This is a genomic window from Bacteroides sp. AF29-11 (genome assembly GCF_003602895.1).
GTDB classification, from domain to species: Bacteria; Bacteroidota; Bacteroidia; order Bacteroidales; family Bacteroidaceae; genus Bacteroides; species Bacteroides uniformis.
Genome location: NZ_QTLY01000003.1, coordinates 85,270 through 142,182, shown reverse-complemented (window position 1 = coordinate 142,182; position 56,913 = coordinate 85,270). Strand labels below are relative to the sequence as shown.

The 56,913-nt window shown below is 43.4% G+C and carries 58 protein-coding genes and 4 pseudogenes (1 of these 62 only partly in view); 29 read left to right on the top strand and 33 right to left on the bottom strand.

The genetic code is table 11. From position 1 onward, the window contains the following. Positions 1-444, top strand: the end of a protein-coding gene (hisB, locus tag DWZ03_RS06115; protein ID WP_057281685.1) for a bifunctional histidinol-phosphatase/imidazoleglycerol-phosphate dehydratase HisB. 705 nt of this gene lie to the left of the window's left edge; the window shows 444 of its 1,149 coding nt (coding positions 706-1,149); the start codon falls outside the window, past its left edge; its stop codon occupies positions 442-444. A 176-nt stretch (positions 445-620) separates the two neighbouring features. Further along, positions 621-2,894 (top strand): cation:proton antiporter, encoded by a 2,274-nt coding sequence (locus DWZ03_RS06110; RefSeq protein ID WP_120129263.1) that lies wholly within the window; start codon positions 621-623, stop codon positions 2,892-2,894. A 58-nt stretch (positions 2,895-2,952) separates the two neighbouring features. Here DWZ03_RS06110 and DWZ03_RS06105 read toward each other — a convergent pair whose 3' ends face one another. From DWZ03_RS06105 to DWZ03_RS06085, 5 genes are all read right to left on the bottom strand, one after another. Next, positions 2,953-3,939 (bottom strand): Gfo/Idh/MocA family protein, encoded by a 987-nt coding sequence (locus DWZ03_RS06105; RefSeq protein ID WP_120129261.1) that lies wholly within the window; start codon positions 3,937-3,939, stop codon positions 2,953-2,955. A gap of 15 nt (positions 3,940-3,954) precedes the next feature. Then, positions 3,955-4,374: an RNA-binding S4 domain-containing protein gene (locus tag DWZ03_RS06100; RefSeq protein ID WP_005831803.1), complete on the bottom strand. Its 420-nt coding sequence runs from the start codon at positions 4,372-4,374 to the stop codon at positions 3,955-3,957. Next, on the bottom strand, positions 4,371-4,934 hold the full coding sequence (gene pth / locus DWZ03_RS06095; protein ID WP_022401979.1) for an aminoacyl-tRNA hydrolase: 564 nt from the start codon (positions 4,932-4,934) through the stop codon (positions 4,371-4,373). Before pth ends, DWZ03_RS06100 begins: the two co-directional genes overlap by 4 nt. 261 nt (positions 4,935-5,195) lie before the next feature. Then, positions 5,196-5,786 (bottom strand): 50S ribosomal protein L25/general stress protein Ctc, encoded by a 591-nt coding sequence (locus DWZ03_RS06090; protein WP_005831799.1) that lies wholly within the window; start codon positions 5,784-5,786, stop codon positions 5,196-5,198. 138 nt (positions 5,787-5,924) lie between these two features. Continuing rightward, positions 5,925-6,332, bottom strand: coding sequence for a PUR family DNA/RNA-binding protein (locus tag DWZ03_RS06085; protein ID WP_005831798.1), 408 nt, complete (start codon positions 6,330-6,332; stop codon positions 5,925-5,927). 219 nt (positions 6,333-6,551) lie between these two features. On the opposite strand from DWZ03_RS06085, the gene nusB reads away from it, so the two are divergent. From nusB to DWZ03_RS06060, 5 genes are all read left to right on the top strand, one after another. Continuing rightward, a complete protein-coding gene (gene nusB / locus DWZ03_RS06080; protein ID WP_005831796.1) occupies positions 6,552-7,478 on the top strand; it encodes a transcription antitermination factor NusB in 927 nt (308 codons plus the stop codon). Between the two features lie 38 nt (positions 7,479-7,516). Next, a complete protein-coding gene (gene yajC / locus DWZ03_RS06075) occupies positions 7,517-7,852 on the top strand; it encodes a preprotein translocase subunit YajC (RefSeq protein WP_005831794.1) in 336 nt (111 codons plus the stop codon). Between the two features lie 15 nt (positions 7,853-7,867). Next, positions 7,868-8,884, top strand: coding sequence for a YbbR-like domain-containing protein (locus tag DWZ03_RS06070; RefSeq protein WP_005831792.1), 1,017 nt, complete (start codon positions 7,868-7,870; stop codon positions 8,882-8,884). Beyond that, entirely contained in the window at positions 8,874-9,482 is a 609-nt protein-coding gene (gene coaE / locus DWZ03_RS06065; RefSeq protein ID WP_044469102.1) for a dephospho-CoA kinase, read from the top strand. The genes DWZ03_RS06070 and coaE overlap by 11 nt, the downstream gene beginning before the upstream one ends. Before the next feature lie 109 nt (positions 9,483-9,591). Next, positions 9,592-10,023, top strand: a complete 432-nt coding sequence (locus DWZ03_RS06060; protein ID WP_005832700.1) for a DUF5606 domain-containing protein — start codon at positions 9,592-9,594, stop codon at positions 10,021-10,023. 85 nt (positions 10,024-10,108) lie between these two features. Here DWZ03_RS06060 and clpB read toward each other — a convergent pair whose 3' ends face one another. After that, positions 10,109-12,703 carry an ATP-dependent chaperone ClpB gene (gene clpB / locus DWZ03_RS06055; RefSeq protein ID WP_057281688.1) on the bottom strand — a complete coding sequence of 865 codons (2,595 nt, stop codon included), beginning with the start codon at positions 12,701-12,703 and terminating at the stop codon, positions 10,109-10,111. 543 nt (positions 12,704-13,246) lie between these two features. Here clpB and DWZ03_RS06050 point away from each other — a divergent pair. The 3 genes from DWZ03_RS06050 (at position 13,247) to DWZ03_RS06040 (ending at position 15,881) form a co-directional block, all read left to right on the top strand. Further along, positions 13,247-13,843 (top strand): DUF6621 family protein, encoded by a 597-nt coding sequence (locus DWZ03_RS06050; RefSeq protein ID WP_025836268.1) that lies wholly within the window; start codon positions 13,247-13,249, stop codon positions 13,841-13,843. Between the two features lie 14 nt (positions 13,844-13,857). Then, the gene (locus tag DWZ03_RS06045; protein ID WP_061411723.1) at positions 13,858-14,745 is read left to right on the top strand and encodes a LysR family transcriptional regulator; all 888 of its coding nucleotides are present in this window, start codon (positions 13,858-13,860) and stop codon (positions 14,743-14,745) included. A gap of 113 nt (positions 14,746-14,858) precedes the next feature. Continuing rightward, entirely contained in the window at positions 14,859-15,881 is a 1,023-nt protein-coding gene (locus DWZ03_RS06040; RefSeq protein WP_061411725.1) for a YeiH family protein, read from the top strand. A gap of 301 nt (positions 15,882-16,182) precedes the next feature. Here the strand turns inward: DWZ03_RS06040 and DWZ03_RS06030 are convergent, their stop codons facing one another. Further along, positions 16,183-16,776: a hypothetical protein gene (locus tag DWZ03_RS06030; protein ID WP_009038128.1), complete on the bottom strand. Its 594-nt coding sequence runs from the start codon at positions 16,774-16,776 to the stop codon at positions 16,183-16,185. 160 nt (positions 16,777-16,936) lie between these two features. On the opposite strand from DWZ03_RS06030, the gene DWZ03_RS06025 reads away from it, so the two are divergent. The 4 genes from DWZ03_RS06025 to DWZ03_RS06010 all read left to right on the top strand — a co-directional run bounded on the left by DWZ03_RS06025 (position 16,937) and on the right by DWZ03_RS06010 (position 19,148). Continuing rightward, positions 16,937-17,281 (top strand): helix-turn-helix domain-containing protein, encoded by a 345-nt coding sequence (locus DWZ03_RS06025; RefSeq protein WP_005831772.1) that lies wholly within the window; start codon positions 16,937-16,939, stop codon positions 17,279-17,281. Positions 17,282-17,410: 129 nt separating this feature from the next. Continuing rightward, complete coding sequence (locus DWZ03_RS06020; RefSeq protein WP_022401984.1) at positions 17,411-17,926, top strand: RNA polymerase sigma factor; 516 nt, start codon at positions 17,411-17,413, stop codon at positions 17,924-17,926. Further along, positions 17,907-18,431 carry a hypothetical protein gene (locus tag DWZ03_RS06015; RefSeq protein ID WP_005832693.1) on the top strand — a complete coding sequence of 175 codons (525 nt, stop codon included), beginning with the start codon at positions 17,907-17,909 and terminating at the stop codon, positions 18,429-18,431. Before DWZ03_RS06020 ends, DWZ03_RS06015 begins: the two co-directional genes overlap by 20 nt. Before the next feature lie 6 nt (positions 18,432-18,437). Beyond that, positions 18,438-19,148 carry a DUF4252 domain-containing protein gene (locus DWZ03_RS06010; protein ID WP_005832692.1) on the top strand — a complete coding sequence of 237 codons (711 nt, stop codon included), beginning with the start codon at positions 18,438-18,440 and terminating at the stop codon, positions 19,146-19,148. A 67-nt stretch (positions 19,149-19,215) separates the two neighbouring features. Here the strand turns inward: DWZ03_RS06010 and recA are convergent, their stop codons facing one another. From recA to DWZ03_RS05995, 3 genes are read right to left on the bottom strand one after another with little or no spacing between them, the layout of a single operon-like run. Further along, complete coding sequence (recA, locus tag DWZ03_RS06005) at positions 19,216-20,253, bottom strand: recombinase RecA (RefSeq protein WP_005831765.1); 1,038 nt, start codon at positions 20,251-20,253, stop codon at positions 19,216-19,218. A gap of 18 nt (positions 20,254-20,271) precedes the next feature. Further along, entirely contained in the window at positions 20,272-20,718 is a 447-nt protein-coding gene (gene bcp, locus DWZ03_RS06000) for a thioredoxin-dependent thiol peroxidase (RefSeq protein ID WP_005831763.1), read from the bottom strand. Between the two features lie 52 nt (positions 20,719-20,770). Then, complete coding sequence (locus DWZ03_RS05995; RefSeq protein ID WP_005831761.1) at positions 20,771-21,964, bottom strand: saccharopine dehydrogenase family protein; 1,194 nt, start codon at positions 21,962-21,964, stop codon at positions 20,771-20,773. 195 nt (positions 21,965-22,159) lie between these two features. On the opposite strand from DWZ03_RS05995, the gene DWZ03_RS05990 reads away from it, so the two are divergent. After that, a complete protein-coding gene (locus tag DWZ03_RS05990) occupies positions 22,160-22,951 on the top strand; it encodes an META domain-containing protein (RefSeq protein ID WP_005831757.1) in 792 nt (263 codons plus the stop codon). Between the two features lie 81 nt (positions 22,952-23,032). Here DWZ03_RS05990 and DWZ03_RS05985 read toward each other — a convergent pair whose 3' ends face one another. Both DWZ03_RS05985 and DWZ03_RS05980 read right to left on the bottom strand, forming a co-directional pair. After that, entirely contained in the window at positions 23,033-23,608 is a 576-nt protein-coding gene (locus DWZ03_RS05985) for a Crp/Fnr family transcriptional regulator (protein ID WP_005831755.1), read from the bottom strand. Positions 23,609-23,661: 53 nt separating this feature from the next. Continuing rightward, positions 23,662-25,062 carry an MATE family efflux transporter gene (locus DWZ03_RS05980; protein ID WP_061411738.1) on the bottom strand — a complete coding sequence of 467 codons (1,401 nt, stop codon included), beginning with the start codon at positions 25,060-25,062 and terminating at the stop codon, positions 23,662-23,664. 444 nt (positions 25,063-25,506) lie between these two features. Between DWZ03_RS05980 and dnaK the strand changes: the two genes are divergently transcribed. The 3 genes and pseudogenes from dnaK to DWZ03_RS05965 all read left to right on the top strand — a co-directional run. Beyond that, positions 25,507-27,426, top strand: a complete 1,920-nt coding sequence (dnaK, locus tag DWZ03_RS05975) for a molecular chaperone DnaK (protein ID WP_005831748.1) — start codon at positions 25,507-25,509, stop codon at positions 27,424-27,426. A 209-nt stretch (positions 27,427-27,635) separates the two neighbouring features. After that, entirely contained in the window at positions 27,636-28,196 is a 561-nt protein-coding gene (locus DWZ03_RS05970; protein ID WP_057280670.1) for a helix-turn-helix domain-containing protein, read from the top strand. Beyond that, positions 28,193-29,284, top strand: a pseudogene (locus DWZ03_RS05965) (site-specific integrase); the annotation flags it as partial. The gene DWZ03_RS05970 and the pseudogene DWZ03_RS05965, both read left to right, overlap by 4 nt. A 229-nt stretch (positions 29,285-29,513) precedes the next feature. Here DWZ03_RS05965 and DWZ03_RS05955 read toward each other — a convergent pair. The 15 genes and pseudogenes from DWZ03_RS05955 to DWZ03_RS05880 all read right to left on the bottom strand — a co-directional run bounded on the left by DWZ03_RS05955 (position 29,514) and on the right by DWZ03_RS05880 (position 43,162). After that, a complete protein-coding gene (locus DWZ03_RS05955; RefSeq protein ID WP_120129481.1) occupies positions 29,514-30,536 on the bottom strand; it encodes a hypothetical protein in 1,023 nt (340 codons plus the stop codon). A gap of 121 nt (positions 30,537-30,657) precedes the next feature. Next, on the bottom strand, positions 30,658-31,983 hold the full coding sequence (locus tag DWZ03_RS05950; protein ID WP_120129255.1) for a sigma-54-dependent transcriptional regulator: 1,326 nt from the start codon (positions 31,981-31,983) through the stop codon (positions 30,658-30,660). Next, positions 31,973-34,301 (bottom strand): annotated as a pseudogene (locus DWZ03_RS05945) (ATP-binding protein). The gene DWZ03_RS05950 and the pseudogene DWZ03_RS05945 overlap by 11 nt, the downstream one beginning before the upstream one ends. Before the next feature lie 90 nt (positions 34,302-34,391). Further along, positions 34,392-34,811 carry a DUF2867 domain-containing protein gene (locus tag DWZ03_RS05940; RefSeq protein ID WP_120129252.1) on the bottom strand — a complete coding sequence of 140 codons (420 nt, stop codon included), beginning with the start codon at positions 34,809-34,811 and terminating at the stop codon, positions 34,392-34,394. 21 nt (positions 34,812-34,832) lie between these two features. After that, complete coding sequence (locus tag DWZ03_RS05935) at positions 34,833-35,726, bottom strand: DUF4377 domain-containing protein (RefSeq protein ID WP_120129249.1); 894 nt, start codon at positions 35,724-35,726, stop codon at positions 34,833-34,835. Positions 35,727-35,779: 53 nt separating this feature from the next. After that, positions 35,780-36,211, bottom strand: a complete 432-nt coding sequence (locus DWZ03_RS05930; RefSeq protein ID WP_120129479.1) for a GNAT family N-acetyltransferase — start codon at positions 36,209-36,211, stop codon at positions 35,780-35,782. Positions 36,212-36,216: 5 nt separating this feature from the next. Next, positions 36,217-36,738: a GNAT family N-acetyltransferase gene (locus DWZ03_RS05925; protein ID WP_165859853.1), complete on the bottom strand. Its 522-nt coding sequence runs from the start codon at positions 36,736-36,738 to the stop codon at positions 36,217-36,219. A gap of 76 nt (positions 36,739-36,814) precedes the next feature. Next, a complete protein-coding gene (locus DWZ03_RS05920; protein WP_120129243.1) occupies positions 36,815-37,108 on the bottom strand; it encodes a hypothetical protein in 294 nt (97 codons plus the stop codon). Positions 37,109-37,122: 14 nt separating this feature from the next. Then, positions 37,123-37,575 carry a SecDF P1 head subdomain-containing protein gene (locus DWZ03_RS05915; protein WP_243634949.1) on the bottom strand — a complete coding sequence of 151 codons (453 nt, stop codon included), beginning with the start codon at positions 37,573-37,575 and terminating at the stop codon, positions 37,123-37,125. 1 nt (position 37,576) lies between these two features. Continuing rightward, positions 37,577-37,993: a hypothetical protein gene (locus DWZ03_RS05910; protein WP_120129240.1), complete on the bottom strand. Its 417-nt coding sequence runs from the start codon at positions 37,991-37,993 to the stop codon at positions 37,577-37,579. Between the two features lie 40 nt (positions 37,994-38,033). Further along, entirely contained in the window at positions 38,034-40,454 is a 2,421-nt protein-coding gene (locus DWZ03_RS05905; protein ID WP_120129238.1) for an outer membrane beta-barrel family protein, read from the bottom strand. Positions 40,455-40,552: 98 nt separating this feature from the next. Then, positions 40,553-41,128 (bottom strand): Crp/Fnr family transcriptional regulator, encoded by a 576-nt coding sequence (locus tag DWZ03_RS05900; RefSeq protein WP_120129235.1) that lies wholly within the window; start codon positions 41,126-41,128, stop codon positions 40,553-40,555. Positions 41,129-41,133: 5 nt separating this feature from the next. Continuing rightward, positions 41,134-41,700, bottom strand: coding sequence for a Crp/Fnr family transcriptional regulator (locus DWZ03_RS05895; RefSeq protein ID WP_120129232.1), 567 nt, complete (start codon positions 41,698-41,700; stop codon positions 41,134-41,136). Positions 41,701-41,988: 288 nt separating this feature from the next. After that, on the bottom strand, positions 41,989-42,411 hold the full coding sequence (gene mobA, locus DWZ03_RS05890; protein WP_120129229.1) for a conjugal transfer protein MobA: 423 nt from the start codon (positions 42,409-42,411) through the stop codon (positions 41,989-41,991). Between the two features lie 280 nt (positions 42,412-42,691). Next, a complete protein-coding gene (locus tag DWZ03_RS05880) occupies positions 42,692-43,162 on the bottom strand; it encodes a DUF3408 domain-containing protein (protein WP_120129226.1) in 471 nt (156 codons plus the stop codon). 474 nt (positions 43,163-43,636) lie between these two features. On the opposite strand from DWZ03_RS05880, the gene DWZ03_RS05875 reads away from it, so the two are divergent. The 3 genes from DWZ03_RS05875 (at position 43,637) to DWZ03_RS20105 (ending at position 44,642) form a co-directional block, all read left to right on the top strand. Then, on the top strand, positions 43,637-43,948 hold the full coding sequence (locus DWZ03_RS05875; RefSeq protein ID WP_120129473.1) for a helix-turn-helix domain-containing protein: 312 nt from the start codon (positions 43,637-43,639) through the stop codon (positions 43,946-43,948). 53 nt (positions 43,949-44,001) lie between these two features. Beyond that, entirely contained in the window at positions 44,002-44,307 is a 306-nt protein-coding gene (locus DWZ03_RS05870; protein ID WP_025836003.1) for a helix-turn-helix domain-containing protein, read from the top strand. A gap of 176 nt (positions 44,308-44,483) precedes the next feature. Further along, positions 44,484-44,642 carry a hypothetical protein gene (locus DWZ03_RS20105; RefSeq protein WP_207805205.1) on the top strand — a complete coding sequence of 53 codons (159 nt, stop codon included), beginning with the start codon at positions 44,484-44,486 and terminating at the stop codon, positions 44,640-44,642. Positions 44,643-44,653: 11 nt separating this feature from the next. Here DWZ03_RS20105 and DWZ03_RS05860 read toward each other — a convergent pair whose 3' ends face one another. From DWZ03_RS05860 to DWZ03_RS05850, 3 genes are read right to left on the bottom strand one after another with little or no spacing between them, the layout of a single operon-like run. Further along, positions 44,654-45,028, bottom strand: a complete 375-nt coding sequence (locus tag DWZ03_RS05860) for a hypothetical protein (RefSeq protein ID WP_120129470.1) — start codon at positions 45,026-45,028, stop codon at positions 44,654-44,656. Between the two features lie 21 nt (positions 45,029-45,049). Continuing rightward, positions 45,050-46,270, bottom strand: a complete 1,221-nt coding sequence (locus DWZ03_RS05855; RefSeq protein ID WP_120129223.1) for a site-specific integrase — start codon at positions 46,268-46,270, stop codon at positions 45,050-45,052. 13 nt (positions 46,271-46,283) lie between these two features. Further along, positions 46,284-47,513, bottom strand: coding sequence for a site-specific integrase (locus DWZ03_RS05850; protein WP_117692180.1), 1,230 nt, complete (start codon positions 47,511-47,513; stop codon positions 46,284-46,286). A 279-nt stretch (positions 47,514-47,792) separates the two neighbouring features. Between DWZ03_RS05850 and DWZ03_RS20175 the strand changes: the two are divergent. Continuing rightward, positions 47,793-47,981, top strand: a pseudogene (locus DWZ03_RS20175) (tyrosine-type recombinase/integrase); the annotation flags it as partial. A gap of 245 nt (positions 47,982-48,226) precedes the next feature. Here the strand turns inward: DWZ03_RS20175 and DWZ03_RS05840 are convergent. Together DWZ03_RS05840 and DWZ03_RS05835 are read right to left on the bottom strand one after the other, a co-directional pair. Then, positions 48,227-48,451, bottom strand: a complete 225-nt coding sequence (locus tag DWZ03_RS05840) for a DUF2188 domain-containing protein (RefSeq protein WP_057280677.1) — start codon at positions 48,449-48,451, stop codon at positions 48,227-48,229. 68 nt (positions 48,452-48,519) lie between these two features. After that, a complete protein-coding gene (locus DWZ03_RS05835; protein ID WP_057280668.1) occupies positions 48,520-48,786 on the bottom strand; it encodes a hypothetical protein in 267 nt (88 codons plus the stop codon). 528 nt (positions 48,787-49,314) lie between these two features. Here DWZ03_RS05835 and DWZ03_RS05830 point away from each other — a divergent pair. The 6 genes from DWZ03_RS05830 (at position 49,315) to DWZ03_RS05805 (ending at position 55,167) form a co-directional block, all read left to right on the top strand. Further along, on the top strand, positions 49,315-49,674 hold the full coding sequence (locus DWZ03_RS05830) for a helix-turn-helix domain-containing protein (protein WP_032945184.1): 360 nt from the start codon (positions 49,315-49,317) through the stop codon (positions 49,672-49,674). Beyond that, complete coding sequence (locus DWZ03_RS05825; RefSeq protein WP_057280667.1) at positions 49,674-51,029, top strand: DUF3987 domain-containing protein; 1,356 nt, start codon at positions 49,674-49,676, stop codon at positions 51,027-51,029. The genes DWZ03_RS05830 and DWZ03_RS05825 overlap by 1 nt, the downstream gene beginning before the upstream one ends. A 115-nt stretch (positions 51,030-51,144) precedes the next feature. Continuing rightward, positions 51,145-52,170, top strand: coding sequence for a DUF6371 domain-containing protein (locus DWZ03_RS05820; RefSeq protein WP_057280676.1), 1,026 nt, complete (start codon positions 51,145-51,147; stop codon positions 52,168-52,170). A 213-nt stretch (positions 52,171-52,383) separates the two neighbouring features. Then, complete coding sequence (gene mobV, locus DWZ03_RS05815; RefSeq protein WP_120129220.1) at positions 52,384-53,766, top strand: MobV family relaxase; 1,383 nt, start codon at positions 52,384-52,386, stop codon at positions 53,764-53,766. Between the two features lie 70 nt (positions 53,767-53,836). Then, positions 53,837-54,652: a macro domain-containing protein gene (locus tag DWZ03_RS05810; protein ID WP_070101541.1), complete on the top strand. Its 816-nt coding sequence runs from the start codon at positions 53,837-53,839 to the stop codon at positions 54,650-54,652. A gap of 2 nt (positions 54,653-54,654) precedes the next feature. Beyond that, positions 54,655-55,167, top strand: a complete 513-nt coding sequence (locus DWZ03_RS05805) for a TIR domain-containing protein (protein ID WP_057280665.1) — start codon at positions 54,655-54,657, stop codon at positions 55,165-55,167. Positions 55,168-55,215: 48 nt separating this feature from the next. On the opposite strand, the gene DWZ03_RS05800 is transcribed toward DWZ03_RS05805, so the two are convergent. Beyond that, complete coding sequence (locus tag DWZ03_RS05800; RefSeq protein WP_057280664.1) at positions 55,216-56,022, bottom strand: tyrosine-type recombinase/integrase; 807 nt, start codon at positions 56,020-56,022, stop codon at positions 55,216-55,218. A 63-nt stretch (positions 56,023-56,085) separates the two neighbouring features. Here DWZ03_RS05800 and DWZ03_RS20170 point away from each other — a divergent pair. Beyond that, positions 56,086-56,913: pseudogene (locus DWZ03_RS20170) on the top strand (restriction endonuclease subunit S); the annotation flags it as partial.

Here is a 56,913-nt window from a genome sequence, read left to right as displayed (position 1 = left end):
CACGGCGGCATGGACCTCACCATCCGTGTGAAAGGCGACCTCGAAGTGGACGAGCACCACACCATCGAGGATACCGCTCTTGCTCTGGGCGACTGCCTTTATCAGGCCTTAGGAAGCAAGCGCGGCATCGAACGCTACGGCTATGCCCTTCCTATGGACGATTGTCTCTGCCAGGTGTGCCTCGACTTCGGCGGTCGCCCGTGGTTGGTATGGGATGCCGGGTTCAAGCGCGAGAAGATAGGCGACATGCCTACGGAAATGTTCCTGCACTTCTTCAAGTCCTTGAGTGATGCCGCCCGGATGAATCTTAATGTAAAAGCCGAAGGGCAGAACGAACATCATAAGATAGAAGGCATCTTCAAGGCGCTGGCACGTGCGCTGAAGATGGCGGTGAAAAGGGATATTTATCACTTTGAACTGCCAAGCTCGAAAGGAGTGTTGTAGAATCGTACAGACAACTGCTGCAAAGTTACTGCATACCTTTTGCAGTGTTGCTGCAAAGCAGTTGCAGTGACGCTGCAAGGCTTTTGCAGAGCCACTGCAGATGTATTGCAGAGCTACTGCAGATGTATTGCAGAGTTTTGCAGTTGTATATCTCTGATTAATAGATAAGTAGTGTTATGTCACATTTAGCCCCTTTGATAGCTGATTTAGCTCTGATATTGATTTGTGCGGGGATTATGACCCTGCTTTTTAAGAAATTGAAGCAACCGCTGGTGTTAGGATATGTAGTTGCAGGATTCCTTGCCAGCCCTCACATGGCCTATACACCGTCGGTGATGGACACGGCTAATATACAGACCTGGGCGGATATAGGCGTTATCTTCCTGCTGTTTGCACTGGGATTGGAATTCAGCTTCAAGAAGATTGTGAAGGTGGGAGGCGCGGCGATTATTGCTGCGTGTACCATCATCTTTTGTATGATATTGTTGGGAGTGGCGGTAGGTACCGGGTTCGGCTGGCAACGGATGGACTGTATCTTCCTGGGCGGTATGATTGCCATGTCGTCCACTACCATTATCTATAAGGCGTTTGATGATTTGGGGATGCGCAAGAAACAGTTCACGGGGCTGGTGCTCAGTGTGCTTATCCTGGAGGATATTCTTGCCATCGTATTGATGGTGATGCTCTCCACGATGGCAGTCAGCCATAACTTCGAGGGTACGGAGATGCTGGGGAGCATTGCCAAACTGCTGTTCTTCTTGATACTTTGGTTCGTGGTGGGTATTTACCTCATCCCCGGATTGTTGAAGCGGTGCCGGAAGCTGATGAGCGAGGAAACCTTGCTGATAGTCTCTCTCGGACTCTGTTTCGGCATGGTGGTGATGGCTGCACATACGGGGTTCTCGGCTGCTTTCGGTGCATTTATCATGGGCTCCATTCTTGCCGAGACGGTAGAGGCGGAGAGCATAGAGCGCCTGGTGAAGCCGGTCAAGGACTTGTTCGGCGCTATCTTCTTCGTATCGGTCGGCATGATGGTAGACCCGGCCATGATTGTGGAGTATGCGGGACCCATAGTCGTGATTACTCTGGCGGTCATCCTCGGGCAATCCCTCTTCGGGACGCTGGGTGTGCTGCTGGCAGGGCAACCGCTGAAGACGGCTATGCAATGCGGTTTCAGTCTGACGCAAATCGGTGAGTTTGCCTTTATTATAGCTTCGCTGGGCGTGTCACTGCATGTCACCAGCCATTTCTTGTATCCTATTGTGGTGGCGGTGTCTGTCATCACCACTTTCCTCACTCCTTATATGATTCGTTTGGCAGAACCGGCTTCCAATCTTGTGGATACGCATTTGCCGGAAAAATGGAGAAAGTTCTTGACCCGCTATGCTTCAGGTTCGCAGACCATGAACCACGAGAGTCTGTGGAAGAAACTGATATTTGCGCTGGTCAGGATTACGGTGGTGTATTCCATCATTTGCGTGGCGGTGATAGCTTTGGCGTTCCGTTTTCTGGTGCCTTTCGTGCACGACAGTCTGCCCGGGGTATGGGGCTCTCTGTTGGCTGCCTTTATCATCATTCTGTGTATAGCTCCGTTCCTGCGTGCCATCATGATTAAAAAGAACCACTCGGAAGAGTTCGTGACTTTATGGAAGGATAACCGTGGAAACCGGGCACCGTTGGTGGCCACCATTGTACTGCGTCTGCTGCTGGGCGTTTCGTTCGTCATGTTCGTAATAGCCGGTTTGTTCAAGATGTCCGTCGGTCTGGTGTTTGGAGTGGCGGTGCTGCTGGTGACTTTGATGATACTCTCTCGCCAGTTGAAGAAGCAGTCCATCATGATAGAGAGGACATTCTTCCAGAATCTGCGGTACCGCGACATGCGTGCCGAGTATATGGGAGAGAAGAAACCGGAGTATGCGGGGCGTCTGCTGTCGCGCGACCTGCACCTGACGGATTTTGAAATCCCCGGCGAGTCGGCATGGGTGGGCAGGACATTGGCGGAGCTGAATTTCGGAAAGAAATACGGCATCCATGTGGTCTCCATCCTTCGGGGCAAGAAACGGATTAATATTCCCGGAGCGTCTGTCCGCCTTTTTCCACAGGACAAGATACAAGTGATTGCCACGGACGAGGAACTGAACATCTTCGGCAAGGAGATGGATAAGGTGTCTGCCATGAATACGGATGTGATAGAGAAGAGCGAGATGATTCTACGCCAGTTCTGTGTGGACGGGCAGTCTCCTTTCCTGAACAAGACCCTGAAGGAAGCAGGGATACGCGAGAAGTATCACTGCCTGATTGCCGGTGTGGAGCGGGGAGGGGAGACCCTGCATGCTCCCGACCCGCATGAACCTTTTGTAGAAGGCGATGTGGTATGGGTTGTAGGCGAGAGTGCCGATGTGTACGAATTAGTCAGTCAGAAAGGCGAAGGTTTCGACATGGAGGTGTGACAAAACAAAAGGCATCTTACTTCTTGATAGTTTTTAGGCACACCTTCATAGTCGTTAATCAGAGCTTGTTCAGTATTTTGTCCATCACCCAGTTTGTGAGAGTGGCGCTTTCGCCGTCACAGCTGCAGACGGACTTGCCCAGCAGGTGGTCTACCACTGCCTGTATAAGCGGTTGCTGGACGTAGGTGGGGTTTTCGACGATGATTTCTTCACGTCCTCTTTCCGTATGCAGCGCAATGGGGTCATAGGTGAATACGGAGAAACAAATCATGCCTTTGTCTCCAATGATTTCTATACGGTCTTCGCGGGCGGATTCGTGGGCAACAAAGCACCAGGAGCCGCTGCCCACCAGTCCGCTGTCAAACTGGAAACATGCGCTTAGAGTGTCCTCGGCAGGATATAGTCCGTCACGGTTGCTCTTGTAGCCGCTGGCTTCGAGGATGCATCCGAAGATTTCCTGCAGCAAGTCTATCTGGTGGGGCGCAAGGTCATAGAAGTATCCTCCGCCGGCAATGTCCGGCTGCACGCGCCACGGCAGGTTTTCCTTGTTATGGTCGAGGTCGCGGGGAGGCTGGGCGAAGCGGATTTGAATGTTGATGATGTTGCCAATATATCCCTCCTCTACCAGTGACTTTACCTTCAGGAAGTAGGGCAGATAGCGGCGGTAGTACGCAACAAAACATGGAACACCCGTTTCCTTGGAAATCCGGTTGATGCGGCAGCACTCTTCGTAGGTAACGGCCATCGGCTTCTCTATGTAGACCGGTTTGCCTGCCTTCATGGACATGATGGCGTATGTAGCATGTGAAGAAGGAGGAGTGGCAATGTACACGGCGTTCACCTCTTCGTCGTCAATCAGTTCCTGGGCATCGTCGTACCATTTGGGAATCCCTCTTTCCTTGGCGTAGGTCTTAGCCTTGTCGCCATTTCGGCTCATGACGGCCACTACTTCGGAGTTCTCTATTTTCTGAAATGCCGGTCCGCTTTTGTATTTGGTCACTTCTCCGCAACCGATGAATCCCCATTTAATTATTCTCTCGCTCATAATCTTTCCCTTATTTTACTCTTCCTCAAAATCGAATTCAAAGTCGAAATCATCCAGAAATTCCGGTTCTGTAAATTCTTCCAGACTCCGGCGGTCTTTTTTCGTTGGCCGTCCGGTACCTTTGGCACGGTTGACGAAACCGCTGACACGGCTCATCTCCAGCAGTTCATACTGTTCCGGAGTCGTTACATTCTCCATCATTTCGGCCACTAACTTTGCGCCGACACGCTTTTCGATGGGCTGCAGAACTTTGAAGGAATAGGTGACGGGGGGCTTGCGCACCTGGATGACGTCTCCCGGTTTCACCGTACGGGCAGCCTTTGCCAGTGCGCCATTGATGCTGATGCGTCCTTTTTTGCAGGCTTCGGCGGCTATGGTACGTGTCTTGAAGATGCGTACGGCCCACATCCATTTGTCAATTCTGGCTTCGTTCATTTCTTGTTATATTGATTCATGGTGATATCTATTCCCGCCAGACAGAAACTTTTGATGATTTCTCCGGCTGTTTCCAATCTCTCGCCCATTGTTTTCCAATCTTCATCGGTAAAATGTCCCAGCACATAGTCAATCTGTCCACCACGGGGAAAATCATTGCCGATGCCGAAACGCAGGCGTGCATAATTCTGAGTGCCCAATGTTGCTGCAATATGCTTAAGGCCGTTATGTCCCGCATCGCTTCCTTTACCTTTCAGGCGCAGTGTGCCGAAAGGCAGTGCCAGGTCATCTACCACTACCAACACATTCTCCAATGGAATGTTTTCTTTTTGCATCCAGTAGCGCACGGCGTTGCCGCTGAGATTCATAAAGGTGGAAGGCTTCAGCAGTAACAGTTGGCGTCCCTTGACTGACAGCGTTGTGGTGAAGCCATAACGTCCGTCGGTAAAAGTGGCACCCGCTGCTTTTGCCAGAGCATCTACTGCCATGAATCCGATGTTATGGCGGGTTTCGTGATATTCGGGGCCGATATTGCCCAATCCTACAATTAAATATTTCATAGTCTGTGCTTCCTGTTTATGAGGGTGTTAAAACTAGTATTCACCACAGATTACACAGATTTGCACAGATAGACATCTTTGATTATCGGTACATTAAATTCATTCTGTGTTAATCTGTGTAATCTGTGGTGAATTATACACTCTCGTGAGCCGTAAAAAGAACGCGGATTATCGCAACTTTCCGCGGAAATCAGTATGAAATCTGCGTTGGCTGCGTTAATCCGCGTTCCCGAATATTTAGTCTTTCTTGGAAAGAATCGATTAGTTGCCTGCAGCAGCAGCGGCACCTCTTGCAGCACGAGTCAGCTTAACGGCGCATACAACAGCTTCTTTGGCATTCAGCAATTCCAATCCTTCGTATTGCAATTCGCCAACTTTAACAGTCTTACCAAGTCCCAAGTGGGCAACGTTGATAATCAGTCTTTCAGGAATTACGTTATACAAAGCTCTTACTTTCAGCTTACGCATCTGGAGTACCAGCTTACCACCGGCCTTAACACCTTCTGCCAAACCTTCCATCTGTACCGGAACTTCCATAACGATAGGCTTAGCCTCGTCAATTTGATAGAAGTCAACGTGCAGGATAGTATCCTTTACGGGGTGGAATTGGATATCTTTCATGATAGCGTTTACTTTCTTGCCATCAATCACCAAGTCAACTACGTAGATGTGCGGAGTGTAAACCAAGTTACGCAGACCCTCTGCAGGTACAGTGAAGTGAACATTTTCACCTGCACCATAAAGTACGCAAGGTACACCGTTGTTTTTACGAATAGCTTTCAAAGCTCTTGCTTGTTCCGAAGAACGTTCTGCAATAGTTCTTGCAGTTCCTTTTACTTCAATTGATTTCATTTTAAAAATTTTTGTGTTACTCTAAATTAAGTAAATTTTTTGCTTAATTCACCATCACACGATGTGGCTTGCCACACGATGTTGCAAAAAAGCGGTGCAAAAGTACAGCTTCTTTTTGAATTATCAAAAGGTTATAACTTAAAATTCAATGTCTATCTTGATTTCTCCTTCCAATGAAGACGCTTTTTCCTCTTTCGGCAGTTCTTCTTTTCCCGTTTCGGGACTTTCAGCCTCTTCGTCAGTGGTATGTCTTGTATAGCAGCCTTGCTGTTCCTGGATGAAGCCGATGGCTTGCTGAAGTCCGTTCATGAACTTTTCAAAATCCTCTTTGTATAGAAAGATTTTGTGCTTTTCGAAACTTACCTGCGAGTCGTCTCCTTCGCCCATCACAATCTTCTTGCTTTCCGTGATGGCGAGAAACATTTCGTCTTTTCTGTTTTTCTTGACGTCTAAATAGTAGATGCGCTTACCTGCTTTGATGGATTGGGAGAATACAATCTCCTTGTCGTTCATGTCCGCTGCGTTTTTCTTCTTAAAGTCTTCCATATTATAATAGGTCTCAATTTTGATATTATCACCTTAAAACTTGTATCTCGTAGCTTTTAGCTCTTTATCGGGCTCAAAATTGACGATTTTTTTTAAACTGTCAAAAGAAAAAGACCGGATAATCAATATCTGCATTAAAAAATGTGATTTATTTATGTAAACTCATTAAAAATGCCTACTTTTGCGCCTTGTTAAAACACTAGTATTTACTTTAGAATTATGATCAACAGAGTTCTTATTCGTCTTAAGATTATACAGATTGTATATGCTTATTATCAGAATGGCAGTAAAAATTTAGACTCAGCGGAGAAAGAATTGTTCTTTAGCCTTTCAAAGGCATACGACCTCTACAACTACCTGCTGATGCTGATGATAGCTTTGACGAACTACGCACAAAAACGTATTGATGCGGCAAAAGCTAAGCTGGCTCCCACTGCCGAGGAGCTGTATCCCAACATGAAATTTGTGGAAAACAAGTTCATAGCCCAGTTGGAAGTGAACAAACAATTGACGGAATTCATTGCCAACCAAAAGCGCACGTGGGCCAATGATGAAGACTTTGTCAAGGGATTGTATGAGAAAATTGTGGAATCAGATATATATAAGGAATATATGGCTTCTTCGGACAATTCTTACGAATACGACCGTGAATTGTGGAGAAAGCTGTATAAGACTTTTGTCTTCAACAACGAAGCCTTGGACAATGTGCTCGAAGACCAGAGCCTCTACTGGAATGACGACAAGGAGATTGTGGATACTTTCGTACTGAAAACCATCAAGCGCTTTGAAGAGAAGAATGGTGCCAATCAGGAACTTCTACCAGAGTTCAAGGATGAGGAAGACCAGGAATTTGCACGCCGTTTGTTCCGCCGTGCCATCTTGAACTGTGACTATTACCGTCACCTCATCAGCGAGAATACGCGTAATTGGGACTTGGACCGTGTAGCCTTTATGGACGTTGTTATCATGCAGTGTGCCTTGGCCGAAATATTAAGTTTCCCGAACATTCCGGTGAGTGTTTCGTTGAACGAATATGTCGATATTGCCAAAGTTTACAGCACGGCCAAAAGTGGCAGCTTCGTGAACGGTACATTGGATGGAATAGTTAATCAATTAAAAAAAGAAGGTAAGTTAACGAAAAACTAATACCTTTGTTTAATAATAGAAACCAAAACTGAGTATTTATGAACTTAATGACTGTATTCTTCCTGCAGGCTCCCGCTGCAGGCCCTGCCGGTGGTGGTAGCATGATGTGGATTATGCTGATAGCCATGTTCGTTATTATGTATTTCTTTATGATTCGTCCTCAAAACAAGAAGCAAAAGGAAATAGCAAACTTCCGTAAATCGCTTCAAGTGAATCAGAAAGTAATCACAGCTGGTGGTATCCATGGTGTTATCAAGGAAATCAACGACAATGATGTGGTGCTTGAAATCGCTTCTAACGTTAAGATTCGTATAGACAAGAATTCTATTTTTGCTGCAGCTGCTGATGCGAACAGCAGTCAGGCATCTAAATAATAGAAATGTGAGCCTATGTTTGAACGTAGGAACATACAACGTACATATCTGAAGATATCAAGAGAAGTGAAGGACTTTCTGCTTAGCGATAAAAGCAGGGAGTTCTTCATTTTTTTGTTTTTTTTCTTTGTAGCCGGTGGCTTCTGGCTCTTGCAGACCTTGAACAACGACTATGAGGCGGACTTTTCTATACCGGTGCGGCTGAAGGGAGTGCCCAATAATGTGGTGATTACCTCTGAACCTGCTTCAGAACTCCGTATCAAGGTAAAGGATAAGGGAACGGTACTGCTCAACTATATGTTGGGAAAGAGCTTTTATCCCGTTATTCTCGATTATGCCGATTATAAGGGCGTGGATAATCAAGTAAGGATATATCCCTCGCAGTTTGAAAAGAAAGTGCTGAACCAGCTGAATGCCTCTACCCGCCTGCTTTCCATGAAGCCGGATACATTGGAGTACATCTATTCGACGGGAGCCTCCAAACTGGTGCCGGTGAAGCTGCGCGGCACGCTGAGTGCCGGACGTGAGTATTATCTTTCGGATACGATATTCAGTCCCGATTCCGTATTGGTGTATGCGCCGCAAGGCGTGCTGGATACGATTGCTGTTGCCTATACGCAACCGGTGAAGCTGGAAGATATATCGGATACCTTGAGGCAGCAAGTCCCCCTGCGTATCCAGAAAGGTGTGAAGTTTGTGCCTTCTTCCATTGAGATGATGCTTCCGGTGGATATTTATACGGAAAAGACAGTGGAGGTGCCGTTGCGTGGCGTTAACTTTCCTGCCGACAAGGTGCTGCGCGCTTTCCCTTCCAAGGTGCAGGTCACGTTTCAGGTTGGTCTGAGTCATTTCAGGCAGATTAACGCTGATGATTTTCATATTTACGTGTCCTATGAGGAACTGCTCCGTCTGGGTTCCGACAAGTATACGGTAAAGATTAAGAATCTGCCGAAAGGGGTGAGCCAGGTACGCTTCAATCCGGCACAAGTGGATTTTCTGATAGAGCAAGTTTCTCCTGATTATGGCGATTAAGATAGGTATAACCGGTGGTATCGGTAGCGGAAAGAGTATGGTATCCCGGCTGTTGGAAGTGCTGGGTGTTCCCGTCTATATCTCGGACTTGGAAACGAAAAGGCTGATGGCATCCGATTCATTGATCCGCGAGGAATTGTCAGCTTTGCTTGGTGCGGAAGTGTATGCCGGTGGCACGCTGAACAAGCCTTTGTTGGCGTCTTATCTTTTCGGTAGTCCGGAGCATGCCAAAGAAATCAACTGTATTGTGCATCCTCGTGTAAAGGAGGATTTCAGGCGGTGGACACAATGCCGCACCGCTTTTCCCATTGTCGGTATAGAATCGGCCATTCTGGTCGAAGCGGGGTTTGCGGGTGAAGTGGATGCTATTGTTATGGTCTATGCGCCCGAAGAGGTGCGCATTTTACGTGCCGTCCGGCGGGATGCTTCCTCGCGCGAATTGATAGAAAAGCGTATCCGTAGCCAGATGAATGACGAAGAAAAGCGTAAATATGCAGATTTTGTCATTGTAAATGATGGCGAAACCCCATTGATTCCGCAAGTTTTAGAGCTAATCGGTTCGCTATCTGAAAAAATGCACTATCTGTTACGCAAATAGGCATCTCCTTAACAATAAAAATAAGCAAGCTTATTTTGTATTGTCTTCGGCTTACATTATCTTTGCCCCCCGAAAAAAATAACTACTAATCATCAAAACAGAATATATTATGTTGAAGACTATTTTGTCCATTTCCGGTAAACCGGGATTGTATAAGCTTGTTTCTCAGGGAAAAAATATGTTGATTGTAGAGTCGCTTGCAGACAAGAAGCGTTTCCCTGCCTATGGTAATGAGAAGATTATTTCTTTGGGCGATATCGCCATGTATACAGATACGGAAGATGTTCCTTTGAAGGAAGTGTTTCTTTCCATGAAGAAAAAGGAAAATGGTGCTGCCGTAGTGCTGGATTTGAAGAAAGCTACTGCTGACGACTTGCGTGCTTACCTGGCAGAGGTATTGCCTACCTTCGATCGCGACCGCGTATATCCGTCCGACATCAAGAAATTGATTGTTTGGTATAATTTGCTGGTGGCAAGCGGTATGACGGATTTTGAAGAAACTCCTGCGGCAGAAACGAAGGAGGAAAGCAAGGCCGAGTAATCGGAGAAGGATTGAAATACAAAATAAAAGAGGCGATTCTCAATAGTCGGGAATCGCCTCTTTTATTGGGGGATACGGATTGCTTTTAATTTCTGAAAACCAGTCCGTCGTCAGTGGTACTGGCATCCACTGTAATAGGCTTGCTGCGGTCTACTTCTTGGGACAGCAGCTTCTTCGACAAGTCGTTCAGCAAATAGTGCTGTATGGCACGTTTCACCGGACGGGCGCCGAATTCAGGGTCATAACCTGCATTGGCAAGGAAGTCTATGGCAGCATTTGTCAGAACAAGTTCCACGCCGTTACCGGAAAGCATCTTCTGCACACTCTTGATTTGGAGCACCACAATTTGCTTGATTTCGGGCTCTGTCAGCGGCAGGAACATGATGGTCTCGTCGATACGGTTCAGGAATTCCGGACGGATGGTCTTTTTCAGCATATTCATCACTTCCTTCTTGGTTTCCTCTACGATTTGCTCCTTATTGCTACTGTTTAGTTTCTCCATCTGGCTTTGGATATAGCCACTGCCCATGTTGGAGGTCATGATGATAATCGTATTCTTGAAGTTGACCGTACGCCCTTTGTTGTCCGTCAGACGTCCGTCATCCAGCACTTGCAGCAAGATGTTGAATACGTCCGGATGCGCTTTCTCGATTTCGTCGAATAGGACGACAGAATACGGTTTCCGCCTTACGGCTTCTGTCAGTTGTCCACCTTCATCGTAGCCCACATATCCCGGAGGCGCTCCTACCAGACGGGAAACGCTGTGTTTCTCCTGATACTCGCTCATGTCGATACGGGTCATCATCGTCTCGTCGTCAAAGAGGAACTCCGCCAGCGCCTTTGCCAATTCCGTCTTACCTACACCGGTGGTTCCCAGGAAAAGGAATGAGCCGATAGGACGTTTCGGGTCTTGCAGTCCGGCACGGCTGCGTCGTACGGCATCGGATACGGCCTCGATGGCTTCGTCTTGCCCGATAACCCGCTGGTGCAGTTCCGCCTCCAGATGCAACAGTTTGTCCTTTTCGCTTTGCAGCATCTTGCTTACCGGTATGCCGGTCCAGCGGGATACTACGTCGGCGATGTCTTCAGCGTCCACTTCCTCTTTAATCATGGCCTTGTCGCCCTGCATCTCGTGCAGTTTTTGCTGCGTTTCTTCAATCTCCTGGTTCAGCGCTTGCAGTTTGCCGTAGCGTATTTCGGCCACCCGGCCATAGTCGCCTTCCCGTTCAGCCTTGTCGGCCTCGAACTTCAGGTTCTCTATTTCCACCTTATTCTGCTGGATTTTGTTGACAAGGGTCTTTTCACTTTGCCATTTCGCCTTGTACGAGTTTTCCTGCTCTTTCAGCTCGGCAAGTTCTTTGCCGATTTGTTCCAGTTTGGGCTTGTCGTTTTCGCGCTTGATGGCTTCACGTTCAATCTCCAGCTGCTTTATCTTACGCGAAATCTCGTCCAGCTCTTCCGGTACGGAATCGACCTCCATACGCAGCTTGGCGGCGGCTTCGTCCATCAGGTCGATAGCCTTGTCCGGCAAGAAACGGTCGGTGATGTAACGGTTGCTCAACTCTACGGCGGCGATGATGGCATCGTCTTTAATCCGTACGTGGTGATGGTTCTCATAACGTTCCTTCAGACCACGCAGAATGGAAATGGTGCTCAGTGTATCCGGTTCGTTCACCATGACAATCTGGAAGCGGCGTTCCAACGCTTTGTCCTTTTCGAAATACTTCTGATATTCATCGAGGGTAGTGGCCCCGATGCTCCTCAGTTCACCGCGTGCCAGGGCGGGTTTCAGGATGTTGGCGGCATCCATGGCGCCTTCCCCCTTGCCGGCACCCACCAGGGTATGGATTTCATCAATGAAGAGGATAATGTCTCCTTCCGACTTCTTAACTTCGTTGATAACGGCCTTCAGACGTTCTTCAAATTCGCCTTTGTACTTGGCGCCGGCCACCAGTGCACCCATATCCAGGGAGTAGACTTGTTTGTTCTTCAAGTTCTCGGGGACGTCTCCACGCAAGATACGGTGGGCAAGTCCCTCTACGATAGCTGTTTTACCGGTACCCGGTTCACCGATAAGAATCGGGTTGTTCTTGGTACGTCGGCTCAGAATCTGCAGGACACGCCGTATCTCTTCGTCACGGCCGATGACGGGATCCAGTTTGCCGCTGCGGGCTGCTTCGTTCAGATTGATGGCATACTTTTCCAATGACTGGTAAGTGTCTTCGCTGGATTGTGAAGTTACTTTTTCTCCTTTTCGCAGTTCGTTGATGGCTTCCCGCAGTTCGCGTTCCGTCATCCCGGCATCTTTCAGAATGGTGGATGCAGTGCTTTTCACATTCAGCAAAGCCAGCAGTACCGGTTCCAGGGAGACGAATTCATCACCCATTTCCTTGGAATATTGGGTGGCCTTCTGGAACACTTCGTTCGTTTCACGGCTCAGGTATGGCTCTCCGCCGGATACCTTGGGCAGAGAATCAATTTGCTTGTCCAGTACAAGTGCTATCTGCTGACCGTTCATGCCCAGCTTCTGGAAGATGAAGTTGGTGACATTTTCACCTACTTTCATCACGCTTTGAAGTACATGCACGGGCTCGATGGCCTGCTGTCCACGGCTTTGTACCAGGTTCACAGCCTCCTGCACTGCTTCTTGCGCTTTAATGGTAAAGTTGTTAAAGTTCATATTTTGTTCTCCTTTCTATTTTATCAGTTTCATAACACTTGGGAAGGCGCAAAAGATTTGCCATTGGCACATTTCGGACAAATTGTCTGCATATAAAATATGTAAAATGACAAATTGTCTGTAAATCAGTCGTTTTGTTTCTTTCTACTTCTTTAGATAAGAAGTTGGAGCAAAGTTCCTTTTCGTATTAAACTCTATTGGTTAAAGAGAAGGGCAAATAAGGATGTCATGCATGAGATGTGCATCTCATGTAGTACGAGGTGTACATCTCATGTAGTACGAGATGCACATCTTATGTAGTGAGGGCCTATATGTTTTAGTAGCTAAGTCTTCGTGTTCCAGCTCCAAGGTTTCCGTGTTGCGGGGGAAGGATATTCTCTTTCCGCTTCGGAGATATAGATTAATTGCTTGGGATGATACAAGTTATTGATAAATTTGTCGTACTTTTACTGCTTCAAAGTTTTGTGCTTTCTGTGTGGTAGGTTTTCGGAGCTCCGCTTGCAGAGGAGCATTATGTATAATTACGTATTAAAATAGAAGATAATGGAGGATAAGATAAAGTTTCCGGCAAATGTGATATTGATAGATGTTGCATTTCTGAATGAAGTGGTATATGGTGCAAAGAACTTTTTGGAAGGTAAGTTGGGGCGGAAGCTACCCGATGTTGACCTGCCGGCATGGTTGAGCTATCTGGCATTGGACGCCGGCTTGAGAGAACAAGAAAATGAGGTGGAAGTGTTGCTGGTGCATACTCCGGCAGCGGACGTGCTGAAGTGTTGTGAACCATCCGATGTGAATAAACTGAATCACCAGGCATGCCGTACGCCGCTGGGCGAATTTGCATTTTCTTCCGTCACCTCTTCCGGTTTAGTCTCTACCGAAGAGCTGTTTCTTGACCTGATGAACCTGGCGCTTGATTCTGCAGATGTGAAGTGTTTGATGTTGTTGCCTTTCCATCAGGTATATGGTAATGGAGTGGAGGAGAAGCTGGCGGGTTTCTTCAAAGACAAGAATGAAGAAGAACGGGGCAAAGCTGTGTACTTCATTACGGAGGAACCTCTGAGCCCGGTGTATTGCCGCCTGGAGCCGGTGTTTTATTCTTTGGCGCATGCTTTCGGCATCAAGTCTGACGAGTTATAAGATATAAGAAGTATATGAGTGATTTCCGTTTAAAAGTGTTTCAGTCTGTTGCCAAGAACTTGAGTTTTACAAAGGCTTCGCAAGAGTTGTTTGTAAGTCAGCCGGCTATAACCAAGCATATCCAGGAGCTGGAGGCCACTTATCAGACGAGGCTTTTCGACCGGCAGGGAAGTAAAATCAGTTTGACCGAGTCAGGCCGGCTGCTTTTGGAGCATTGCGAACGGATATTGGAGGACTATAAACGGCTGGAATATGAAATGCACTTGTTGCATAACGAATATATTGGCGAACTCAAGTTGGGAGCCAGCACTACCATTGCGCAGTATGTGCTTCCTCCGTTGCTGGGCAGTTTTATCGGCAAGTTTCCGCAGGTCAGCTTGTCCTTGCTCAATGGAAACTCCCGGGAAATAGAAGCCGCTTTGCAGGAACACCGCATTGACTTGGGATTGGTGGAAGGGGTTTTCCGCCTTCCTAATCTGAAGTACACTACTTTTCTTGAGGATGAACTGGTAGCGGTAGTCCATTCCAAAAGCCGTTTGCAGTTGCCCGAAGAGATTACTCCCCAGGATTTGCCCGCTATTCCTTTAGTGCTCCGTGAGCGCGGTTCGGGTACGCTGGACGTGATAGAACGCTCGCTCCAGAAGCACGGCGTCAAGCTTGCCTCACTCCATGTACTGATGTACCTGGGTAGTACCGAAAGCATCAAGCTCTTTCTTGAAAACTCCGATTGCATGGGAATCGTGTCTATCCGTTCCATCTGCAAGGAACTGGCTGCAGGCACTTTCCGCGTGGTCGAGATAAAGGATATGCCCATGCTTCGCGACTTCTGCTTTGTCCAGTTGCAAGGGCAGGAAGTAGGATTGTCACAAGCCTTTATGAACTATATGTTTATGTCCCGATAACAATAAGTTATAGTCTATAAGTAGAAACGATTGGCGGGTGTACTAAAATAGAACTACCTTTGCACCCGGAAAATTAAGGAATAAACATTAGTAATAATAGTAAAATAAACAGTATGGCTTCAAATCGAGTTTTGGCTAAAAGCATTAATATGCCTTTTCTTCAAAGTAATAATAAATTTATTTATGTATCTCTTCTGGTTGTCCTCTCCTTCTTTCTACTGCTGGATTATGTGCCCGGTATGCATGCCTATTCGGCGTGGGTCACTCCACCGTTGGCGTTGTTCTTGGGGTTGGCCTTTGCATTGCTGTGTGGGCAGGCACATCCGAAGTTCAATAAGAAGACTTCAAAGTATCTATTGCAATACTCTGTTGTAGGGTTAGGATTTGGAATGAATCTGCAGGCTTCCCTGGCTTCGGGCAAGGAGGGAATGGAGTTCACGATTATTTCTGTAGTGGGGACATTGCTCATAGGCTGTCTCATAGGGCGTAAGTTCCTGAAAGTGGACCGTGACACTTCCTATCTTATCAGTTCCGGTACGGCTATCTGCGGAGGCAGTGCCATTGCGGCTGTGGGGCCGGTGTTGAAGGCAAAGGATAGCGAGATGTCTGTGGCATTGGGCACCATCTTTATATTGAATGCCATTGCATTGTTTGTTTTCCCGGTGATAGGCCACGCTTTGAACATGAGCCAGCATGAGTTCGGCACATGGGCGGCCATTGCCATACATGATACGAGTTCGGTAGTGGGGGCAGGTGCCGCATATGGCGAGGAGGCCCTGAAGGTGGCAACGACTATAAAGCTGACACGTGCCTTATGGATTATTCCTTTGGCTCTGGTAACTTCGTTCATCTTTAAGAGTAAGGGACAGAAAATCAGTATTCCCTGGTTCATCTTCTTCTTTGTGCTGGCTATGATTTTCAATACTTATGTGCTGGGGACTACCGAAACGGGTGCCATGATTGGGGAGGGAATCAATTCTTTGGCCCGCAAGACACTGACTATCACTCTGTTCTTTATCGGTGCCTCTCTGTCACGTGATGTACTGAAGGCAGTAGGCATCAAGCCCTTGATACAAGGCACCTTGTTGTGGATAGTGATTAGTGTGAGCACGTTGGCATATATCTACTTGTTCTGATTGCATCGGTCTGGCAGTTCTTGAAGTATAACTTCCGGTTGAAGAAGTCGGTAGGATTTTTGCAACGTATTTCTTTCCTCATTGGATATATAGACGAATACACATCTCGGGATAACCGGGGTGTGTATTTCTTTTAATATCCTTCCCCATTGACGCCGGACCGGAGCAAGTGGAAGCCAAGTTATGATACCTTTTGCTTCCAGCATTGCTTTTGTCCTCGGTTCGGCGTGCTGACCAGTTAATACAATGTTCCAGAAATGTGGTTCTTTCAGCTGTTTTTTTATATCTTGAGAAGTCATAGTTAGTTCACTTTTTTGATGATAAAGTCGAAAGAGGTGAAGAATTGAGGGTGCTTACCGATAGATATGGGAAGAATAATGGTAATGGAGGAATTCCTCCCTTTCCTAATCTCTTTCTTGTTGTATATTCGAGAGTTTGCTTTATTTGCCGTATAAGTTGTCACGCCAATCTTTTGGCTTGTTTCTGCTTGACTTTTTATAATTGCAAAGGGAGTTTCCGCTTCTGCCAGTATGGGGTATTTGACTTCTGAGGTTCTTCCGTCCACAATGAATTGCATATTTTCCCAGTTTATTCGGATATCTTCTGAAGAGTTGTTGCGAATTATAATTTCCCATTGGGAGTCGTTTGGAATAAACTTATAAGTAACCCCATCTTTTGTATACTCTAATTTCCCTTTTTGGTTCTCCAGCCATTTAAAGGATACTTGGCATCCCGCATCAACGTATTGTGCAGATAAAGTGGTTGGAAATAGGAGAAACAGCAAAATGGCCAGCTTATTTTTCTTCTTATATTTCCGGTAGTCATTGTATATCCATAGCATAATAAAAATAATGCCGATAGGGATGGCTATGAGAATACATGTCAGTAAATTCATGATAGCAGATATTATTTGTTTGTTTATATGAATATGTTGCAAAAGTATCATAAAATATTTGATAAAACAAACGAATTATGAATAAAAAGAACGATACATACAGACAAATTGGTATTGGTGTTCCTTATAATATGAATGATTAATTTGTACCTTCATATAAATGGAAAAAAGTAATATATACATCGGAGAGATAATCAAGAACGTGATGCTTGAACAGCAGGTTACCAAGGCGGAACTTGCACGAAGACTGAAAGTTAAGCCTCAAAGTGTAGACTATATGCTTACGAGAAAAAGTATTGATACGGATACGTTGTATAATGTCTCACGTGCCTTGAACTACGATTTTGCTTTGTTGTATTCCATTCATAAGGAACAGATAAATTATGATACGTTAGAGCAGGAATACAGACTCTCCACAGCGAAGGTGTTGGTGGAGCTTGAGCTGAAGCCTGAAGACATTGCAAAATTGAATCTTAAAAAGCGGATTGCTGATGTCTTGAAATAAACGCACTCTTGGGCTGGTGCTATTGGTGTTTTCATTTTTTTTCCATTTTTTCTTCCTGGCCGTGTAACAAAATCCTTTCCTCCTACGTCTGAAGGGTATAAACAGGAATCTACTATTGATAAATAGCCCATGGACGCTGAAAGTTTTAAAAAAGAGTTTCTGCCATATCATCGCAAGTTGTACTGCATAGCTTATAGACTATTGGAGAATGCTGCCGATGCTGAAGATTTGGTGCAGGAAGCTTATCTGAAGTTGTGGGACAAGCGGGAAGGACTGGCCATTATCAGTAATCCGGAAGCATTCAGCGTTACTCTGGTGAAAAATATGTGCTTTGATTTGCTTCGTTCGGGAAAGTATACTTTGAGCAGACAGAGTGTGGAGTTGGCCGAAGTGCATAATATGTCTCAAGCAGATAACTTTGAAGTGAGGGATGAAGCGCAGCAGGTAAGGCACATCATTGCCCATCTGCCGGTGCAACAGCAGAAAATAGTAACGTTGCGTGATGTCAAGGGATGTTCTTATGAAGAGATAGAGCAGGTCACGGGATTGAATGCTACCAATGTCCGTGTACTGTTGTCCCGGGCAAGAAAAAAGATACGTGAGGAATTTAATAAATGGAGTAACTATGAAAGTCGAGGAAATTGAAAGGCTGCTCGCCGAATTTTATGAAGGGAATACCAACGAGCAGGAAGAAGAGTTGTTGAAGGAAGCTTTCAGAACCGAAGAAGTGCCCGAGCACTTGCAGAAGGACAAGAAACTCTTTCTCAGCTTTTTTCCCGGGGAAGTGGTGGATAATGTTCCCGCCGGATTGGAGGATAAACTGAGCCGGATGATTGATGAAAAGGCTGAAGAGGAACAACGTTTTTTCCACCGGAACAAGGCCAAACGTAATTGGCGCTGGATAGGAGGTATTGCTGCCACCATTCTGGTTCTTGTAGGTGTAGGTTATGGCATTACGAACATGGGAGAGGATATGCGTCCTCCTACACCTCAGGACACTTTCTCTGATCCGGAAGCTGCTTATAAGGCATTGCAGGCCACTTTAATCGAGGTGTCTGCGAATCTGAACAAGGGAATTGAACAGATAGAGGAAACGCGGATAGACGTAACGAAGGTGAACCAGGAAGTAAGAAAAGAAATTCAACAATAATCTGATATGAAAACAATGAAAATGATTTTGGCAGGTGTACTGCTGATGTTGCCTTTGCTTTGCCAGGCACAGAAGAACCTATTCAACAAGTATGGAGATATGAAAGGCGTGTCGTCCGTCTACATATCCAAGGCAATGATAGAAACGAATCCCAACTTGTTTACTAAAGATGTTTATATTGGGAAAGTGTCCGGACAGTTGAACTCTGTGCAGGTACTTTCTACAATGGATAATAATGTAAAGAAAGAAATGCGTAAGGATCTTCGTTCTTTGGTGCAGTCTTCCAGATATGAATTGCTGATGAAGCAGAAGGGAACAGTCTCCAGTTCTGAATTCTACATGAGCCGTAAAGGGGAAAAGGTGAAGGAGCTGATTATGATTGTAGATGGTGCAGCTACTCTGAAATTTGTTTATTTGGAAGGTGATATGACTTTGAAGGATATACAGAATATCATGATGTATCAGAATACCAGCTGGAATGGTAACAATGTGAATATACAGCTTCCGGATATAAACTGGGCTGAGATAGAGAAGCTGAAGAACCGCGATTGGCTTGGAGAATTGAAGCATTCGCAAGAACTGGCATTGAAAGGGCTGGAAAATGTAGCCAAGCTGAAAGACAACAAGTATCTGAAAGAACAAATGGATACCGATACATGGAAACGTTTTGAAAAAAGTATGGAGGCTTTGGAAGAACGTTTGGAAAAGATGGAATAGGAAGCGGTAACCTTTTAGGGAAACTTGCCAATAGAATGTTTTGTTTTTCTATTGGCAAGTTTTTTTGTTATTTGTCTTTTCTCAATTCTGCAAAGATAAGCCCTTCCAGCTCTTCTGCCAGTTCCGGATTGTCAAGGATGACCTGCTTGGCGGCGTCGCGTCCCTGGGCAATTTTCGTCTCGTTATAGCTGAACCATGAGCCGCTTTTCTTGATGATGCCAAGCTCTGCACCCAAGTCAATGATTTCGCCTGCACGGGAGATGCCTTCACCGAACATGATGTCGAATTCCGCTCTACGGAAAGGAGGAGCTACCTTGTTCTTCACAACTTTCACTTTGGTCTGCTTGCCGATTACTTCATCGCCGTTCTTGATGGCTTGGCTTCCACGGATGTCAAGACGTACGGAGGCATAGAACTTCAGTGCATTACCGCCGGTAGTTGTTTCGGGATTGCCGAACATGACACCGATTTTTTCGCGCAACTGGTTGATGAAGATACAAGTGGTGCGTGTTTTGCTGACAGCTGCCGTCAGTTTACGCAAGGCTTGTGACATGAGCCGGGCTTGCAGACCTACTTTGTTGTCACCCATATCGCCTTCAATTTCAGCTTTCGGGGTCAATGCAGCCACAGAGTCCACTACAATGATGTCAATAGCGGAGGAACGGATCAGTTGCTCTGCGATTTCCAGTGCTTGTTCGCCATTGTCCGGCTGTGATATCAGCAGATTGTCCACATCCACACCCAGTTTTGCTGCATAGAAGCGGTCGAAAGCATGTTCTGCATCAATGAATGCGGCAATGCCTCCTGCCTTTTGCGCTTCAGCGATGGCATGAATGGCAAGGGTTGTCTTACCGGAAGATTCCGGGCCGTAAATCTCGATGATACGTCCGCGGGGATATCCTCCCACACCAAGAGCCACATTGAGGCCGATGGAACCTGTGGGAATAACTTCTACTTGTTCGACGCTTTCGTCGCCCATTTTCATGATAGAGCCTTTACCAAAGCTCTTTTCTATCTTGTCCATGGCAGCCTGCAAGGCTTTCAGTTTTTCGCCCGATGCCAGATTGCTGCCATTTTCAAAATTCAGTTCGTCTTTTTTTGCCACGTTGTTAATGTTTAATGATTATAAAATTTGTGCCGCATGGTCTTTGGTCTTCACTTCTTTCGGAGTGATGATACGCTCTACAATACCTTCTTCATTAATGATGAAAGTTGTGCGGAACGTTCCCATATATTTGCGGCCATACATGCTTTTTTCGCCCCATACTCCGAATTGTTCTACCAGCTTCTTGTCGGTGTCTGCAATCAGGGTAAAAGGCAGATTGTTTTTCTCAATAAATTTCTGGTGTGACTTTTCGCTGTCCACACTGACGCCGATGACTTCATAACCGGCTTTGCGCAGGTCGGCATAATTATCCCGCAGGTTGCAGGCTTGTGCCGTGCAGCCGGATGTCATGTCTTTGGGGTAGAAGTAAAGTACAATCTTCTTTCCCTTATAGTCGCTCAAGCGGATTTCTACACCTTTTTCGTTGATACCCAATACTTCGGGTGCTTTATCTCCTATATTCACTTTGTTAATGTTTAATGATTAGTGGATAATGATTAATGTTTAATCATTAATTTCAAACTTCCAAGTCTCCGTCGATAATCTCATGCCAAGGCAGGCCTTGTTTGTTGAGCTGTTCCATGAACGGGTCCGGATTGAATTCTTCAACATTCCATACACCCGGTTTTTTCCACAATCCCTTGAGGAACATCATGGCACCAATCATGGCGGGCACACCGGTGGTATAGCTTACGCCCTGCATACCGGTTTCCTTGTAGGCCTCCTGGTGGCTACAGTTGTTATATACATAGTAGGTACGCTCTTTGCCATCCTTTAGTCCGCGGATGCGGCAACCGATGGATGTTTCGCCTTCGTAGTTTTCGCCCAGGTCTTGCGGGTTGGGGAGGACGGCTTTCAGGAATTGCAGCGGAACAATCTTCATGCCGTTATATTCCACTTCGTCTATGCGTGCCATGCCGATGTTCTGGATAACGCGCAGGTGGGTTAGATACTCTTGTCCAAACGTCATCCAGAAGCGTGCACGCTTGATGGTGGGGAAATTCTTCACCAGAGACTCCAGTTCTTCGTGATAAAGCAGGTAGGAGTCGCGCGGACCGATGTTCGGATAAGTCAGGTCTTTGTGGATTTCCAGCGGCTTGGTTGTCACCCATTCTCCGTTTTCATAATAGCGGCCGTTCTGTGTAATCTCACGGATATTGATTTCCGGATTGAAGTTGGTGGCGAATGCTTTATGATGATTTCCGGCATTGCAGTCTACGATGTCCAGATATTGTATTTCGTCAAAATGATGTTTGGCGGCGTATGCAGTATAGATGCCGCTCACTCCCGGGTCGAAACCGCAACCGAGGATGGCGGTCAGTCCGGCATCTTCGAAGCGTTTCTTATAGGCCCATTGCCAACTGTATTCAAAGTGGGCAACATCTTTCGGCTCATAATTGGCGGTATCCAGATAGTTGACTCCACTTTGCAGACAAGCCTCCATGATGGTGAGGTCTTGGTAGGGGAGGGCTACGTTGATGACGATTTCGGGTTTGAAACTATTGAAGAGTGCTACCAGTTCGTCCACGCTGTCGGCATCTACCTGGGCGGTTTTGATGTTCGGGTTACCGATTGCCTTGACAACAGCGTCACATTTGGACTTGGTGCGGCTGGCTATCATGATTTCTGTAAACACATCAGGATTTTGAGCCACTTTGTGCGCAACAACGGTACCTACACCGCCTGCACCGATAATAAGAACTTTACCCATTTCTTTGTACTATATTATTATATTAGGTTTATAAAAAATACGGAGAGCAAATATAAGGGTTAATTCTTAGATAAACATTAAAATCCTGCTAAATACTTTGGGGCAAATGCTTCAAATATTAAACAAATTACTTGCATTTGGGTTATTTTCTATATATTTGCCCCTTGAATAAATTAACTTAAACAACGAATAACAATGAAAAAAGTATTTGTTTCCCTATGTATGGCAAGCGTGTTGATGGGCTTGTCTTCTTGTGCATCAACCAAAAATGCCGCAACTCTTTCTTCCATCAGCGGTGAGTGGAATATTATTGAAGTGAATGGTACTGCCGTAGTCCCTGCTCCGGGTCAGGAATTTCCCTATATCGGTTTTGACACAAAGACTGGAAAAGTATTTGGCAACAGTGGTTGCAACCGTATGATGGGTTCGTTTGACGTGAATGCCAAGCCCGGCACGATTGACCTTGGCGCTTTGGCAAGTACCCGTATGGCTTGTCCGGATATGACTGTAGAAAATAATGTGTTGTCGGCTTTGAACAAAGTGAAAAAGTATAAGAAGCTGGGAAAGGAAAATATAGCTTTATGCGGTGCTTCCAATCGTCCCATAGTCGTGTTGCAGAAGAAAGAGTCCGTTTCCAAGTTGTCTGATTTGGAAGGAAAGTGGATAATTAGTGAGGCTGCGGGCGAGGCTATTCCCGACGGAATGGAGAAGCAGCCGTTCATTGAATTTAATATTGCAGAAAAGCGCTTGCACGGCAATGCGGGTTGCAATCTGATTAACGGCGCTTTCCAGGTTGATGATGAAAACCCGTCGGCAATCTCTTTCCCGCAAGTTATCAGTACCATGATGGCATGCCCTGATATGGAGGTGGAAGGCCGTGTGCTGAAAGCCTTGAATTCCGTTCAGTCTTTTGGCAAGCTGGCAGGCGGAGGCATCGGGCTGTACGATGCTGACAATAACCTGGTGATGGTGTTGGTGAAGAACTGACAAGATAGGTTGAAATAAAAAAGGCTCTTACAGAAATAATCTGCTAAGAGCCTTTTTTGCATCTTGACATAAAAAGGTCTTTTACTTTTTCTTTAATCCTGCGCGTATCCGGCTCAGGGATTGTGGAGTGATGTAGAGATAAGAAGCCAGATACTTGAGCGGTACATCCTGCAGCAGTTCCGGATTCTCTTCCATCAGCGTCATGTACCTTTCTTTGGCAGTGGGAGGGGTGCCGTAGGCTACTGTGGAACTGTCTACCGACAGAATTTCCCGCTCAAAGATTCTTCTGCCGAAGTTGGCCATGTCTATGGAATGCGAGAAAAGGGCTTCCAGCTCAGGCTTACTGATACAATAGGCGATGCTTTCATTCACCGATTCGATGTTGATGAGGGAAACCTCGCTGTCCACATATCCCCACGATGAGAAAGCTGTGTCGCCCGGTGCGGCGAACCAAAGGGAGTTTTCCGTGCCGTCTGTCAGGTAGTAGGCGCGCCAGATGCCTTTCTTCAAAAGATAGAAGTTGCTGTTCCTTTCCCCTTCGCTGATAATGAGTTCTCCCTTGCTGAAACGAACTTCTGCCATGTGTGACAGAAGTTCGTGCAAAGTGTTTTCCGGTAGTTTATACTTCTTGCAGAATTTCTTTATCATAGTTTCCATGCTGCAAAGATAGTGTAAACCGAAGACAGGACTTTTATGCTTGCATGAAAAAGTTATGTTGGGGTACAGCCCATCTTGTCTAAAGATACGGATTTTTCTTTATGCTCCTTTTTCCCGGATATGTAAATCACGAGGATAAAGAGGGTTGTCAGCATTTCTGCAAGAGGAGTGGCAAGCCAGATTCCCCGGTCTCCCAATAGCAGGGGCAGTCCGAAAAAGCAGGCTGTCAGCAGGATAAAACCACGCAGCAGGGTGATAACTGTGGCATACTTGGCACGCTCCACACTCTGGAAATAGCCGATGGATACGATGTTGACGGCAAAGAACACGAAGCCGGTGGCATACAAAGGCAACCCTTTTACCGCTATGTCATAAGCCGGATAACTGCGGTCTATGAACATGCCGACAATTTCAGGGCTGCAGAATATTGTGGTCAGGGCAAAACATACCCCGCAGCCTATGGCCGTTTTCAGTGCCAGCAAGTAGGCGCGGCGGACACGTTGGCTCTCGTTCAGGCCGTAGTTATAACTGATAATCGGCTGTGCCGACTGCGCAATGGCATTATATACCATAAATATAATAGGAAAGAAATAGCAGGCAATGCTGAATGCCGCCACTCCGTCTTCCTTCAAATAATGGATGAACACCTGATTGCCGACAAACATCATGCAGGCAATCGCCACCTCGCACAAGAAGGCGGAGGAACCCAATCGGCACATATAGCCAATGTTACGGCGCATCAGTTGCATGCTTTTCCGGCTCATCTTAATGGGGTGGAAGCGCAGTGCGCACCGGCGGCGCATCAGATAGAATACTATCATCAATGCACCTACCGTGGTACCTATGGCACTTGCCAGTGCGGCACCGAACATTCCCCAGCCAAAGGGGAAGATGAACAGATAATCCAATAGGATGTTCAGAACGGCAGCCACCACATTGCACATCATGGCGAAGTTGGGCGAACCGTCCAGCCTCAGAAAAAACATTCCCGAATTGAGTAATGCTGTGAACAGAGAGAAAGGCACAAACCAAAGCATGTATTCCACAGCCAATGGCGTGAGCCGTTCGGACCCTCCGAGCAGCTTTACCACCTGCGGGGCAAATGAACAGAATAGGGTGGAGGTACACATCAGCAGCAAGGAAGATATGACTACAGACTGTGTGATGTTGATACGTGCCACCTTGACTTTTCCGTGTGACAGATGAATGGAGGCCACCACAGAGGCGCCGACTCCGAACATAAGTCCCACACCCGTAGAGAACAACCATAGCGGTGCCACAATGTTGACCGCCGCCAAAGCATCACTGCCAATTCCTTTTCCGACAAAGATGCCGTCGGTGATAACGAATAGTGCAGAGAAAATCATCCCCAGTACAGTAGGGAGCAATAGTTTGCGGAACAATGTCTTGATGTCCGTGTTCTTGAAGTCGATACTGTCTCTCATCTTTTCCATATTCATCTTATTTATTTCTTTATATGTGAAAACCAATCATTTCCGTTGCTGCGATTAAGCCCAATGTTAACTAATCCTTAATCGTTCCACCATGGTGGAACGATATTTCCCTCGTGGTGGAATGATATTTTCTCCACGGTGGAACAATATTTCCTCCATGGAGGAACGGTTAAAGGTATGCAAGGAAAATGATTAATGTTGTTCATGTTTTATTATCTCTGATTCGAGCGACAAAAGTAGAGCTTTTGAATGGAATGGAAATTAACAAATGGTAATTTCCGACAGAAAAAATGATTTTAATTCTGCCAAACTGACAGATAAACTGCCACAAGTATAAATCTGCGGCTGCTCTGAACAATTTGGCACAACGTTTGTCTTTTTATTGGCGTCTGCCACTGAGGCGGACGTCGAAACAGAATAATAACAAATAAAAAAATAACGATCATGGGAAAAATTATTGGTATTGACTTAGGAACAACAAACTCTTGCGTTGCAGTATTCGAAGGTAACGAACCTGTAGTAATTGCAAACAGTGAAGGTAAGCGCACCACTCCTTCAGTAGTAGCATTTGTTGATGGTGGCGAACGTAAAATCGGTGATCCTGCCAAGCGTCAGGCTATCACGAACCCCACCCGTACGGTTTTCTCCATCAAACGTTTCATGGGCGAAAACTGGGACCAGGTGCAGAAAGAAATCGGCCGCATGCCTTATAAAGTAGTAAAGGGTGACAACAATACTCCGCGTGTAGACATCGACGGACGTCTCTATACTCCGCAGGAAATCTCTGCAATGATTCTGCAGAAGATGAAAAAGACTGCCGAGGATTATCTGGGACAAGAAGTGACAGAAGCCGTAATTACCGTCCCCGCATACTTCTCCGACTCCCAACGCCAGGCTACAAAGGAAGCCGGACAGATTGCAGGTCTTGAAGTGAAGCGTATTGTGAACGAGCCGACTGCCGCAGCTCTTGCTTACGGTATTGACAAGTCTCACAAGGACATGAAGGTTGCCGTATTCGACCTTGGTGGTGGTACATTCGATATCTCTATCCTCGAATTCGGTGGCGGTGTGTTCGAAGTATTGTCAACCAACGGTGACACTCATCTGGGTGGTGACGATTTCGACCAGGTAATCATCGACTGGCTGGTTCAGGAGTTCAAGAACGACGAAGGTGCCGACCTGACTCAAGACCCGATGGCTATGCAACGTCTGAAGGAAGCTGCCGAGAAGGCTAAGATTGAGCTGTCCTCTTCTACCAGCACTGAAATCAACTTGCCGTACATCATGCCCGTAGGCGGTGTGCCCAAGCACTTGGTGAAGACGTTGACCCGTGCCAAGTTCGAGGCTCTGGCTCACAACTTGATTCAAGCTTGTTTGGAGCCATGTAAGAAGGCTATGAGCGATGCTGGTCTGAACAATGCGGACATCGATGAAGTAATCCTTGTAGGTGGTTCTTCACGTATTCCGGCAGTACAGAAGTTGGTAGAAGATTTCTTCGGTAAAGTTCCTTCCAAGGGTGTGAATCCGGATGAGGTGGTGGCCGTAGGTGCTGCCGTGCAAGGTGCCGTTTTGACGGACGAAATCAAGGGCGTTGTATTGTTGGATGTTACTCCGCTTTCTATGGGTATCGAAACTATGGGCGGTGTGATGACGAAGCTGATTGATGCCAACACTACCATCCCCTGCAAGAAGAGCGAGACATTCTCTACTGCTGCCGACAACCAGACGGAAGTTACCATCCATGTATTGCAGGGTGAGCGTCCGATGGCTGCACAGAACAAGTCAATCGGTCAGTTCAACCTGACAGGTATTGCTCCGGCACGTCGCGGTATTCCTCAGATTGAGGTAACGTTCGATATCGACGCCAACGGTATCTTGAAGGTGTCTGCCAAAGATAAGGCTACCGGTAAGGAACAAGCTATCCGTATCGAAGCTTCCAGCGGTTTGAGCAAGGAAGAAATCGAAAAGATGAAAGCCGAAGCCGAAGCCAATGCCGAAGCAGATAAGAAAGAGCGTGAGAAAGTAGACAAGTTGAACCAGGCCGACTCTATGATTTTCCAAACCGAAAATCAGTTGAAGGAACTCGGCGACAAGCTCCCTGCCGACAAGAAGGCTCCGATTGAAGCTGCTTTGCAGAAGCTGAAAGATGCCCATAAGGCTCAAGACCTGGCTACCGTAGATTCTGCCATGGCCGAACTGAATACGGCATTCCAGGCTGCAAGTGCTGAAATGTATGCCCAGAGCGGTGCTCAGGGTGGTGCACAAGCTGGTCCTGATATGAATGCAGGGCAACAAGGCGGTGCTCAGGATAATACAAAGCATGGCGATAATGTGCAGGATGCTGACTTTGAGGAAGTGAAGTAAGTATCGGTAAACAACGATAATTACAAATAAGAATATAGGGTGTAACTCAATTAGTTATGCCCTATTTCTTTTTATATCACTTTTCTTTGACTTTGCTTGTTATTCGGATTTTTATTGTATATTTGTACCATAATTGTTCCGCGACAAAAAAGTAGATAACGTGCGACAAAAATATACATGCTCAAAAATAACAAATTATAAGTTACTGTATGCCAGCTGCAAAATTTGAAATAAAGCGTAAATGCTCGATTTGTGGAGAAGAGTTTTTAGCCAAGACCATAGAATCGTGGTATTGTTCTCCTCGATGTTCTAAGATTGCTTGGAAACGTAGAAAAGACGAGGAAAAAAGAAATCTTAGGCTGGATGAAGTAGTAAAAAGTATTCCTAAAGACCAAGACTATATTAAGGTATCAGAAGCCTATGCCTTGTTTGGAATTAGTCGTGATACATTGTATCGTCTCATTCGTAAAGAGACCATTAGTCACATAAATCTTGGGACGAATCAAATCCGAGTAAGTAAGGCAGAACTGTTGAAACTCTATCCTCTCCGAAAGAAAGCTCTCACAAAGCCAAAGCCTATTGCAAAGCTGTATAGTTTGGAGCCAAAAGACTGTTATACCATTGGAGAAATTACAGAGAAGTTTCTTGTAAATGAAAGTACGGTTTATCTCCATATACGCAAATACTCTATCCCTACCCGGCAGATAGGTAACTTTGTGTATGTACCCAAGAAAGAAATTGATAACTTATATAAAGGTATGAAGCGATGAAGAAAGCATTAGTCAATACACGAGTGTCGGTAAAGCTCCGTAAGTCTGAATATCGTGATGAGTGGTATCTTTATGTGGAATCTTATCCTGTGTTCCAATCCGGTAAAGATACTCCGCAAAGAGTACGTGAATATCTCAATCGTACTATTACGACACCTATTTGGGATAAGTCACGTAATGCAAGGACTAATGCCGATGGCAAAACCTCTTATAAACCAAAGCGAGACCTGAATGGTATTATACAATGCAAGTCCCAATTAGATCAGGAATCATGTATCTATGCAGATAAAATCAGAAGCATACGGCAAAAGGAATATGATAATGCGGCTCTTTATGCTGATACCGATGCTGAACAGGCAGAGCAGTTAGAACGCTCTAGGAGCAATTTCATTGAGTACTTCGACCATGTGCAACGAACAAGACATGCCCATAGTTCCGATTCTATTATTGTCAATTGGAGGCGAGTACATGAGTTACTGAAAATATTTGCAAAAAGCGATACCATTCTCTTTTCGCAAATAGACTTAAAGCTGGTTGAATCGTTCCGTCAATTCATAATGAACGCACCGCAAGGTGGTACTAAACGAGGTACAATTTCTCAAAACACAGCTTCTACATACTTTTCCATCTTCAAAGCCGGATTGAAGCAGGCTTTTATAGACGGCTACTTGACTATTGATATTTCTGCGAAAGTCAAAGGTATTCAGGAGAGGGAAAGCCGAAGAGAATATCTCACTGTAGAGGAATTGAACCGACTAGCTCAAACACCTTGTGATCCATTACTGAAACGTGCTGCTCTGTTTTCTGCTTTAACAGGAATTCGTCACTGCGACATTCAAAAATTGAAATGGTCGGAAGTAGAAATGTTCAATGGAGGCTATCGACTGAATTTCACTCAGCAAAAGACAAAAGGTGTTGAATATATGCCCATATCAGAGCAAGCATTTAATCTTTGTGGAGAACAGCAGGAAGGAGAACTTCTTGTGTTTGCCGGATTGCCAGATCCGTCGTGGATAAATCGCCCAGTCAAGAAATGGGTTGAAGCAGCAGGAATATCCAAACACATTACATTTCATTGCTTTAGACATTGTGCATTTTCTTTCTCGCTAAAATTCAACAGCTTACAAAATATCTCAACTTAATGGGTAACGATTTAGAAACCAGCGAAATTCTGTATCTCACCTCATTTTGCACTAATTCAAAAGAACGCTTTCTGTTTACAAAGGTACTAATTATTATCCAGTTTTTCAATATCGCTATACCCATAAATTTTAAACATTGTATAAAAAGTATTTTTACGAGTAAGATGCTGTATATTTACAAATTATCAAGTTGACAATGACTGTTTTTAGCTTTTTCAAGTTCGTTGCTCCATTTCATAATTAGAGCTTGTTTGGTAAAAGGCGGCAATTTGTTAAAATCGACTAATTTATCACCTATATAGTTTAATGCCAATTGTATAAATATGGGTTTACTTACTGGTAATTTACCCTCTCTTCCAGCATAAAAAATATCTACTTGGTCAATTAATTGCAATTTATCTTCTGTTAGATTAATAAAACTTCCATCTGTCATTACTTGCAAAAAACGGTTGAAAATTGGATCAAAAACAGCATTCCCTAATTTTTCCATCATTTCTTCTTTAGCGAAATCTTTATTGCAAAAATTGATGGAATTGTTTAGGTACGGTGTAATCATTCCTTCAAAATGTTCTGAGTAATATGGTTTTGGCTTGGGATAGCTGTGTCGTTGAATAAAAATACATAAGTCTAAGCTTTCATTTAATGATGTAATTATATCCGAATATGATTGTGAATTTGTAAACCGATTTAGTGGAATGTTTTTGTTTCGAATATAACATATGATTAGATAAGAACCTCTTTTTTCAAACAAATCATCATTTTCACAAATATAAGCTACTTCTTTTGACTTTAAGATTGGAGTTTCAGATGATTTATTGTAGATTTCCATTCGACGGATAGCAATATTGAATATTGGTTGAAAATCATCTATATTATCTGTTGAAGTCCATCGTTCTCCTCTTCCATAAGGATTCGAATATTCTACATTTCCTCCGTCTTTTATTTTATGTAAAAAACTTCCATCTTTATGATACGACATTTCTATTTGGTTGACAAATCTTGATTTGTCTATCTCACTTTCAGTCAGATATCCTTTTTCATTATCTTGGTCGTTATTGGTTATAATTGCCAAACCGTTGTAATAATCAGTTATTTTCAAATCTACGATTCCATTTGTACCCATTTGGATGATATTGAATAATCCATAATATCGACTATTCATTTTGAAGTATACTTTGATTTTCTCTCCTCTATTCATAGTGTCAAATCTTTTAATTTTCAATACAAAATTAGCTATAAAACAATGAAATACGGACAATAACACAGTATTTTTGATTGAAATAACCTTTTGCAGATAGTCAAATTCAATAAATTATTGACTATAATTGCTTGAATTTGTATTTCAATCCATACTCTTCCAGCTTGCTGTACAACGTTGTACGCCCGATTCCGAGCAGTTCGGCGGCGACCTTGCGGTTCCCGTTCGCTTGCTTTAACGCACGCAAAATCCGTTCCTTGTCTTCCGCATCGCTGCGCAGGGCGAAGCTGACGGGAGAGCTCTGTTGCGTCACGGCGAGCTCCAGATGCTCTTTCGTGACAAGCCCGGTCTGAGCCTGCAACACCGCACCCATGATTTTCTGCCGAAGTTCACGGACATTGCCCGGCCAAACATGGGTCAGCAATGTCTTACGGGCTTCCCCGTCAAATCCGATAACATCGCATTCCAGTTCTTTGTTTGCTGCCTCACGGAAGAACTCAGCCAACGGCATGATATCCTCCTGACAATCACGCAATGGCGGGACGGTTATCTCGAAGTCATGCAGACGATATAACAGGTCTTGCCGAAATCGCTTTTCATTCACAGCCGCCTCCAGATCTTCGTTGGTGGCGGCGATGATACGGACATTGAAACTTTTATCCGTCTTATCACCTATCGGGCGGTATCTCCGTTCCTGTATGGCTCGGAGTAACATCTGCTGGGTTTCCATTGCAAGATTGCCAACCTCATCCAAGAACAGCGTACCGCCTTCCGCCTCGTGAAAATAGCCTTTCTTGCTATTGTCCGCACCCGTAAACGCTCCTTTGACGTGTCCGAAGAATGCCGACGGCGCAAGTTCTTTGGTGAGTGAACCGCAGTCCACCGCGACGAACGGTTTTCCCACCCGTTTGCTCTTATCGTGCAGAAGATGGGCAATATGCTCCTTGCCGGTACCGTTCTCCCCGAATATCAGCACGCTCATGTCAGTAGGAGCCACCAGCCTTATTCGTTTCATGATAGCTTGAAATGCCGAGCCGTCACGGGAAAATACCGGCATACGGTTTCTCCCGATACTCCTTTCTTTTAATATGGTACGGAGCAGAGGGACAAGTTTGTCTTCCACAAGCTGCTTAGGTATGTAGTCCAGCGAGCCGAGTTTCATGCTTTCGACTGCCGTATGTACTTCGGCATAGTCGGTCATGATGATGAAAGGCTGCATCATACCTTCCTTGCGCATCCAGCGCAACAAGTCGATACCATCGCCTTCAGGAAGACGCAAGTCTGAAACTATGATGTAGTTTTCTGTCGCTTGTTGCAGAAGTTTCTTTGCCGTTGAGAGATGGAAAGCCTGCACAGTACGGAATCCCTCCCGTGCCAGCAGGTTGCAGACAAACTCGCAATATACGATATTGTCCTCCACCACGATGACTTTTGTTTTATCGTTCATTATTATATTTTCTCCTTTCCTCTTTTGCCAATCGGATAATATCCGTACCCATATCCAGTACGGCAGTCACGGCGTTGTTTAGTGCTTCGTTATCAGGAGTGCTATTTCCATGAAGCAGTTTATAAAGTTCTCTCAGCGGTTGGTCAGCACGGAGTATCTCCCATGAACTTCGCAGATGGTGTATAAGGGCTTCCAGTTCTTGAAAATCTGTCTTTAGTTCCGCTTCCCTAATTATCAGCATTTCCTTTTCGGTTTCCGCTATCAGTTTCTCCAGCATGACGGCTTCATTGCCATAGGACAGCAGGGAGGTGAAATCCGGCTTTTCATTACGGTTGCCTTTCATGGCGCACTTGTCTGAAACCTCCATCAGCTCCGATATGGAGAACGGTTTGAGCAGGCAACCAGAGAAACCACGTTCCATAAGTTCCTCCTTGCTGCAACTGCCCGAAGCGGTTGTCACGACTACCGGGATAGTCTTTGAATTGCCCACATTGGAGGTGCGTAGCAGTTCCAACAACTCGAAGCCATTAATCTCTGGCATATTCAAATCCGTAAGCAACAGACTGTATTCTTTCCGGCGTATCATTTCCATCAGCTCCGCAGCACTATTGCAGGTGTCGCAGTGTATCCCTTCCTGCGCATACATCTCTTTAAGCATCAGTAGCAACACTTCGTCATTGTCGATAGCAATTACCTCATGATACGCCTCATTATGGCGGACATATCTTTGACGGGATTGTACTGTCTGTTCATCAACTATCGGCATAGGTATTTCCACCGTGAAGCGGCTGCCTTTGCCTTTTTCGCTCTCCAGCCGGATTGTGCCGCCAAGCATCGCCACGATGCGCTGCACGATGGATAATCCTAATCCGAAGCCGTCCTTTGCGGCGGCATTAGACAGACGTTCAAAAGCACCGAATACCCGTTGTTGTTCCTCATCGGTCATACCTGTTCCCGTATCTTCAACAATGAGTTTCAGTGTACCGTTATTATAATTCGTTATCAGGGATATACTGCCGTTATCAGTGAATTTCATGGCATTAGACAACAGGTTGTTCCCGATTTGAATTATTCGCTCTTTGTCAGTTAGCACAACGGAATCACATACGTTCTTCACTGTCAGCGATAGTCCTTTGTTCATGGCTATTGGTATGAACTCCGTTTCAAGTGTGTGCGTGATTGCTGAAATTCGGCAAGGTGAAAGACGTGGTTGTTCTTTGCCATTGTCTAAACGGAAGAAGCCCAACAGGGTATTGAGCATATCCCGCATACGGTCTGAGGATTGCTGTATGCTTTGAAGAAAATGCACATTGTTTCCATTGCTGCATTCCTTCCATAACAATTCGGTATAGCCGATTATTGTCGTCAATGGTGTACGCAACTCATGGGTAATAGTATGTACCGCTTTCTTTCGGGAGGCTATGAGTGCCTCATTTTGCTCGATTGATAGCTTCAGTTGCTCGATTAGATCTGTCGTTTTTCGTTTGTACCGCTTGATACGTTTGGCATCTCTGTGTATGATTATATAGGAGATAATCAAAAGTAATAGAACGAAGCCAGTCTGACCTCCAATCTGTATAAACGACTGCTCACGCATGGTAGCGATCTCTATGTTTCGCTTTTGCAAGTCAGCTTGTACTTTTTCATCCATTTGGCGAATTAGTTCTTGCAGTTGTCGGTTAAGTTCCACATTCCTTGCAGCAAGACTGTCGGCGTGTTCCGATAGATGGTGGCTTTGCGCCTGTTGCTCGGCTATCATATCCCGGTTGAGGGAATGGAGCATCGTGGTGGTTACGGTTGGTTTTGGTCTTTCTCTTGCCGAATATGCCAAGAAACCCTTTTCGCTTTGGCTTTTGTGGCTGCTCCTGTACGCTTTTCTGCACGATTACAGGTATCTGACGGGCTATCTTCTCGTTGAGAGCCTGCTGTTCGTCAAGCATCTGGACAATCCGGTGCATTTGCTGCTCCTTATCTTCAAGAAGCTGGCGCACGCTGTCGATGCGCTCTACCGGATAAATCGTTTTGAAACGGCATAGCATACTGTCCATCGCCATACGCTGAATATGGTAACATTCTAAATCTTCATCATCCCATTCCAATACGCTTTCGCCTAAAAGAGACAACTTTATCAGCTGGATATGGATAATGTTTATTTCCTTACGGAAACTCTCTATCTGCCGGTTCATAGTTTCTAGTCTCTCCATGTCCCGCCACTCGCTGAACCAAGTGTAAACGATACCGCTCACCAACAAAGCTATCAGCAGGTAACCCAGAGCCGTCAGTGTACGGATATTTTTTATTTCAATAACCTGTTTCATGAGACATCATAAGACCGCTATGTTTTTAGTTGAACTCATATCATCAATAGATAAAATTGGCGATGTGGCAAAGGACAAGGATAGGCATTATTATAAATTTCTCCTGACCCGTTTTAACTGTATCTTGCAGATTAACCTATGAAATGGTTTTATTATTGTAAAATAGAATTTTCCCATACGGTTATTGTATCTGACTTTTGTACAAACCGATAGATATAGGCTGTCATTCATGCGCTTTTCGGTCATAAATGCAATAACAAAATCAAGGTGTTTGTCGTTTTTGCTTATTGTCGCAAGGCTATCGGATTCGACAATGACAAGCTCCGATAAATTCTTCTCTCCTTTCAGACCATAAAGTTTTACTATGGCATTACGAAACTTCATCAAGGCAGTAATCCACTGCGGTGCGCAGAAGAATCTATCAGTCAATTCTTCTGCACTTATCAGTCGTGTGGTATGGACTATTTCACTGTAATTATCAGTATAATCAAAATACTTGTTTAGTTCCATGATGCGTAAAAGACTTTACTGTCACAAATTCTTCACCATATAGCGAATCACAACAGCTTTGACATTAGCTTCCGGGTATTTGTTTTGGTAATATGCCGTAAGGTCTTTATATAGCCATATCTCAACATTCTGCGGTGCAGGTGTTCGATTCTGAGCATATATAAACACATCATATTGCATTACAGAGTCTTCTATATCATCGCCTGTTACAAAATTAAACTCTCCATATCCGGCAACTTTACTTTCCGGCGGAAGGAGTTTATATGATTCAGGGAACTCTGTTGGTTCCTTGCCCCTGCTAATCAAAAAGCCTTGATTAACAATGTGCATATCGACATCCAATAAGAACCATTTACGTGTTCCTGTAAAAGCAATATAACAACGCAAGCCTCCGAATTTATAGGTTGCATCGGTTTTAAGGTCATTTTCAATCTCATCTTTTTGGTCGGCTTCAATGGCATAAGCAAATTCAGGATTGATATACGGACAACGTTGCTCAAAATACCAGTCCGGGATGAAATGAGGAGGTAAATTTTCAGAGTCCTTGCATTCTTTCGATATGACTTCCAATAGTTCGTATTCAGTCCATGCTGGATCCCTCATACTATAATCCAGATAGCTCGTTTCACTGATGCGTATTTGGTACTCATATCCTTCTTCATATTCAAACTTACCGATGTTTCCATGAGCCTCCCAATCGGTGGACTGCTCGTTTTTTACAGCATATACATCTGCAAGTACATTGCTACCACTCGATGTTAAAACACCGGGGAGTTTTACAGAAGCTACCGTAAGCGTGTATTCCTTATAATCGGTTATCTTCCTACCTTCATCATCATCGTCATTACACGCAGTCAGCCCTGCCATAGTAAGAATAGCTACCAATAGTATTGTGAAATAATTTTGTTTCTTCATTTTATTGTTTCTTTATAGTAAATTCCACCTTTTGAAGACCTTTTTGGCAATAATTATATATTTCTCTCCATAGGGATACTTACAATACCCTTATTAAGTTCTTTTTCACCCACTTTTTTGAAGCCTAAAGATGCGTAGAACGTTTCTGCATAGGTTGAAGAATTAACCGTTATGGTTGCAAAATTACAATCACTCATCACATAGTCAAATAGCGATTTCCCTATTCCTTGCCGATGATAGTGCGGCAAGACAAAGAAGAGGGATATATGTTGCTTTTCCCGATGTACACCGATTATTCCTATCAATAAATGCTTGTCAAAAGCTCCATATATGTCAAGTGCATTCATCAACGATGTGTCATACACGAAACTTTTAAAGGTTGCGACACCTTCTTGGGTGAAATCATTCCTGCCACATTCCATACATACTTGATAGGATAAATTGGCAGCATTGTTATATTCTTCTTGTGTTAACTTGCGTATCATAATATTCATATCCTAAAATCAGTTCTTAGCAATTCATAACAATGACAATCTAAAAATCTCCCATTCTTGAAACAGGCATTACGATGTATGCCACATTTGCGAAAGCCTATTTTCTCTAATACTCTCATTGATGACATATTACCGGCATAAACATTTGCATAAACACGTATCACATCTGTATGGGAAAAATAGCTACGAATAGCAAGTACTAACATTTGAGTCATAATCCCTTTACCCCAATAAGGTTCGGCAAGCCAATACCCTAATTCAGCATTGTATCGTTCCACGTCAATGCCACGAGAAAAACTTATGTTGCCGACAGCCTCCTGATTTACTTCGATGCAATAATTATTTTGTTCGCTTTGATTTAAAACGAATCGGATAAATTGTTGCGCATCGCTCTCAGAGTAAGGATATGGCAGACTATCACGGCAATTATCCCATATCTTTTTATTATTAAGATATTTAGCCAAGGTGGAAAAATCATCTTTAAGCCAACGTCTTATTTTGCATTTATCCATATCTATTCCTTTTGTTTTATTACTGCAACTTTCACTAACGCCAAAATTCTTCGTGGATTTGCCCGTTTGTCCGATGTGGAACTTACGTTAGTTGGCAGGTAATAAATAAGCAAAGAAAGAGAAGGCCTGCCAATACAATGCAGCTTATGACTAAAAAGGCTCTATTGAGTTTCTTACGCTCCAATTCCTCCTTTTCCAATGTATTCTTTCGAATATCCTCCAATTGTTCCAACGAGAGGTGGGAGGAGAGAGAGGAGGCACTTACTTCGAGCAATCGGCGACGAGTTTCCTTCATCCGCTCACGCCCTATCTTGCGCAGTGCCCTGTTCTCCTTATCTCGCTGGAGCATATCGCTCACACAGCCTAATGTCCCCATTTTATAGTTAATATTTAATGTTCCAACCTTGATGTCTCAATTTCTTCTTGTAGTATCTTAAAGATACGTTCCAAATCATGCCCGTGCGGAGCAGTGATTTGAAAAGTACCGCTTTCTATTCTTGCATTGACCATCGGGGCGGTAATGACCGTATCATTAAATACAAAACCTATCCGTTGCCCAATAGCTTGTTCTGTAGCATCTGCCCATACTTTTTGTTTCTGCTTATTTACCTTTCCCGATATAACCCGGAGACCATAATCATCAGAAACAAGTTCTATCGCAGCAAAGTCCTTGACGGTTACCATCGGACTGTTTGCAAGGCTATCCTTCTGTCCGTCTGTGATAAGATACCAACCGTTTTCCCGATGCAGCATCGAAGCCTCTTTGCATGAGACCACAAGCATAAATAAACAGCAGCCTATTACCCTTATTGCGGTTTGTGCATTTCTAAAAGTTTTCATCATATCAATACAGTTTGGTCAATATCGCCACTGATTTTTCCGGACGATAAGACTGAAGTACAATACTATTCTTGGACTTTTCAATAACTGTCCAATTGCCCACCAAAGCACTACTCTCAAAAGTAATGATTCTACCGTCTATGTAATAGTATAAGTCCCATACTGCAGAAGGGTCACCGCTACCTTCACCATTGATACTTTTTCCCTGAGTCTCAGTGAGAAATTCCACAATCAGATATTCTTCGTGTACGACCTCTTTTCCATCTGCGTCATAATCGCAAACACAAGCATTCCAAGTTGTTTGCAACAGTTCCGAAGCGGTCAATGTTGGATCAGAATCATTGTCATCATCACTGCAACTCGCCAATAGTCCAATACTTAGAAGCAATATCATGCTCCACAATTTAAGTTGATAGTTCATATTATCCAATTTTTTAGTTTGATATTATACATGTTTTTAATTATAACCTTCTCTTCGCCTCTGAACCGGAAGTTTTACGCTCATTTGTTCCATTCACTTTCTTGTTCCCAAAATAGTAGTTGAAACGAAGACCGACACCGATAGGTTCCCCTTTAATTAGACTGATACGTTGTATATTATCGGTTTCATACTTATTCCGCCAATGTGTTGTCATCTTTCCGTCATACATATATAGGTTACAAAAACCATATAAGGATAATTGGCACGCCTTGAAACGTTTTTTCAATTGCCCATACAGATAGAGTTTCATTGGAGTTTCGGTATAGTAAGAAACATCTTTAGTATTGTACGACACATTCATATCAAACGAGATTTTATGCTGTTTTGACAAAGTGAAGTTATTATTCAAATCCATCTGAAATACCCCATTATGGTACCCTTTGGTATGGGTGTTCTCATATTCAATGTCATTCATGCGCTGCCACAAATAAGAAACCGTTATATCCAAGTTGGCATACTCCTTCAAATAAGAGGTATTTGTATTCAATGCAAGCATGACATACTCAAACCTTCCCGCATTAACAGGAGTGGTCACCTGTATGTTGTCATCTGTAGCAAACGTCAGTTCATAAATCTGATTATTCACACGCTGATAGGTTGCCTGAAAAATGTATCGCTTGAAAAATTGATATTGCAAAGTCTGTCCGTACATGATTTCCGGATTCAACTTTGCATTTCCTGTCGTATAGCTTGTTGCAGATGTATAAACTTTAAACGGATTAAATAAAGAAAATACCGGACGTTCCATTCGATTGGAAAAAATGTATGAGAACACATGATTGGGTGATAACCGGTAGTTGATATACAGATTCGGCAATACCCTTACAAAATCATTCTTCGATTTCTCTTGCAATGAGTATTGTCGGGTAGTATAGTCAGTATATTCCAATCGACAGCCCAAACGGGTTGAAAAACCGGAAATCCATTCTCTTTTCCAACTGGCAAACAAAGCAGAAGTCCATTCTTCCAATGCAAAGTGACTGCTTTGTTTTTTATCTTCTACATAACCGTCATCTGTACCTTGCATGAAAGTGTCTTTATTGTCAATCTTTGAATAATAGCTATCTAAACCAGCTATTAATTGATTGTTACCTACGTTTTGCCTATATTCCATTTTGCTTGACCATATATTACTGCTTTGAGGTACAATCTCCTGATAATAGTTATAAGGCGAGAGATATTGCAGGTTATCATCCAAATTGTCCATACGATTCCATACAAACTGTTTGTTTCGGCTATAGATGTAATCGAAATCAATATTCAACACTTGTCCCTGTTGGTTGAAACGATGTTGGTAAAATAAATTAATGCCCGCATCCGTTCTGTCGCGTCCCAAATCGTTATTATGTTGTACGTTCAATATATCTTCCTTATCCGCATCCGTTTGTTTTAACCGTCCTTTATCAGTCCAGTCAAGTTTGGAATAAGAGAAATTGAGGTTACCTCCTAACTCGTCCTTGCCGGAGAGCTGGTATGACCAATCTATGGTTCCATTTGCACGTCGGGTAAATCCTGTTATTTTGCTTTTCTGCCATACTGCTGTGGCAGTTTCTTTTAGAAAACTTTCCGTTTCATCTTTCTTCCAGTCGCTTTGATTAGAAAAACCGACCATGCAATTCAGTGCCAATTTATTCTTGTGATACATTAGATTTAGATTGCCGCGCTCTTTCATGTAGTGTGTTCGCCATACTTGTGCGGACAATGAGCCTTGTAATCCTTCATCCTCCTTCTGCTTCAACAGGATGTTGATAATACCAAAATTTCCTTCTCCCCGAAACGAACTATTTGGAGAGTGGATGACCTCTATGCTTTTTATTCGATCAGCGGAAAGCCCCTTCAAATAATCACCTACAGCATCTGGAGCAAGTTTCTTTTCTCTACCATTCACATAAATTTTCGTTTCACTTTTTCCGATGATAGAAAAGTGTTGCCCATCCGAAGCTACGAAAGGAACGTACTTAAAAGCCTCCAAAGCATTGTCATCGCTGAATGGGTTGGCATCCATATTATATACCAATCTGTCGCTTTCCACTTTGGTTCGTTGTCTTATTCCTTTTACAATTACTTCATCCAATTTTATGCTATTATCTTCTTTCAGAATAATTTGCAAATGGTTTATACTTGTAGATAAAGGACATATAGTTTGTTTATATCCCAAACAACTAATGAGCAATTGGTTGGCACGTGCATCTGGAGCGAGGACAGAAAATCGCCCTAAACTATCAGAATATACGATGTTATACGCTGTTGTATTAACTAATGAATCTTTTAGAATCACAACCGCATCAGCGACGGGGGTATTCTCCGTAGTATAAATCTCTCCTGTCAGTTGGGATCGGGTTTGCGAGTACATCTCAATCCCACTTACAAATATAAATATGGTAAACAAAATATGTTTCATACCTTTATGATTGAATATTTCTGCAAAATTACAGGTATAAAACGAAACAACTCTCAAACTATTTTGAGAGTTGCATTACGGGCACTTATTTAAGAGTATTATTCCTTGCCAAAAGTAATTTCTTTGCGGATACGGCTAAGGTAGGTCGGCGTAATTTGCAGATAAGAGGCAAGTTCTTTGAGCGTAATATCTTGCAATATATTAGGACAGCGTCTTATCAACTCCCAATACCGTTCTTTAGGAGATTGCCGATAAAGATTGAGGTATCTGTCATGAGTTTGCCGAAATAACTCTTCTGCCATAACGCAACGTAATTCTATATTTTCTTTCAGTATTTGTCTAAAAAGATTAGTGCTACAGACCCATATGTCTGAATCGGTTATCGCTTGAAGAGCCACCAATGACGATTCCTTCCGAATGGAACTATAGAAGTCTCCGGCTAAAGTATCGCACAATGCAAGCCCCGTGATATGTTCATTTCCATCAGTATCAATGATAGTATATTTAAAAGCACCGGATGTAATGAAACCGAAATACTTAGGTGTTTCTCTGCGATGAAGAAAATACTCTCCCTTTTTATAATGGCAAAGTTTACCCTCTTTGACGCAAAGTTCACGCCAAAAATTCAGGTCTATCTTATCTATATATGGGTTGAAATTAGCCTTGCTTTTCATCTGCTCTATTTTTCAAAAGTAATTTCTTTGCGAATGCGGCTAAGGTATGTCGGTGTGATTTGCAGATATGATGCCAATTCTTTGAGCGTTATATTTTGAAGAATATTAGGACAATATTCTAATATATGAATATAACGTTCCTTCGCAGATTGGCGATACAGATTCAAAAACCTGTCGTATGTCTGGTGAAAAAATCCGTCTGATATGACACAATGTAACTTAAAGTCTTTTTCAAAGAGTTCATCAACAATGTTGCGGTTACAAACCCACACTTCCGCATCTGTGGCTGCTATAATATCAGTAACGGCTGGAGTTTTCAATACAAGACTTGAATAGTCACCCAATGGCGTGTCACAGAATGAAAAACCGGTTATATGTGTATTACCTTCTGAATCGGTCACGGAGTATTTGAAATATCCTTTTTTGATAAATCCCCATACATTTTTTGTTGTATCTCCACAATGAAGGAAATAATCACCTTTTTTATAAAGGCATAACGTCCCCTCTTTAGTGCAAAGTTCGCGCCAAAAATTCATGTCAATCTTATCTATATACGGGTTAAAGTCTGCCATTCTTAATTGTTTAATATAACTGCGCTACAACCATTTGCAAAGTTAAGCATTTTAATCCGAACAGTCCTTAATTCTGTTGAGAAATAAAGCCATTCAGAGCGAAGTTTACTCCAAATGGCTTTTCAAATAAATGAAAATTCTATATTTTCATACTTTTGGGACGGTTTTTGTCTTTCGCATATAATACTGGTTGCCCGATAATGATATGGGCAGCGATGAAATTTCCCGATGTAATTCGTTCATTAGCAGGATTGTGTATCTGCGATGCTTCTCCAGTGAGCGATGGAATTATTCCTTCTGTTGTTCCCACTTGGCATACATTTCCCTCGAAAGCTCCACAATCTTCCGGCTCAGTTTCACAAGGTCGATAGTCTGCTTCTCCAACTTGTATAGCAATGCCATCGCCTTCTTCTCTGAGAAATGGCAACGCAATTCCTTCACGACTTGGTTGTAGTTCGTGCCGATGGCTCGGAACTGGGCGTGAAAGTCGGACAGTCTGGTGCAGTATTCCAACATAGCCTTGTCCACCTTCAGCACCTTAAACTTCTGCCCGAAGAAGTGAGCCTTCAGGAAGACGGCTTTTGCGTACACCTGTGATTCCTCATACATCGTGAGGAACTTGTTCCATTCCGCATCGTCAAAGCGCACCATCACACAGTGCGTCTTCGGATTTAATATGGGATTCCTCCCGTACTTGCTGTTCTTTTTCATACTTCTTATTCCTTTATTTTTATGGTTTATCCATTGTTTAATTTTTGATTAAGGAACCCTGAAATTATCCGACTGCGGAGGATAATTCTGCCCACGGCGGTGAAGGTGTTTTCAGTTACTTAGAATTATTCGGGTAACTGAAAATATATCTTGCTGTGTCTTTGAGGACACAAAAATCCTCCGCTTGTCGGATTGGTTTGTGAGTGCAATAACTCGTTTGGAATGTCGGTCAAACCTATGGAGTGCATCCACCGGCTTGACCGGTTCCACCGCAATCCGCTCAGAGCTTGCGCCACTGCTCGATGTCCTCCCGATAGGTTTCAAGGTGCAGGCGTACAAGATTCTCTACCATCCCCGATGCGCTCATGCCCCTGCCGCCGAAGTAGCGGACAATCCTGTCCAAGCTGTCGCGCACCTCACCGCTGACGAACACAGGCTTGCGGTCGGTAATCTTGGGAACTTGCAGATAAGTGGTTCGGTACTCGTCCAGCGACAGCCTGCGTTGCTTGCTGCTAATGCGTTTCTGCGGCACTGCCGCTTCCTCTGTTGCCTCATTTGACGGATTCGCCATAGCGGTTTCCGCCTTTTCTGTGACGCACTTGCCGGGTTGCTCCAGCTCCGCCGGATTCAGACCGATGTTCTTGTAAAAGTTGTCCATTGACTTCTCACTGCGGTACTCCCGGCGGCTCATTCTTTCCACGATTTCCTGAGCTTGCTGCTCACTGATGATTGGCTCTTTTCTTGTTGTCATAAAAATAGATTGATTAAGTTATTACTGTGGTCTTGGTCAGTACCTCGACCGATTATCGCCAGCGAAATAAGGAGTTTTAATGCAGTCAGTCAAGCATTTGGATTCTGTCAGACAATTTTGTGAGGTTTTGCTTTATGGTGATGGAAACGGTGGCGCAGACTTCACCGATTTTCCGGATTGTTTGAATCAGACGGAATATGATGTGAAATAGAAATAAGGGCTTATTTCCAACCCTGCGAACGGTTTGTTTCGCCTTGCAAAGAATACGGCAATGGTAGTCCTTTCCTATCCATTATAGTATGGATACGGCAATCAGTGGGGTGAGTGTATATTATGGCTATACAACCATTATTACCGGAGACAACCGCTACATCGTCGTGCCACAAGCTGCCAGTTCTGGAAAATCCATTGTTTTGTAAAGGTTTACCCTTTTCTTTGCAGCGAAAAGAAGCAATAACAACAAAAATGAAGTATATGGAAATCGTATCTATTGAAAGAAAGACTTTTGAAGCGATGGTCGCCAAGTTCGACCGTTTCGTCCGTCGCATGGATGCCATCTGCCAGCGGCACGGAGAGAAGACAATGGGCGAGTGGATGGACAATCAGGACGTGTGCCGGATGCTCAACATCAGTCCGCGCACGTTGCAGACCCTGCGGGACAACGGCACGCTGGCTTACTCGCAGATAAACCACAAGACGTACTACCGTCCCGAAGACGTGCAGCGTATCATCTCTGTTGTGGAGGACAGGCGAAAAGAAGCAAAGTTCAAAGGAAGGACGATATAAACTTGATGAAATGAACGAAGTAAACTAACAATACCCACTAAATCCAAAGTAACATGAATGAACTGATTAACAAGGACAGCGAGTGGATAATCCACTTCATGGGCAGCCTTGACCGTCTGCTGGACGGCTTCGAGCATCTGACCGCCAACTATCGCCCGACACTGGGCGGCGAACGTTTCTTCACAGACAAGGAAGTATCGGCACGGTTGAAAGTGAGCCGCCGGACACTTCAGGACTACCGTAATGAGGGACGGATAGCCTATATCCAGTTGGGTGGCAAGATACTCTATCGTGAATCCGATATAGAGAAGATGCTAAATGACGGCTACCGCTCCGCTTATCGGCTGACAGGCACGTGATTTTCTTGAAGGAGCGCAGTTTGCCGTCTGCCCTGTGATTGCGCCTGCAATGGATTTCCGGCAAAAGAAAAAGGGAACGGCTTACGGATGAAGCATCAAAATTCTGTTTCGTCTGTAAGCCGTTCCTTTTTTCCTGTCTTCTGATTTTTTCGTCAGTCGCTTGTTTCCGTTACCGGATGCCCTTCAAGCGTATGGCAGGCAGGGGCAAGGTTTTCGGGCTGAATACGCTCCACAGGAGGAAGATTATGCCCGAAACGGCTTTGCCGCCCGACCTTGCCGCTGCCATTAGTGCCATGCGCTACCTTTGCATCCGAGCATCGGGAACAAGTGACTGATGGGATGAACCTCAACTATACCATAGGTTGCTTCCTCTGCCACAGGATACAAACAATGTTATTGAGTTCTCTTTCTTGGTGGCGTAGATTTCATTTATCACAAACCGTCTGAACAAGATACTTTCTCTACTGCATATCCTGAATGCAATGGCTATAACCATTTCAAGATTATAAACATCGTAACTGATACCATCTGGTTGCTTGATATATTTCATCGTATCACATTCGTTTAACTCCTTATTCCTATATATAACATGAATCGCTTTACGGATGTCACAGGAGAATACTCCAAACAGGTCAGCGATTTCGAATTGTGTTATCCATACGGGTGCGGTCGGAATAGTGACCATACCCACTTCACTAATTGTGATTATACCTCTATCCATAATATATTGTATTGACATTGTTTAGTTACTTTTGTTTGTCTTTTCGCCAGTAGATTGTTTCTTCCGGCGTTCCATCAGTTTGTCCATATCCTTTGAGATTTTGTCATCGGTTATACGTGCATATCCCTGTGTCGTCCGAATATTGGAGTGCCCCATCATCTTGGCGATACTCTCTATCGGTATATCCGCTGAAATAAGGAAAGTTCCGAAACTATGTCGGCTCTGGTGGTAGGACAAGTTATCCTCTTTGCCTATGATTACACCTAACTCATGAATTTCAAACCACAAGGCGTCACGGTTAGGAAGCGGAAATACGGGCTGTTCGTCATCGGCCGTGTTGTACAGCGACAATATCTGTTCCGCTATGGGATGCAGGGGTATGAACGCTTCCACCTTTGTCTTCTTGCGGTTGATACGGATATACCGTCTGCCCTCCGCATTCATCCCGATGTGGTGGGGATGCAACAATTGTATATCCACATACGCCAATCCCGTCAGGCAGGAGAATATGAAAGCCCGTCTCGCCAACTCCAGCCTGTTGTCATACATCGGGGTGGAAAGTATCTTCTTGAACTCATCGCGGCTGATGTATCTGTGCTTTGCCTCCGGTTTGGTTTCATATTCCAACTCCTCGCAGGGATTCACTCGGATTATCTCCTTATCGACTGCCAGATACAACAGGCGGTTCAACCATCGCAGACAATGGTTGGTCTGAGATGCCCCGAAGTTCTTGCATTTTTTCAGATATGCCTTATAAGATTTGCCGAAGTCCTCTGTAACTTCTTCAAAATAGATATCCTTTTTACCCGATGACACAATATAGTCTGTCAGGTACTTCTGGTAATACATTGAACTTCGATAGGAGGAGGTTGAATCTATTTCCTCGGAGTGTTTCTTTAACCGCTCCCGTTCCCATTCTCCCATTTGCAGGAGGGTAGTCGGATGAATGTTGTTTTGGATGATGTGGCTCTTCAACATCTCTGCACTGACTACACCTTGCGATTTCAGTATTTCCTCGTATGCTTCTGAAATGATCCGGAGATATTCCTGCAAGCGGTTGTTTTCCCTTGTGGACTTTATCTCGTTCTTCTTGCCATTCCAATCTTCGGGACGGCAATAGATACTTGTGCTTATGACCGTCTGTTTCCCGTCAATGGTTATGCGGCAGAGAACGGCGGTCGTACCGTCAGCCTTTACCTTGCTGCGGTTGATATAGGGTAACAGTGAAAATGTACTTCGCATATCGTTTGCTGTATTAAAGGGTAAGTTTGAAATCCTCGGTAGCTTTGATGAACCTGTCCATGTCCTCAAAGAGTTTTTTCGGACTGACACGGGCGTACACCTGAGTGGTGGAAATATCGGAATGCCCCAACATCCTACTGATGGTCTCAATCGGCACACCAGCTTCAAGCGTAATCAGCGAGGCGAAACTATGGCGCGCCTGATGGTAGCACAGGTCATCCTTGATGCCTGCCAGTGCCGCCAACGCTTTCATGTGCCTTCTAAGATTGGGCCAGCGAAGTAAAGGAAACAAGGTTTCTCTGTCCTCACTGCTATACTTATTGATAAGCGCAATTGCTTCGGGCAATAGTTTTACACTAGCACGGAGTTCGTTTTTCTTTCTGCGGTATTTCAACCATAATGCCCCGTCCCCGTCTGTCTGCAAATTAGCATGGGTAATCGAAACGACATCCGCATAAGATACACCTGTATAACATCCGAAGAGAAACATATCCCTTGCCAACATATGGGATTTGCGGTATGCAGGTATTTCCACGTCACGGATTTTCTCGAACGATTCACGGCTCAATGCCCGTGGAGTTGTTTCCGTTTTCTTCGGCAGGGTGAAATGTTGGAAGTGGATTTTATCGGCATATCCCTCTTTATAAGCTAGACGGCAAATCTTCTTAAGTATGGCAAGATAATGTCTGGCAGTATCGATTGCCTGTCCTTTATCTTCCGTGACAAATGTCTGATAGTCGTGGATGAACTGTTCCGTCAGTTGCCCGAAAGCCAAATCCTTGACCTTGTACTGATGCTTGATGAACTCTCCGAGTGCCAGCCGCATATAGTGATAGCCGGGATAAGTACTTTTGGCACGATCAATACCGATACGTGCCTTGATGTCATCACAGACAACATCGGTCATTTTCATGAGGGTCATCTGCGTTTCCATGCTGCCTTGAAAAAGGTCTTTCACATCGGTGGCATCGAAATCAATTTTGCGTTCCACAAGATTGTCGAATGCCATGTTTACTGCCAGTAGCAACTTGTCAATCTTGGCATTAGTCTCCACCGCCTCGCGGCTTTTTCCGTTCAGACGGCTTTCACGGGGATTCCACAATTCGGGAGTGCAGGACAACTTGCATCCGAACTGCGCCATCGTGCGGTTCACTGTAATTCTTCCCATTATCGGGGCTTTGCCCGACTTGCCCAGTCCGCTCTTTTTGAGGTAGAGCAGCACCTTGAATTTTTCTACTTTCATACGCTTATATTTTTAGGTGCAAAGTTACTTGCCATATAAGCGTTCCTTGATAAGCAAAATGCTGAGTACGAGTGCAAAGAAAACGGTGAGGATTTCTTTTCATTGCTTTTCGTTACCTGTTCTCGTTCCAGTAACTGCCCGGCTAACGGTCTGGTAACTGAACAACTTCAATATTACGTTGTCATTTACATTTTCTCAATTTGGCAAAATACTGAAACCCTGCTCATTTCAAACGGTTTACGTTTAATCTTCTTCTGTCTGCTTTTCCTTGCGTAGCCTATCACTTTCCATTGCGCTAGACATTCCTATGCGACCTTACAACTGGCTGGAGGGACTGATATTTATACAGTTAGTAAAATGTTAGGGCATACAAACGTGAGAACTACCCAGGTATATGCCAAAGTCGTGGATGAGAAAAAAGAGAAAGCGACTGAAACCATTAAATTAGATTTACCTCAAACAGAATAACTATTCGTATATTTGGTAGACATAGCCATCTGCGTAGATGAATTTGCGTGGGTGGCTTTTTGGTGATTATTTACGACAATACCCTAAATGAGTTTGTCTGAATTATAATAACTGAAATCTTAAACTTTGAAAAGAAATGTAACATTTCAAGTTGTTATACGTTTACATACAACAGAATAGGGGATTGAGAAAAATAACCCCCTACAAAGTTGCAACTTTGTAGGGGCACATCCTAAATCTCAATATTACCCTTCTGGTGGGTATGGGTCATTGCCGTAGCTATGCTTTTCACGAATACGTCCATCTAATCCGTGTATAGCAACTTCTTGACCGTTCTTAATAGCGATTTCACGAGCACGTTCAAATGCTTCTTGCTGTGTTCTGAAATTACCAGAACTACGTTGAGCATTTTCTTGCTTTACCTTCCATTGGTCGCCATTACGAACAACATGAATGTTCTTGCCTGCCATATTTACCTCCTTTCTGTTCTTAGTGGCAACATATTTCAAGTTGCCGTTATTAACTCGGTAGTCCCTCATTAAAGTTCATTTGGGTTTCCGTCAAGATTAAAACCAGCCCATTGAGGAACTCCATCTACTTCTGCTACTTGCGATATCAAAAGTCCATCATCCCCATCAACGAATTTTTTAAAATAGTCTCTTAAGCCTTTTGCATTAGTGTTAATACGCTTAAAACACCAACAAGATTCAAGCATTCTAACTGCATTAAACTTTTTAAGCTCATCATAAAGGGGCTGATAATCTCTTTTATTACGCAAATCATAACTCAAGAAAAATAAAGCCATTATTCATGAAATTATTTGTTAAACATTACGACTGCTGTTTTGTACTTGAGGTTATCTCATCGGTAAGCAGTTCTATACCATACTAAATTCTTCAGATTACAGGGGAAGATAAGGAAGCCTGCTACATATCCGTCACGGACTTATTGGTTTGTAGAACACCAGAATAAAAAAACAGAATCAATCTATTATAGTAGATACAAATGCTTTGCCAATGTTAAAAACAGGCTTTTTTTTGAACATTTCATCTTGTTTTGACAGTTTTTATGTCGGTTTGACAGTCTACAAAGTTACTTCTACTGTCACATTTATTTTATCTACGATAATTTCTTATGATTCCAGTATGATAGGCGACATAACCATAAAAATCTACTACTGATATTCTCCACTACTTACATTGATAATCAACGAGTAATCCTTATGATAGTTGTGTTCCGTTGCTGTCTTTTTATGTGATGTATTACACCATAAAATCAGCATAGAAAATCGTTGTTACTTTGCCGAAAAATCAAACAGTAAACAAGTAATAATATGAGTGAGAAGAACATTACATTTGAAGATTTACCCAAAGCTATGTCGTGGTTGATGGATAAATTGAATGAGCTGGATTCTAAAATAGATGGACTAAATAATCAGAATCAAAGCGTGCCAACCGAACAATGGATGAACCTCAAAGAATTGTGTGATTATATTCCCAGCCACCCGGCAGAACAAACTGTATATGGTTGGACGAGTTGCCATCTAATCCCATTCCACAAAAGAGGGAAACGTATCATGTTCCTAAAATCAGAAATTGACGAGTGGCTCCATGCCGGCAAAATAAAATCTGATAAAAACTTGGAAGATGAAGCCGCCCAATTCATAAAGTCAAAAAGAAATACCAAATTCTAATGGATTCAACCAATTTATGCAATGCACTCAGAATGGAATTTGAAGGGGTCTTTGAAAACAAGATTCCTTTAGATGCCTTTCCAACTAAAATCCAAGATATGATATTGGCTTTAACCCGACAAGAGAATTATTCCATAGAGTACATGATGGCTTCTGTTTTGGTGGCAGTATCAACCGCCATTGGTAATGCTATCAATATTCGTATTCGTGGGGGATGGATTAGCAACTCTGCCCTTTATATGATATTGGTGGGTCGTCCCGGAATGGGTAAAACTCCACCGTTGGATTTTGCTTTTCGCCCTATCCGCAAGCATGATGCACAAGCTGTCAAACAATTCAAGTTGGAAATGGAGCAATACAACAATCTGGTAGAAAGCAATAAAGGTAAGAAGGAAAATACTACTCCTTTGCCTGACAAACCTGTTTTACGGAGGACTATTATATCAGACTTTACTCCAGAGGCGTTAATGCGTGCGCTTGATGACAACCAACGAGGGGTTGTAGTATATGTGGATGAGATTATGGGTATGTTTAATGCCGTAAACCAATACAGTAGAGGACAACTTATCGAACAGCTATTGACAGCATTCAGCGGTAGGCCTTTGGATATTTCAAGATGCAGTATGCCTATACCGATTCATATAGAATATCCCTTTATAAATATTGTCGGTACGATGCAAACAACTCGTATGCACGAACTGATAGAGAAAGGTTATAAAGAAAACGGACTGCTTGACAGAATTATTTTTGTTTACCCATCGTCCCAAGAAATTTCTGATTGGCAATCAGATGAAGATTCATCTTTTGATAAATACTCGATTATGTGGGAGTCAATCATTGACAAGGTGATCGACTTGCCTTTTATAGATAATGGAAATATACAAAATATCTTGGATTTTTCTTCGGAAGCCAAAGCCTATTTTATAAATTGGCGTAATAATACAATCCGAGCCATCAATCAAATTCAAGATGATGGACTGGTAGATAGTAGAGTGATTAAAGCTCCTATGATAACGGCTCGTTTGGCATTAGTCCTACAAATCTTTCGTTGGGCTTGTGGAGAGGTGCATAAGGATTTTGTGGATATAGATTCAACAAAATCGGCTATTGCTTTAAGTGAATATTTTGAGAGTTGTTATTCTGACATTCAGAAGTATATGTTGAAAGCGAGCATTGAGCCTCAAAAGAAAGAATTGCTCGACTGTCTTTCTGCAACTTTCACTACTGCTGATGCCATTCAAGCCGGAAAAGAAGTAGGGTTGTCGGAAAGGTCGGTAATGTATTCTTTGGTTAACCTTGCCACGAATAAGATTATCAAGAAGATAAAGCGAGGTGAATATGAGAAGCTGCAATAATTGACACCTTTTGCAGTTTGCAATTGTTGCAGTTTGCACTTTGCTCTTACATAGGATTTCTGCAAAACTGCAATAAGTGCAAGCTGCACGGACTGCAATAACAAAACGAAGAAGTATGGCTGAATATAGATTTTCTCTTCAAAAATATAAGCGAGGTTCAAAACTCTCATGTCCTAAGTGTGGAAAGAAACAATGTTTTGTCCGTTATGTTGATACACAAGGTGAGATTTCGTTTCCTGACTATGTAGGCAGATGCGACCATGAGCAATCATGCAAGTACCATTATACGCCCTCTGATTATTTCAAAGATAATCCAACGCTGATAGAAAACGGCTCAAATTATAGTTTTGAACATAGTAAACCACAGTCACATTCGTTGCCACCTACTTCTTTTATTGAAAAGGAACTAATGGAGCGAACACTTACCAACTACACAATGAATCCATTGTACATTTATCTGGCAGGTATATTGGGCAAGGATGAAACAAAGCGGATATTCCATTTATATCGTGTTGGCACCTCAAAAAAATGGGGCGGATCTACTGTCTATTGGCAAATTGATAGGCAAGGCAATGTGCGAACTGGAAAGATAATGTTATATGATTCAATAACAGGACATCGGACAAAAGAGCCGAGAAGTTATGTGAGTTGGGTACACACCGAATTGAATCTTGCCGACTTCAATTTAAGTCAGTGTTTGTTTGGAGAATATCTATTGTCTGGCAATCCTACTAAACCGATTGCTATAGTAGAGAGTGAGAAGTCTGCCTTGATAGCCACTCACTATATGCCTGAATTTTTATGGTTGGCTACAGGTGGAATGTACGGCTGCTTCAAAGCAGATGCGATTAGTGTATTAAAAGGTCGGACGGTAATGTTGTGTCCGGACTTAGGCGCAAAAGAGATTTGGCAATCTAAGATGGCAAAGCTCTCCTCCGTTTGCTCAAAAGTGATAATAAGTGACACATTAGAACAATGTGCTACGGATGAGCAACGAAAGAAAGGGTTGGACATTGCGGATTTCCTCCTGATGGAAGATACACCGCAAATGATTTTATCCAAAATGATACAGCGGAATCCGGCTTTGCAGACGCTCATTGATGAATTGGGGTTGGAATTGGTGAATGCAGAGCAGATATGATAATTGGATGGATTGGACAGCTCGCTGTCCTTGAAAAAGGGTTTGTAAAATCCCGTAGCTTATTAGGGCATTTTCACCGCTTTCACTCTCCGAGTGGCAGCAAAAAAGCCCATAAGCGGAGGGACACCCTCTCGACACCCGATTGCCTGTGGCACAATGGACGGGATTTTACAAACCATAGAACCAAAGTATAACAGTATAAATGAATGAGATATGAGTAATACACAATACGCAGTCTGCCACCTGCAACGTGGCAGTGGCAACGACTCCGGTGTGACCTGCCATATAGAAAGAAAGGATGTCAAGGGGAAGAAATATGTTCCCGCCAATGCCGATGCGAGCAGGACACATCTTAATCGGGAACTGGTTGCATTTCCTGCCGGAGTGAAGAACAGGACGGAAGCCATACAATTCAGAATAGACCATGCCGGACTACACCGCAAGGTTGGCAAGAATCAGACGAAAGCCATCCGAATCATTCTGACCGGAACACATGAACAGATGATGAAGATTACCAATGATGGCAAGCTGGATAATTGGATTGATGCCAATATGAAATGGCTAAAAGATACTTTCGGAAGTGAGAATCTTGTTTCATGTGTGTTGCACATGGATGAGAAAACACCACACCTACATGCCACTATCGTACCTATTGTAATCACAGAACGATTCCGTAAGAAACGTGAGGGCGAGAAGAAGTATGAGACGAAATCAGGGGCTCGCTTATCGGCAGATGATGTGATGCGGAGATCCAAATTGCATGAATATCAGAACAGCTATGCAGAATTTATGAGACCATTCGGATTGCAACGTGGCATTGTCGGCTCTACCGCCAAGCATCAGGCGAATTCGGAATACTACAAGCAGCAGATGAGCAAGTATGAAGAGGACATTGCCAAATTACAAGCTGACGTTGAACAAGCAAAAGAAGGAAGAAGTACCGTCTTGTCGTGGTTTGGCAAAGGTGATTTGGCAAAGGCTAAGAAAGAACTTGCGAGCAAAGACGAACAGATTGGCAAACTCACAAATCGGATTAAAACGCTCATGGCAGAAAAGTCCCAGTTGCAAGAAAAGCATAAAGCCGAGATCAAGCAACTACATAATGAATATCAAAAAGAAATAGACAAGGCTATCCAACAAGCGGAATCAGCAGAACGGAAATCCAAAGAAAAGGATTCTGTTATAGACAGGCAAAACCAACGCATTGACCAGCTTGATCGCAAAGCCAATCCTCACAGATACCAACTCTCATCCGGAGCAGAACTTGTGCATCATAATATTCCAAATATGAGAAATCCGTCCATCCATATTTGGACGAGAGTTGGCAATGAAGAATATGACACAAGAACTTATATAGAATATTTCAGTGAGATATGGGAACGGTTCAGCAAAAACGAAGCTACCGTTTACGAACTCATCAATGAAGTATTTGAACCGCAGGAACAGGTCAATGAGGCACAAGCTAATCTGCTCGGTGCTGTTTTTGAACTTGCAGCAGGTGGTCAGGCACAAACTCATGTTGGTACAGGTTCTGGTGGTGCATCATCCGAATTACCATGGAACGACAAGAAACACAAAGGCTTGAAACGACAATAATATCTATTCATTTATTAGGCAGTTGCTTGAATAACTTGTATATTTGTAGTGATTTGACAAAGAGGATACAATGATGAAAATTTCAAAATTACATAGTAAAGTTCTTTGGAAAGATAGTTTTTTGTACGCTGTTAGTTTCATTGCTGCCATTGAAACTATTTGTGCTATTGCAGATTTTAGCATTACGGATGTAGTCAATATTCAGAAGTGGTGGGAGAAAGGATTGATTATTTTAGGTGTATTTCTATTACTGTGGATAATAACAGCTGTAATAAAAGCACTTAGATCAGACCATGCAATAACACTGAAGATAAAAGGAATAACTGTAAGAATAGAGGAAGGTGATATTTTCAAATCGCCCAACTGGAAATTAATCCCTTTTAATGAGTTTTTTGACACAATAGTTGATGACGTTGTTATTGCAAGGAACTCATTGAATGGGAAATTCATAGAAAGATTACAGGATATTGATGATTTGAATAAAAAGATTGATGAGGCAGAAGATATACCTAGTATGAAGAGGAAAACAAAAGCAGGTCGAACCTATTACCCACTTGGCCGAATTATTACATATCAAGATTATTTGTTGTTGGCATTTTCTCATTTTGAGAATAATCAGGCAAAACTATCTCATAACGAGTATGAAATCTGTCTTCGGGCAATGTGGAATGAAATAAGCAGAGTCTATGCACATAGACCTGTTACTATACCTCTACTCGGAGGAGGAATAACGCGCATTACTGACAAAAATGAATTTCATTTGCTCCGTTGTATCCTTTGTACACTCAAAACATCGGATGCTCAAATATATCAACCGATAACCATTGTATTAACAAGAGAATCCATAGATAAAATTAATTTGTACGATATTAAAAAAATATTTTAGCCATGTATTATAGAACAAGAACTTATATCGCCGGAGATTGGGATAATGACAAAGATGCCGTTGACGCATTGCACCGGTGGAATGACAGTTCCCGATATGGACTTTCATTTTCGGATGCTCATGAATTAAAGCAAGCAAGGGATACAAGCCTAAATTGCTCGATTAAAAGGTCATTGGCTGAGCGATTGGATGCCTCTAAAACATTTATCCTTATCGTTGGTGAACACACAAAAGAATTAAGGGCTGGTGGATGCCAATATTGTAATAGCTACAATAGTTATTGGGGGACTTGTGGTCGAGGACATACAGTGGATACTCGAAGTTATATTGATTTCGAATGCGAGAAAGCGATTCGGGATGGTCTAAAAATAATAGTCCTGTATAAATCAACAGTGGTGAATAGATCCAAATGTCCAGAAGTAGTCAGAAATCGTGGCATTCATGCGCCGATGGAAAAATGGGTTGGCAATACATTGTATTGGGATTATGACTCGGTAAGAAATGCCATTGGATAATAACTATACACTGCCCCATGATTTTTTACCAATGGGGCAGTGTTTTATTTACCAAGTTATCACTTTATCGACAATCTCTTGTTGCTCGGCACTGCTACGACGCAGATAGATACGGGTAGTTTCTATACTTTCATGCCCCATCAAATCAGCAAGCAAGGATATGTCATTGAACTTATCCAGAAAATTCTTTGCAAAGCGGTGACGGAACGAGTGAGGGTAAACCACTTTCTCATTCAAGCCATATTTTGCAGCATAATTTTTCAACTGTTGAGCAATACCTCTGGTAGTGATACGTTCACCGAAACGATTAAGGAAAAGATAACCAGTGGCACGATTGACATTGCCAAGCCATTCTATGGCTTCCTTGCGTAAAGCCTTAGGAATATAGATACGACGAATTTTGCCACCTTTGGTGTAGATGTCGAAATAGCCCATCTGCACATGCTCCACTTTCATTTGTATTAGTTCGCTAACTCTTGCTCCAGTGGCAGCAAGGAAACGAACTACGAAATACCACTCTCGATTTTCCTCTTTTTTAAGTTTGTTCTTTAGAAAAACATAGTCGGCATTGCTGATTACATTTTCCAAATAACTACGCTGTTGTACCTTGACGGATTTTAATCTCAGACGAGATTTTCCCATACAATCAAGATACTTGTTCATTGCCTGAATACGAAGATTTACAGTTTTAGGCTTGAATTTCTCAATGAGATAGGTTTTATAAACAAGCAGATTACGCTTGTTCAGTTCTTTATGTCGGGAATAATATTCCCTTACGGCATAGAGGTAAGCCGCAATCGTATTCTCCGCCATATTTCCTTGACGCAGATACGTTTCAAAATTTTCAATGTTCATGTTCGATACATTATTAGTTAAACAATTCGCTATCATTAATAATGTATAGCATCCACAAATTCATTGAGTTCCTATTATGAGAAGTTTCTCGCTACCGGAGAGATAAAATGTATTGATGAGGAGATTCCGTTTGAGATTCCTGCTACTTGGGAGTGGGCAAGATTCTCTACAATTGTAAATATGTCACCTACAGTATTAGCGGAAGATGATGTAAATGCAGCATTTATGCCTATGGCATTAATAAATGCTGGTTATAGTAGTGGATATTCTTATGAAACAAAAAACTGGAGTTTAATCAAAACAGGCTTCACTAAACTGGCAGTAGGTGATATAGCCTTTGCCAAAATTACGCCTTGCTTTCAAAATCGCAAATCATTTATTTTGGAAGATGTTCCCGGAAAAGTAGCGGCTGCAACCACAGAACTTAATGTTCTGCGCCTATATGGGCAAACATTATATGCTTGGTATGTTTTATACTTCCTAAAATCTGATTATTTTATCAAAGAGGCAAAATATAAAGGGACTGCTGGACAACAGAGAGTTCTATCATCATATATCCAAAACAAACTTTTCCCCATCCCTCCATATAATGAGCAGTATAGGATTGTTGAAAAAATCCGAGAGGTATTGCCTGTTGTAGATAAATATGATAAATCGCAAAAAGAATTAGACAAACTTAATGCTCTGATTGTTGATAAACTAAAGAAGTCCATTCTTCAGGAGGCAATTCAAGGGCGACTTGTCCTCCAAATTGCAGAAGAGGGCACAGCACAAGAGTTACTTGAGCAAATAAAGTTAGAAAAGCAAAAACTTGTAAAAGAGGGAAAGTTAAAAAAGTCCGCTCTCAATGAATCCGTCATCTTCCGTGGTGACGATAACAAGTATTATGAG

What these genes read in the sequence shown, in the direction of transcription:
- DWZ03_RS05860 (WP_120129470.1), bottom strand. Translation starts at nt 45,028, where the DNA reads ATGGATAGAGGTATAATCACAATTAGTGAAGTGGGTATGGTCACTATT.
- DWZ03_RS06090 (WP_005831799.1), bottom strand. Translation starts at nt 5,786, where the DNA reads ATGAAATCAATTGAAGTAAAAGGAACTGCAAGAACTATTGCAGAACGT.
- DWZ03_RS05870 (WP_025836003.1), top strand. Translation starts at nt 44,002, where the DNA reads ATGAATGAACTGATTAACAAGGACAGCGAGTGGATAATCCACTTCATG.
- DWZ03_RS05880 (WP_120129226.1), bottom strand. Translation starts at nt 43,162, where the DNA reads ATGACAACAAGAAAAGAGCCAATCATCAGTGAGCAGCAAGCTCAGGAA.
- DWZ03_RS06020 (WP_022401984.1), top strand. Translation starts at nt 17,411, where the DNA reads ATGGACGCTGAAAGTTTTAAAAAAGAGTTTCTGCCATATCATCGCAAG.
- DWZ03_RS05895 (WP_120129232.1), bottom strand. Translation starts at nt 41,700, where the DNA reads ATGGCAGACTTTAACCCGTATATAGATAAGATTGACATGAATTTTTGG.
- DWZ03_RS06030 (WP_009038128.1), bottom strand. Translation starts at nt 16,776, where the DNA reads ATGAATTTACTGACATGTATTCTCATAGCCATCCCTATCGGCATTATT.
- yajC (WP_005831794.1), top strand. Translation starts at nt 7,517, where the DNA reads ATGAACTTAATGACTGTATTCTTCCTGCAGGCTCCCGCTGCAGGCCCT.
- mobV (WP_120129220.1), top strand. Translation starts at nt 52,384, where the DNA reads ATGAGTAATACACAATACGCAGTCTGCCACCTGCAACGTGGCAGTGGC.
- DWZ03_RS05805 (WP_057280665.1), top strand. Translation starts at nt 54,655, where the DNA reads ATGTATTATAGAACAAGAACTTATATCGCCGGAGATTGGGATAATGAC.
- DWZ03_RS05980 (WP_061411738.1), bottom strand. Translation starts at nt 25,062, where the DNA reads ATGGAAAAGATGAGAGACAGTATCGACTTCAAGAACACGGACATCAAG.
- DWZ03_RS06010 (WP_005832692.1), top strand. Translation starts at nt 18,438, where the DNA reads ATGAAAACAATGAAAATGATTTTGGCAGGTGTACTGCTGATGTTGCCT.
- DWZ03_RS06050 (WP_025836268.1), top strand. Translation starts at nt 13,247, where the DNA reads ATGGAGGATAAGATAAAGTTTCCGGCAAATGTGATATTGATAGATGTT.
- DWZ03_RS05955 (WP_120129481.1), bottom strand. Translation starts at nt 30,536, where the DNA reads ATGAATAGAGGAGAGAAAATCAAAGTATACTTCAAAATGAATAGTCGA.
- DWZ03_RS06085 (WP_005831798.1), bottom strand. Translation starts at nt 6,332, where the DNA reads ATGGAAGACTTTAAGAAGAAAAACGCAGCGGACATGAACGACAAGGAG.
- DWZ03_RS06105 (WP_120129261.1), bottom strand. Translation starts at nt 3,939, where the DNA reads ATGAGCGAGAGAATAATTAAATGGGGATTCATCGGTTGCGGAGAAGTG.
- DWZ03_RS05940 (WP_120129252.1), bottom strand. Translation starts at nt 34,811, where the DNA reads ATGGAACTAAACAAGTATTTTGATTATACTGATAATTACAGTGAAATA.
- DWZ03_RS05875 (WP_120129473.1), top strand. Translation starts at nt 43,637, where the DNA reads ATGGAAATCGTATCTATTGAAAGAAAGACTTTTGAAGCGATGGTCGCC.
- DWZ03_RS05970 (WP_057280670.1), top strand. Translation starts at nt 27,636, where the DNA reads ATGCCAGCTGCAAAATTTGAAATAAAGCGTAAATGCTCGATTTGTGGA.
- DWZ03_RS06025 (WP_005831772.1), top strand. Translation starts at nt 16,937, where the DNA reads ATGGAAAAAAGTAATATATACATCGGAGAGATAATCAAGAACGTGATG.
- DWZ03_RS05935 (WP_120129249.1), bottom strand. Translation starts at nt 35,726, where the DNA reads ATGAAGAAACAAAATTATTTCACAATACTATTGGTAGCTATTCTTACT.
- pth (WP_022401979.1), bottom strand. Translation starts at nt 4,934, where the DNA reads ATGAAATATTTAATTGTAGGATTGGGCAATATCGGCCCCGAATATCAC.
- DWZ03_RS06015 (WP_005832693.1), top strand. Translation starts at nt 17,907, where the DNA reads ATGAAAGTCGAGGAAATTGAAAGGCTGCTCGCCGAATTTTATGAAGGG.
- DWZ03_RS06110 (WP_120129263.1), top strand. Translation starts at nt 621, where the DNA reads ATGTCACATTTAGCCCCTTTGATAGCTGATTTAGCTCTGATATTGATT.
- coaE (WP_044469102.1), top strand. Translation starts at nt 8,874, where the DNA reads ATGGCGATTAAGATAGGTATAACCGGTGGTATCGGTAGCGGAAAGAGT.
- DWZ03_RS05900 (WP_120129235.1), bottom strand. Translation starts at nt 41,128, where the DNA reads ATGAAAAGCAAGGCTAATTTCAACCCATATATAGATAAGATAGACCTG.
- DWZ03_RS05950 (WP_120129255.1), bottom strand. Translation starts at nt 31,983, where the DNA reads ATGAACGATAAAACAAAAGTCATCGTGGTGGAGGACAATATCGTATAT.
- DWZ03_RS06100 (WP_005831803.1), bottom strand. Translation starts at nt 4,374, where the DNA reads ATGAACGAAGCCAGAATTGACAAATGGATGTGGGCCGTACGCATCTTC.
- DWZ03_RS05855 (WP_120129223.1), bottom strand. Translation starts at nt 46,270, where the DNA reads ATGCGAAGTACATTTTCACTGTTACCCTATATCAACCGCAGCAAGGTA.
- DWZ03_RS06060 (WP_005832700.1), top strand. Translation starts at nt 9,592, where the DNA reads ATGTTGAAGACTATTTTGTCCATTTCCGGTAAACCGGGATTGTATAAG.
- mobA (WP_120129229.1), bottom strand. Translation starts at nt 42,411, where the DNA reads ATGAAAAAGAACAGCAAGTACGGGAGGAATCCCATATTAAATCCGAAG.
- DWZ03_RS05915 (WP_243634949.1), bottom strand. Translation starts at nt 37,575, where the DNA reads ATGATGAAAACTTTTAGAAATGCACAAACCGCAATAAGGGTAATAGGC.
- DWZ03_RS05910 (WP_120129240.1), bottom strand. Translation starts at nt 37,993, where the DNA reads ATGAACTATCAACTTAAATTGTGGAGCATGATATTGCTTCTAAGTATT.
- DWZ03_RS05930 (WP_120129479.1), bottom strand. Translation starts at nt 36,211, where the DNA reads ATGATACGCAAGTTAACACAAGAAGAATATAACAATGCTGCCAATTTA.
- DWZ03_RS05830 (WP_032945184.1), top strand. Translation starts at nt 49,315, where the DNA reads ATGAGTGAGAAGAACATTACATTTGAAGATTTACCCAAAGCTATGTCG.
- DWZ03_RS06070 (WP_005831792.1), top strand. Translation starts at nt 7,868, where the DNA reads ATGTTTGAACGTAGGAACATACAACGTACATATCTGAAGATATCAAGA.
- DWZ03_RS05800 (WP_057280664.1), bottom strand. Translation starts at nt 56,022, where the DNA reads ATGAACATTGAAAATTTTGAAACGTATCTGCGTCAAGGAAATATGGCG.
- DWZ03_RS05820 (WP_057280676.1), top strand. Translation starts at nt 51,145, where the DNA reads ATGGCTGAATATAGATTTTCTCTTCAAAAATATAAGCGAGGTTCAAAA.
- DWZ03_RS06045 (WP_061411723.1), top strand. Translation starts at nt 13,858, where the DNA reads ATGAGTGATTTCCGTTTAAAAGTGTTTCAGTCTGTTGCCAAGAACTTG.
- DWZ03_RS05825 (WP_057280667.1), top strand. Translation starts at nt 49,674, where the DNA reads ATGGATTCAACCAATTTATGCAATGCACTCAGAATGGAATTTGAAGGG.
- dnaK (WP_005831748.1), top strand. Translation starts at nt 25,507, where the DNA reads ATGGGAAAAATTATTGGTATTGACTTAGGAACAACAAACTCTTGCGTT.
- nusB (WP_005831796.1), top strand. Translation starts at nt 6,552, where the DNA reads ATGATCAACAGAGTTCTTATTCGTCTTAAGATTATACAGATTGTATAT.
- DWZ03_RS05850 (WP_117692180.1), bottom strand. Translation starts at nt 47,513, where the DNA reads ATGAAAGTAGAAAAATTCAAGGTGCTGCTCTACCTCAAAAAGAGCGGA.
- DWZ03_RS05810 (WP_070101541.1), top strand. Translation starts at nt 53,837, where the DNA reads ATGATGAAAATTTCAAAATTACATAGTAAAGTTCTTTGGAAAGATAGT.
- DWZ03_RS05835 (WP_057280668.1), bottom strand. Translation starts at nt 48,786, where the DNA reads ATGGCTTTATTTTTCTTGAGTTATGATTTGCGTAATAAAAGAGATTAT.
- DWZ03_RS05905 (WP_120129238.1), bottom strand. Translation starts at nt 40,454, where the DNA reads ATGAAACATATTTTGTTTACCATATTTATATTTGTAAGTGGGATTGAG.
- DWZ03_RS05840 (WP_057280677.1), bottom strand. Translation starts at nt 48,451, where the DNA reads ATGGCAGGCAAGAACATTCATGTTGTTCGTAATGGCGACCAATGGAAG.
- clpB (WP_057281688.1), bottom strand. Translation starts at nt 12,703, where the DNA reads ATGAACTTTAACAACTTTACCATTAAAGCGCAAGAAGCAGTGCAGGAG.
- DWZ03_RS05985 (WP_005831755.1), bottom strand. Translation starts at nt 23,608, where the DNA reads ATGGAAACTATGATAAAGAAATTCTGCAAGAAGTATAAACTACCGGAA.
- DWZ03_RS05995 (WP_005831761.1), bottom strand. Translation starts at nt 21,964, where the DNA reads ATGGGTAAAGTTCTTATTATCGGTGCAGGCGGTGTAGGTACCGTTGTT.
- DWZ03_RS06040 (WP_061411725.1), top strand. Translation starts at nt 14,859, where the DNA reads ATGGCTTCAAATCGAGTTTTGGCTAAAAGCATTAATATGCCTTTTCTT.
- DWZ03_RS05990 (WP_005831757.1), top strand. Translation starts at nt 22,160, where the DNA reads ATGAAAAAAGTATTTGTTTCCCTATGTATGGCAAGCGTGTTGATGGGC.
- DWZ03_RS05920 (WP_120129243.1), bottom strand. Translation starts at nt 37,108, where the DNA reads ATGGGGACATTAGGCTGTGTGAGCGATATGCTCCAGCGAGATAAGGAG.
- DWZ03_RS20105 (WP_207805205.1), top strand. Translation starts at nt 44,484, where the DNA reads ATGCCCTTCAAGCGTATGGCAGGCAGGGGCAAGGTTTTCGGGCTGAAT.